Annotated in this window: 50 protein-coding genes and 1 tRNA gene; 18 read left to right on the forward strand and 33 right to left on the reverse strand. The window is 40.3% G+C overall.

Annotated elements, in window-relative coordinates; translation table 11 throughout:
- Window positions 1-78: 78 nt before the first annotated feature.
- From DI53_RS18210 to DI53_RS18220, 3 genes are read right to left on the reverse strand one after another with little or no spacing between them, the layout of a single operon-like run.
- Window positions 79-1443, reverse strand: a complete 1365-nt coding sequence (locus DI53_RS18210) for a RagB/SusD family nutrient uptake outer membrane protein (RefSeq protein WP_037503317.1) — start codon at window positions 1441-1443, stop codon at window positions 79-81.
- 10 nt (window positions 1444-1453) lie between these two features.
- The gene (locus DI53_RS18215) at window positions 1454-4645 is read right to left on the reverse strand and encodes a SusC/RagA family TonB-linked outer membrane protein (RefSeq protein ID WP_081939506.1); all 3192 of its coding nucleotides are present in this window, start codon (window positions 4643-4645) and stop codon (window positions 1454-1456) included.
- A 4-nt stretch (window positions 4646-4649) separates the two neighbouring features.
- Window positions 4650-6074: a TlpA family protein disulfide reductase gene (locus DI53_RS18220; RefSeq protein WP_037503326.1), complete on the reverse strand. Its 1425-nt coding sequence runs from the start codon at window positions 6072-6074 to the stop codon at window positions 4650-4652.
- Between the two features lie 580 nt (window positions 6075-6654).
- Between DI53_RS18220 and DI53_RS18225 the strand changes: the two genes are divergently transcribed.
- Entirely contained in the window at window positions 6655-7092 is a 438-nt protein-coding gene (locus tag DI53_RS18225; protein WP_037503329.1) for a hypothetical protein, read from the forward strand.
- A gap of 81 nt (window positions 7093-7173) precedes the next feature.
- Here the strand turns inward: DI53_RS18225 and DI53_RS18230 are convergent, their stop codons facing one another.
- Complete coding sequence (locus tag DI53_RS18230; protein WP_037503332.1) at window positions 7174-7434, reverse strand: hypothetical protein; 261 nt, start codon at window positions 7432-7434, stop codon at window positions 7174-7176.
- A gap of 342 nt (window positions 7435-7776) precedes the next feature.
- On the opposite strand from DI53_RS18230, the gene DI53_RS18235 reads away from it, so the two are divergent.
- Entirely contained in the window at window positions 7777-8355 is a 579-nt protein-coding gene (locus DI53_RS18235; protein ID WP_157836802.1) for a hypothetical protein, read from the forward strand.
- Window positions 8356-8720: 365 nt separating this feature from the next.
- Here DI53_RS18235 and DI53_RS18240 read toward each other — a convergent pair whose 3' ends face one another.
- The 10 genes from DI53_RS18240 to DI53_RS18290 all read right to left on the reverse strand — a co-directional run bounded on the left by DI53_RS18240 (window position 8721) and on the right by DI53_RS18290 (window position 17228).
- Entirely contained in the window at window positions 8721-8981 is a 261-nt protein-coding gene (locus tag DI53_RS18240; RefSeq protein WP_037503337.1) for a hypothetical protein, read from the reverse strand.
- A gap of 227 nt (window positions 8982-9208) precedes the next feature.
- The gene (locus DI53_RS18245; protein ID WP_037503339.1) at window positions 9209-9478 is read right to left on the reverse strand and encodes a hypothetical protein; all 270 of its coding nucleotides are present in this window, start codon (window positions 9476-9478) and stop codon (window positions 9209-9211) included.
- A 28-nt stretch (window positions 9479-9506) separates the two neighbouring features.
- Window positions 9507-10304: an SOS response-associated peptidase gene (locus tag DI53_RS18250; protein WP_037503341.1), complete on the reverse strand. Its 798-nt coding sequence runs from the start codon at window positions 10302-10304 to the stop codon at window positions 9507-9509.
- Window positions 10305-10528: 224 nt separating this feature from the next.
- Window positions 10529-11706, reverse strand: a protein-coding gene (locus tag DI53_RS18255; RefSeq protein WP_241462476.1) for an IS3 family transposase whose coding sequence is annotated in 2 segments (ribosomal slippage) — window positions 10529-11451 and window positions 11451-11706 — 1179 coding nt in all. Because the reading frame shifts where the segments join, the coding sequence is not laid out codon by codon here.
- Window positions 11707-12251: 545 nt separating this feature from the next.
- Entirely contained in the window at window positions 12252-13157 is a 906-nt protein-coding gene (locus DI53_RS18265; RefSeq protein ID WP_037503346.1) for an NmrA family NAD(P)-binding protein, read from the reverse strand.
- A gap of 41 nt (window positions 13158-13198) precedes the next feature.
- Window positions 13199-14326, reverse strand: a complete 1128-nt coding sequence (locus DI53_RS18270; RefSeq protein WP_037503347.1) for an NtaA/DmoA family FMN-dependent monooxygenase — start codon at window positions 14324-14326, stop codon at window positions 13199-13201.
- Window positions 14323-15363 carry an LLM class flavin-dependent oxidoreductase gene (locus DI53_RS18275; protein ID WP_037503349.1) on the reverse strand — a complete coding sequence of 347 codons (1041 nt, stop codon included), beginning with the start codon at window positions 15361-15363 and terminating at the stop codon, window positions 14323-14325. The genes DI53_RS18270 and DI53_RS18275 overlap by 4 nt, the downstream gene beginning before the upstream one ends.
- A gap of 4 nt (window positions 15364-15367) precedes the next feature.
- Window positions 15368-15790, reverse strand: a complete 423-nt coding sequence (locus DI53_RS18280; RefSeq protein ID WP_037503352.1) for an organic hydroperoxide resistance protein — start codon at window positions 15788-15790, stop codon at window positions 15368-15370.
- Window positions 15791-15813: 23 nt separating this feature from the next.
- Window positions 15814-16569, reverse strand: a complete 756-nt coding sequence (locus tag DI53_RS18285) for an NADPH-dependent F420 reductase (RefSeq protein ID WP_071790528.1) — start codon at window positions 16567-16569, stop codon at window positions 15814-15816.
- Between the two features lie 17 nt (window positions 16570-16586).
- Complete coding sequence (locus DI53_RS18290) at window positions 16587-17228, reverse strand: nitroreductase (RefSeq protein WP_117624915.1); 642 nt, start codon at window positions 17226-17228, stop codon at window positions 16587-16589.
- A 165-nt stretch (window positions 17229-17393) separates the two neighbouring features.
- Here DI53_RS18290 and DI53_RS18295 point away from each other — a divergent pair, with 165 nt between their 5' ends.
- The 3 genes from DI53_RS18295 to DI53_RS18305 all read left to right on the forward strand — a co-directional run bounded on the left by DI53_RS18295 (window position 17394) and on the right by DI53_RS18305 (window position 19990).
- On the forward strand, window positions 17394-17741 hold the full coding sequence (locus tag DI53_RS18295; RefSeq protein ID WP_037503354.1) for a winged helix-turn-helix transcriptional regulator: 348 nt from the start codon (window positions 17394-17396) through the stop codon (window positions 17739-17741).
- Window positions 17742-17920: 179 nt separating this feature from the next.
- Window positions 17921-18460: a sugar O-acetyltransferase gene (locus tag DI53_RS18300; protein WP_052072567.1), complete on the forward strand. Its 540-nt coding sequence runs from the start codon at window positions 17921-17923 to the stop codon at window positions 18458-18460.
- 483 nt (window positions 18461-18943) lie between these two features.
- Window positions 18944-19990 (forward strand): hypothetical protein, encoded by a 1047-nt coding sequence (locus DI53_RS18305; protein WP_131555384.1) that lies wholly within the window; start codon window positions 18944-18946, stop codon window positions 19988-19990.
- A gap of 472 nt (window positions 19991-20462) precedes the next feature.
- Here the strand turns inward: DI53_RS18305 and DI53_RS18315 are convergent, their stop codons facing one another.
- The 3 genes from DI53_RS18315 to DI53_RS18325 all read right to left on the reverse strand — a co-directional run bounded on the left by DI53_RS18315 (window position 20463) and on the right by DI53_RS18325 (window position 23782).
- Complete coding sequence (locus tag DI53_RS18315) at window positions 20463-20816, reverse strand: response regulator (RefSeq protein ID WP_081939507.1); 354 nt, start codon at window positions 20814-20816, stop codon at window positions 20463-20465.
- Window positions 20817-20880: 64 nt separating this feature from the next.
- Entirely contained in the window at window positions 20881-23082 is a 2202-nt protein-coding gene (locus tag DI53_RS18320; protein ID WP_037503362.1) for an ATP-binding protein, read from the reverse strand.
- Window positions 23083-23350: 268 nt separating this feature from the next.
- The gene (locus tag DI53_RS18325) at window positions 23351-23782 is read right to left on the reverse strand and encodes a DUF1810 domain-containing protein (RefSeq protein ID WP_241462477.1); all 432 of its coding nucleotides are present in this window, start codon (window positions 23780-23782) and stop codon (window positions 23351-23353) included.
- Window positions 23783-23977: 195 nt separating this feature from the next.
- Here DI53_RS18325 and DI53_RS18330 point away from each other — a divergent pair, with 195 nt between their 5' ends.
- On the forward strand, window positions 23978-24208 hold the full coding sequence (locus DI53_RS18330; protein WP_037503368.1) for a hypothetical protein: 231 nt from the start codon (window positions 23978-23980) through the stop codon (window positions 24206-24208).
- 486 nt (window positions 24209-24694) lie between these two features.
- Here DI53_RS18330 and DI53_RS18335 read toward each other — a convergent pair whose 3' ends face one another.
- From DI53_RS18335 to DI53_RS18355, 5 genes are all read right to left on the reverse strand, one after another.
- Window positions 24695-25141, reverse strand: coding sequence for an SRPBCC family protein (locus tag DI53_RS18335; protein ID WP_037503371.1), 447 nt, complete (start codon window positions 25139-25141; stop codon window positions 24695-24697).
- 94 nt (window positions 25142-25235) lie between these two features.
- Window positions 25236-26306 carry a spore photoproduct lyase family protein gene (locus DI53_RS18340; RefSeq protein ID WP_037503374.1) on the reverse strand — a complete coding sequence of 357 codons (1071 nt, stop codon included), beginning with the start codon at window positions 26304-26306 and terminating at the stop codon, window positions 25236-25238.
- A 49-nt stretch (window positions 26307-26355) separates the two neighbouring features.
- Window positions 26356-27861, reverse strand: a complete 1506-nt coding sequence (locus DI53_RS18345; protein ID WP_037503377.1) for a PAS domain-containing sensor histidine kinase — start codon at window positions 27859-27861, stop codon at window positions 26356-26358.
- An 83-nt stretch (window positions 27862-27944) separates the two neighbouring features.
- Window positions 27945-28307 (reverse strand): response regulator, encoded by a 363-nt coding sequence (locus tag DI53_RS18350; RefSeq protein WP_037503379.1) that lies wholly within the window; start codon window positions 28305-28307, stop codon window positions 27945-27947.
- Window positions 28308-28911: 604 nt separating this feature from the next.
- A complete protein-coding gene (locus tag DI53_RS18355; RefSeq protein WP_037503382.1) occupies window positions 28912-29133 on the reverse strand; it encodes a hypothetical protein in 222 nt (73 codons plus the stop codon).
- 250 nt (window positions 29134-29383) lie between these two features.
- Between DI53_RS18355 and DI53_RS18360 the strand changes: the two genes are divergently transcribed.
- The 6 genes from DI53_RS18360 to DI53_RS20715 are packed head-to-tail and all read left to right on the forward strand — an operon-like array spanning window position 29384 to window position 32533.
- Entirely contained in the window at window positions 29384-29713 is a 330-nt protein-coding gene (locus tag DI53_RS18360) for an ArsR/SmtB family transcription factor (RefSeq protein WP_037503384.1), read from the forward strand.
- 47 nt (window positions 29714-29760) lie between these two features.
- Window positions 29761-30231: a DUF6428 family protein gene (locus tag DI53_RS18365; RefSeq protein ID WP_037503387.1), complete on the forward strand. Its 471-nt coding sequence runs from the start codon at window positions 29761-29763 to the stop codon at window positions 30229-30231.
- 10 nt (window positions 30232-30241) lie between these two features.
- A complete protein-coding gene (locus DI53_RS18370) occupies window positions 30242-30658 on the forward strand; it encodes an arsenate reductase ArsC (protein ID WP_037503389.1) in 417 nt (138 codons plus the stop codon).
- 29 nt (window positions 30659-30687) lie between these two features.
- Window positions 30688-31779, forward strand: a complete 1092-nt coding sequence (arsB, locus tag DI53_RS18375) for an ACR3 family arsenite efflux transporter (protein ID WP_037503392.1) — start codon at window positions 30688-30690, stop codon at window positions 31777-31779.
- 15 nt (window positions 31780-31794) lie between these two features.
- Window positions 31795-32181, forward strand: coding sequence for a metallophosphoesterase family protein (locus DI53_RS20710; protein ID WP_117624916.1), 387 nt, complete (start codon window positions 31795-31797; stop codon window positions 32179-32181).
- Window positions 32126-32533, forward strand: a complete 408-nt coding sequence (locus DI53_RS20715; protein ID WP_157836803.1) for a metallophosphoesterase family protein — start codon at window positions 32126-32128, stop codon at window positions 32531-32533. Before DI53_RS20710 ends, DI53_RS20715 begins: the two co-directional genes overlap by 56 nt.
- A 123-nt stretch (window positions 32534-32656) precedes the next feature.
- Here the strand turns inward: DI53_RS20715 and DI53_RS18385 are convergent, their stop codons facing one another.
- The 11 genes from DI53_RS18385 to DI53_RS18440 form a co-directional block, all read right to left on the reverse strand.
- A complete protein-coding gene (locus tag DI53_RS18385; RefSeq protein ID WP_037503393.1) occupies window positions 32657-33028 on the reverse strand; it encodes a hypothetical protein in 372 nt (123 codons plus the stop codon).
- A gap of 237 nt (window positions 33029-33265) precedes the next feature.
- Window positions 33266-34081 carry a hypothetical protein gene (locus DI53_RS18390; protein WP_037503396.1) on the reverse strand — a complete coding sequence of 272 codons (816 nt, stop codon included), beginning with the start codon at window positions 34079-34081 and terminating at the stop codon, window positions 33266-33268.
- Window positions 34082-34319: 238 nt separating this feature from the next.
- On the reverse strand, window positions 34320-35237 hold the full coding sequence (locus DI53_RS18395) for an alpha/beta fold hydrolase (RefSeq protein ID WP_037503398.1): 918 nt from the start codon (window positions 35235-35237) through the stop codon (window positions 34320-34322).
- A gap of 8 nt (window positions 35238-35245) precedes the next feature.
- Window positions 35246-36142 carry an NmrA family NAD(P)-binding protein gene (locus tag DI53_RS18400; RefSeq protein WP_037503401.1) on the reverse strand — a complete coding sequence of 299 codons (897 nt, stop codon included), beginning with the start codon at window positions 36140-36142 and terminating at the stop codon, window positions 35246-35248.
- Between the two features lie 72 nt (window positions 36143-36214).
- Window positions 36215-36775, reverse strand: coding sequence for a Crp/Fnr family transcriptional regulator (locus DI53_RS18405; RefSeq protein ID WP_037503404.1), 561 nt, complete (start codon window positions 36773-36775; stop codon window positions 36215-36217).
- A 126-nt stretch (window positions 36776-36901) separates the two neighbouring features.
- The gene (locus DI53_RS18410) at window positions 36902-37303 is read right to left on the reverse strand and encodes a DUF1810 domain-containing protein (protein ID WP_206538058.1); all 402 of its coding nucleotides are present in this window, start codon (window positions 37301-37303) and stop codon (window positions 36902-36904) included.
- 222 nt (window positions 37304-37525) lie between these two features.
- A complete protein-coding gene (locus DI53_RS18415) occupies window positions 37526-38665 on the reverse strand; it encodes a DUF4932 domain-containing protein (protein WP_037503407.1) in 1140 nt (379 codons plus the stop codon).
- Window positions 38666-39360: 695 nt separating this feature from the next.
- Window positions 39361-39651, reverse strand: coding sequence for a hypothetical protein (locus tag DI53_RS18425; protein ID WP_037503413.1), 291 nt, complete (start codon window positions 39649-39651; stop codon window positions 39361-39363).
- Between the two features lie 49 nt (window positions 39652-39700).
- On the reverse strand, window positions 39701-39979 hold the full coding sequence (locus DI53_RS18430) for a hypothetical protein (RefSeq protein ID WP_037503416.1): 279 nt from the start codon (window positions 39977-39979) through the stop codon (window positions 39701-39703).
- A gap of 164 nt (window positions 39980-40143) precedes the next feature.
- Window positions 40144-41415, reverse strand: a complete 1272-nt coding sequence (locus tag DI53_RS18435; RefSeq protein ID WP_037503419.1) for a site-specific integrase — start codon at window positions 41413-41415, stop codon at window positions 40144-40146.
- A gap of 187 nt (window positions 41416-41602) precedes the next feature.
- A tRNA-Ile gene (locus DI53_RS18440) sits at window positions 41603-41676 on the reverse strand.
- A gap of 88 nt (window positions 41677-41764) precedes the next feature.
- Here DI53_RS18440 and DI53_RS18445 point away from each other — a divergent pair.
- From DI53_RS18445 to recR, 6 genes are all read left to right on the forward strand, one after another.
- Window positions 41765-42394 (forward strand): HAD family hydrolase, encoded by a 630-nt coding sequence (locus tag DI53_RS18445; protein WP_037503421.1) that lies wholly within the window; start codon window positions 41765-41767, stop codon window positions 42392-42394.
- A gap of 185 nt (window positions 42395-42579) precedes the next feature.
- Complete coding sequence (locus DI53_RS18450; RefSeq protein WP_037503422.1) at window positions 42580-43824, forward strand: PQQ-dependent sugar dehydrogenase; 1245 nt, start codon at window positions 42580-42582, stop codon at window positions 43822-43824.
- Window positions 43825-43997: 173 nt separating this feature from the next.
- Window positions 43998-44747, forward strand: a complete 750-nt coding sequence (locus tag DI53_RS18455; protein WP_241462479.1) for a 5'-nucleotidase C-terminal domain-containing protein — start codon at window positions 43998-44000, stop codon at window positions 44745-44747.
- Window positions 44722-45681, forward strand: a complete 960-nt coding sequence (locus DI53_RS18460) for a bifunctional metallophosphatase/5'-nucleotidase (RefSeq protein ID WP_037503423.1) — start codon at window positions 44722-44724, stop codon at window positions 45679-45681. Before DI53_RS18455 ends, DI53_RS18460 begins: the two co-directional genes overlap by 26 nt.
- 13 nt (window positions 45682-45694) lie before the next feature.
- On the forward strand, window positions 45695-46900 hold the full coding sequence (locus DI53_RS18465) for an MDR family MFS transporter (protein WP_037503424.1): 1206 nt from the start codon (window positions 45695-45697) through the stop codon (window positions 46898-46900).
- 90 nt (window positions 46901-46990) lie between these two features.
- Complete coding sequence (gene recR, locus DI53_RS18470) at window positions 46991-47602, forward strand: recombination mediator RecR (RefSeq protein WP_037503425.1); 612 nt, start codon at window positions 46991-46993, stop codon at window positions 47600-47602.
- Window positions 47603-47718: the final 116 nt, after the last annotated feature.

Consider the following 47718-nt stretch of genomic DNA (forward strand, 5'->3'; position numbering starts at 1 on the left):
GAAGCTAAAAAAACTGTAAAAACAGAAGAAGGTGCCTTTTTAGACACCTTCTTTTGCATTAGATTTAGGTTCCAAATATCAATCCCGTTGGTTCTGTTCTACCCCTGACATTTTAATAACTTCCGGTGGCAATGGTAAAGTGTAGTTTTTAGAATTAGGATTCAGCGAATAGCGCTGTCCTCCAATTTCTCGATAAATCGTCACTGCTGTTCTCGGATCTAAGTTTAGGCGCTTAAGATCCAGCCAGCGGACACCCTTAAACAGCATTTCCTTTCTTCGCTCCTCAAGCACAACTTTTAAAGGATCTTCAGATTCATTAATTCGTAATGGAGTGAAGTTTGCGATTCGATGTTGCAATAGTGTAGACAGCAGCGATAGACCGCTCTGCGCATCACCCTTCCTCACGAGACATTCCGCGACAGTCAGGTAGCACTCTGCAATAGTTAATCCATTAAAGAAAATGGCAGAACCATCATAACTACCTCTAAATCCCGGTCGTCCACTTACCTGCCTAAAGAACGCCTGCCTTCGGTAATCTTCTTGTGCATATGAGGCGTATAGTATGCTATCCACTGTAAGCCTTGAAGCGTTCATAGCCGTTGGTGTACCTGCCGCGCAATGAAAAAGTACTTCCTGATTAAATCTAGTGAAAGGAAAACTTGGAGAAAGATTCCAAGTGCTAAGATCGATTAAATCATTGGAAAAGTTGTCCAATGCTAGCGCTGCATAATGCTCTGCCTTTTCATAATTTTGCATGTACAGATATACACGAGACAGTAGTGCCCAGCAACTTATTTGTGATGGACGTGTTTTAAACTCGCTTTCTACAGAACGGAATAATCCCTCGGCACGCTGTAAATCAGAAAGTACTTGCTGAAAGGTTTCCTCTAAGCTTGCTCTTACCGTCACCTCATTCAAACTGGCATGCAGCCGAAGTGGAATACCTAAAACTAACTGATTATCTTTATTAAACTCATAGGCAGGAGCAAATACCAACGCTTGTCTAAAAGTATGCCAAGCTCTAAAAAATAACGCTTGCGCTACAATGTCATCGTATTGTGCGGGATTCGTTTGGCGATCTACTTGCTCCATCCCATCGAGTACCACATTAGCTCTATAAATTACCGAATAAGGTCGATTCCATTCGATTGTGCTAATTGTTCCTCCGTAAATATCAGTAGCCCATATGTAAGCGTTCTGATCGACAGAGCTCCACGAAATAGCCTGCCAACCTGCCGTCGAAATATAGTAGTCATCTGCTTGTGCTTCCTCAATCCAAGCAGTCATCCTATTCATTAGATCAGCCTCATCGAGCAAAGCCTGATAATCTTCCAATTTACTGGGAATGATAAGCTTTTTATCGGGTTTTAATTCTAGGAAGTCGTTCGAACAGCTCATGCAGACGATGAGCATAGCAATATTTATAAAAAAAATAATTTTCATAATTTAAATTTTAGAAGTTGAGTTTAGCTCCTAGCGACCAAGTTCGGACTGGAGGTATGGGATAACTGTAATAGTCGGGATCAACATTTTGCTTATTTGCTGTCCACAATAAAGCCACATTGTCCACATAAGCATATATCTTGAGCGATTTCACTTCCAACATTTTGGGCCTTATGTTATATCCCAATGTGATGTCACGCAGCCTGATATGATCCCCCTTTAGCACAAGATCATCAGACACCTGATAAGCGACATCGCGCATCATACTTACGCCCACTTGCGGCATTGATGGAACTATGGTAGAAACCTCGTCCCCTGGCTCTCTCCATCGCCGATTAAAATCCACGTTGCCCAGACCATTTTCAAAAAGTTCCTGATAGGAAATGCTGCTTAATTTAAAATAGTGACCAAGTTTGTAGTTCACGGAAAACCCGACTGACCAGCCTTTGTAAACAATTGTTGGAATTAGCGATCCAAAATGCTTCGGAAGAGCAGGTCCATGGTAGATCAAATCATCCACCGTTACGACGTTCCATAGATTATCATAATCTGTAAAGATTTCATTGTTGATCAGCAGTCTGGGATCACCTGTTACTGGATCCAAGCCTGCTGAGGGTAAGCTGTAAACCGCGGAACGGGGCATTCCTTCTAAAGGGGGCGTATAAGGTCCCAAGAACGAACTTATATGATCGGTAAATTCATAGGAGGTCACTTCATCGAGATTGTAGCTATACAAGGTTCGCAGATTGACCGAAAGGTCATTCCATGACTTTTGAAAGGCAAGATTGACATCAACACCTTTTGTGGTAAGTGAAGAACCGTTTCCAATAAAAGCGCTTCGACCTCCCACAGAAAAACCAATGGTTGGATTAAGAGGTAATTGACCTATTAAATCGGTTGCATCCTTTACATAATAATCTACGCTACCGGCTACTAAGTTATTCCATAAACCAAAATCAAGTCCCAAGTTCAATGTTCCTACTTTTTCCCAACGAAGATTTGGATTCGGCGGAGTCTGCAATTGAATATGCCTTAGTCCAGTAAGTGAGGAAGTCGTGTATATTCCTGTAGCGAAAGCAGTCAAACTTTTATTGACATTACCGCTATAGCCATAGCTGGCTCTAAGCTTTAACTGCGAAAAGATATCGTTATTTAACCAATCTTCTTCCTTATCAATTAACCACCCCATCCCCGCAGACCACAATGGAACACCTCGCTGATTACTTTCGACCCCAAATAAATTTGAGGCATCTTTTCTAAGACTAAATGATGCTAGGTATTTGTTATTATATAGATAATTGAAGTTACCGTAGTAAGACAGAAATCTGTCTGTCAATGCCGATCTAAAATCGGTAGTGGGTATCCGATCTGAGTATCCAGCTGGGCTAACGACAAAGAAATTTTCATAGTCAACTCTTGAAAAGGTAAGTTGGTCATCGTCGTATCCATAGGTACGTCCGGTTACAGATTTTAATTGGTTTTCACGAACCTCCATTCCAGCAACACCATCTATTGTATGTTTTCCCCATTGATGATTGCCGCTTAGCTGAAGTCGGAAGGAATGCGCGATTCCTTTTTTGCCTGTCTCATCTAAAATATCGCCAAGCGGAATTGGAAAACTGTATGAGTTTCCACTGAGTTGCGCATAGCGATTAATCAGATCCCTTGTAGAATATAGTTGATTCCCATACAATAAATCTGTTGATAGAAGTTGTGAATCATATTGATATCTACCTTCGATGTTCAGGTAAGGAAAAATACTATATTTCAAAGCTGTATTAATTCGAATGTCTTGTTCGGAATTTCGGTTAGACATATTTCCTAGATCATCAAGCGGATAGAATTCCCAATTCTGTAAACCTGTTTGTTCTGCACCTATAACAAATGACCGACGGTAATCGCGCCAGACTGGAAGTGCCGATCCATTTTCATCTGCGAGTTTTGCGTAAGGATATGTCGTCCTTGCCCCTCCAAAAAGAGACCGAACAATCTCGTTGTCAAAACGCTGTGATGAAGCTATAAAAGAAGTCGTATTGCTAAGTTCCAATTTGGGAGTCAATTTAAACATGGAGTTCAAATTCAGGGTGGTTCTACCCGATCCGGTGCCTCTAATCTGAGCTCGTCCAAAATCTTGTCCCACTGAAGCATTGAAATTATAGTTCTCGCCACCACCACGTAAATTGACCGAGTATTGTTGATTTACCACCGGCTGATAGACATGTCTAGAAAGTTCGGTTCGCAGATCATTATTGTTTAACACAGCAAGTTGTTCATTCAAAAACCCTTCAGTTATTACTCCATCACGTTGAGCAATCAGTAGTTCTACTGCGGGTGATAGCAGAGGGTATGTTGGATCTTGTTCCCGATTCTCATAAAAGCCTTGATCAAAAAGAAATCTTTCAACATCAATGTAATTTTTGCTGTCGAGATAATTTCTATACAAGAATAGATTTGACTTCTCACCTATCGTACTATTCGCGTTAAATTCTACAGCAATCTTTTCACCATATCGCCCCTTTCGAGTATTGATAACAATTACACCATTGCCTGCTCGAGCTCCCCAAATCGCCGATGCCGAAGCATCTTTTAATATGGACACACTTTCAATATCATTAGGATTAATGTTTGACAGATCACCTTCAAATGGGAAGTTGTCCAAAATAATTAAAGGGTTCGCGTCGGAATTTATAGTGCTCCTCCCCCGTACGGACAATTCTGTCTGACCTTCTGTTCGACGATCAAATAGAACAGCATTGCTCATATTTTCTAGTCGGCTTACGATATCTGGGCTAACCCTCCTATCAAGGATATTTTTATCGATTAAATCAATCGACCCTGTTGCATTTCGTTTACTAAATTGCTGGTAACCGGTTGTTACTTCCACAGCATCAATTGACGAAGATAGTTGTTCAAGAACTACATTCACTTTACTTCGATTACCAAGGTTAAACATTTTAGTCTTGTAACCGATTTTCGATACTCGCATTTCTTCACCTTTCCGAAAAATCGAGGCAGAAACGGTAAAATAACCGTTAACATCACTTTTGTAGGTGGCTTTTGTTGACAAATACAGAATGTTGGCATTGTCTATCGGTTTACCTAAGGTATCCACGATACGCATACGAACGTCTTCACTTTGAGCAAAGGACAAACAGGGTATTATAAAAAGAAAAATAAAAAATAGGTAATATGCTTTGTTCATGAGTTTAATTGGTTACTGGTTTAATATTTGGCCGGAATTCTAGTACTTCAATTTCTCTAGTCTCAAGAGATAAGGAGAAACCTACGCTTTCCAAATAGGTCTTGGTTTTTGCAAAACCATGATCGCCAAGAAAAAGGCGTAGGTTCATTCCTTCACCTATTCCGGTGTTATCGATAATGTAGGAAGTTCCGGTATGAAAGTTGAAATTCATTGCTTCAACAAATGGTTGTAGCATTTGATTGCTGTAGCGTAGGATATCATTCTGCTCACGAACATTAGCCTCTTCACTAGAGAATGGGATTTTCGAACTGTCAGCGACAGTGATAATCCAACAGGGAACACCCCGCCTAACTATTGAAGCAGAAAATGCGTACCGCTTGGAAAAGAAGCGATTTAGCTCTTCCATTGCCATAGCGTTGATATCTTCCTTCATATATCCTGGAACCACCAATTCGTAGGAATACAGATGAGATTGATCCATTGAGTCGTCGGGATTTAGGTTAATCAGCTTTTTTACATTTTCATCCGCGAACACCGTACGACTATTAAGTACCAATTCGTAATTGAATCGGCGAGCGACGTTTTTAAAAAGGTCTGCTGGGGATAGATTGACATGTCTAATAAAATATCTATCGCCCTCTAACTCACCCTGAATGTTTGCTACAACACCGGGAAGATAACCAGTTAATGTAGAGTGGTAAAGTAAATCAGGTAAGTTCCCGCCATTCCCATCAACAAGCAACGGGATAGTATTGTCGTAAGATGTGTTGTACAGCTTCTCAGGCAATTTTTTAATTGAACCAGACATAACGCCCGCTACAGTATTCATAGTGATGGCATTCCCTCCAGTGATGGCAAATACCTTTCCGTCCTTTATCCATATTTCATGCGGTACGCTAAACATTGGAAAGTACTTGGTTAAAATAGTACCCTCTACGACGGTGAGAAAATCTAAATCCTTTCCCTCTAAAAAGGTCTCAATTTTTTCTCTTTTTTGGCTTGTTATAGGGATTGGCTGAAAATCAGAACCAACCTCATGAGCAATCCCTTCAATTTTTGGAATTAGTTTAAGACATGGCACGCACACGGTATTCCAGAAATCCAGTAATATCAATGATCGATCACGGTAATCATCCAGCTTGATGACCTCTTTACCATCTTCATGATTTAAAACATTTAAGGGAAGATTCCACAGTTCTTCAGGAATGGAATCACCAATCCTAAGAGCCTTTACATCTAGCGGCTCAGAACCAACTAATGAATGTTGATCCTGAGCTTGTGCTAGAGGCATCCTAAACAACAAAAAATTTAATACCAGGAATATGACAGATAATTTAAAACTGATTTTCTTGGGTAAATAACGTTTAAAAGATGTTCTTTTATTTTCGAAATTTTGGACATAGCAGTCCCTTTTGCGTGTTTGTAGCATTTAAATAATTTAGGGATGGTCGCAAATTGACAGCAATTATTAGCTGGGTCGACTTATTTGCGACTATCTTGACAAAAAAAATTCAGGAAAAAAAACGGCAACACACTGGGCTTAAAAATTTATCGAAACTAGCGTGCCGTGTAGTAAGCATCAAAGGTTACTCTGGCGCGGTAATGATGTTTTTAAGTAATCGTTTCTTTAAGCTTTTCATTGCAAAAATTTTGGTTAGAATATATTCGAGCAATGAATCTAGGAGATAAAGATATAATCTAGAGTTGGATCCTACTTTATTCTCTTACAGAAGGCCCTAGGAAGCCGTACAGCGAGAACAAGAGAAGAACCCAACTCTAAATTTGGTCTAGCAAATATAGAAATTGGGCTCTCAACTCATGAATCTCGGCCGTTGAAAATTTCCTAGGTTCTCTGTAGCAAGATTCAGTGTCAATAGCCACTAAATTACATTAAACACAATCAATTATGCATTTAATACAACTCAAAAATACATCATTAATTCGATTTTTACAAATTTTTAAGGGTTATAATTTATTATTTATCCAATAAATGTGACGTAAAATGTCACATGGAAAAAATTGATCGGTTATCATTGTTCATTTTGAATAAAGTTCGTTTAATTAGATTAATTAATGGAAAATCAGCGTATCAAATCTCTTTAGAACTTGGCAGAAGTAGCAATTATGTAAACAATATCGAAAGTTCTTCGCAATCCAATAAATATAATTCTGCCGATTACCCACTATTAGCTGAGATTTTCAATTGTTCGATTTCGGATATCCTCCCGCCAAATGACTGGCCTAAGAGCAGCTCACATGAAAAAGTTGAAAAATACGTGAAATCTATGGTTGATGAGAACTTTGTAGAGCAAATACTGATGGGAATAAAAGAAAGTGCTCATTCAAATATCCTGTTGGACGAGAAAGCCTTATTAAAACATTTGAATGTGGTGAATGATGAGGAGAAAAAAGTCGTGCGATTAGTCTTGAATAGAATCGAAAAATAAGGATATAAATTGATTGAGCTTCGTCCAATTCAAAAACTGATTGTAATATCAAGACTAAGATTACAGTTATGCCGTAATACCCTATTTTTTCATTTTTCTATCTTGCTGCTGCTTCCAAATCCAGTAATCTTGCATTTGCATATTTTGATATCTTTGGTAGGCATCTCCTTGTAACCGCTCCCGACGACGCCGATCGTATCCTTTGACGGTTACCCAAATAAAAATAACCCAAACGCTAAGAGCCATTAGTAAAAAAGGATATCCCTGTTTATTGGCAAGCGCAGCAAAAGTAAATATTGTAGAAAGAATGCTTGTCAAACATAAGCGTAAGAAGAATTTCATAGTGTTAGCTTTAGTTTATTCCTAAATATACGAAATAAAAAATAGAAAAACAACACAAAACATAGATTACCAACACATTAACCTTTATTACTCACGAATCATCAGCTATTTCACACGTTTAAGCTGGACTCGTATCAAGAGATATTATAAATCCAACGCCACACTTTTCCGATTTTTACTAGCTTGGCCGGAATACAGATAAAAATATGAGCGTCCTCTCACAGTTCAATAAGATTTATCTATTTTTGTTTCGTCGACATCTATACCTTAAGCGAATTGATTACAGTATCCAAATACAGACAGCGAAAAAAAGTGCAAAAGCCCGACGTCATTATGTCTAGGATGGACTACGTAATTATTAGCCAAGTTGTGAAGCTATTGCAACCTGCAATATTAACAGATGAAGAGCTATCATTCCTTTTGGGAAAACCAAACAATTATGTCTTCAGCTTTATTATGGATCCTAGTGACAAGAGACGCTTTACAGAGGCGCAATTAGACATTCTTCCCTTTTTACTAAATTGTACGTACAGCGATCTTATACCGAACGACACACCTTCTGGTGAAATACAGCTCTTTGACACCAATAGGATTGAAAGCAAGAAGGAAACAACGTTTGTACATTCCATAGATGATGCAACTAATCGTATACGGATCACATGGAAAAAAGAAAAACTTAAATCCGGAAGTTTCCGGCGTAACAATGAATTATTGATCTCTTCGTTACAAACTTGGATAAAAGCTGGCTACTTTAATAAAGGTCGTAATGGACTCGAAATTTGCACAGCGTTGAAGCATTCTTGTAAATTTACATTTAGCGTTAGTGACCTCGAGAAAAGCCTAAAGGTACTTTCAGGTAAGAGGCGACAATTACTTGATAAAAAAATTGTACATGGAATGATCAACTACTTCGCTACATAAGGTTAAGATCGGTATCAATTCATCTAATCGATTCGCTATCGGAACAATTAGCCAGAACCTTTCACAAAGATTTAACACAAAGAATTTGTAATGAGCACCAATGTACTTATTTTTGTGCTGAGAATTAATGTTTGTCAGGCGGCCGATTTATATTGCGAATCATCTAGCTGACGAACCGTGGCAGACAACTCGGGATAGGTTTGGTGTCATTTGCTGTGTATATTACGCCTTTCCCATTGTCTGACTGGAAAAAAATAACATATCGCAAATATCCCATACTCGATCACTATATACTTCTCGAATCAAATACCTGATTCAATCATCGTAGATTACTACAGAAAGACATTTTGCAATGACGTTGCCTCTTAGAGCCGATACCGCAGCGAAATAGCCCTATAAATTTCCTGAGCTAGCAGCTGATCATGATTTGATCCACTAAAGTACCATCTTCCCTCACGTAGAACAAGCAATTGAACCTGTCCATCAAGTAAAATCTTGATTTCCATATCTTCTTTGCGAAGGCCCCTCTGCAATACCTGAAAACTATAATCCTGTCCCTTATATGATACGCGTAAAGATTGCCCTTTGTAGGGATAGCTGTTCGATGTTCCGACTGTCTCTTCCATAGTTCTCGTCTTCGAAATTACGAAATATCCTAAAAGTATTAGTAAACAAAATTTTATTATTATCCTCTTAGCTAATCCCTAGTTATTTGATCGAAAATGTCCTTGAGTTATCATAGTTAGCAAAGAACACGAACTAACTTTCTTGATCTTTCATTCGCTTTCTATTTTGCCAGCTCGTTTAGGATCGAAATAGCTTAGACCGCATCCATTTACCTAGTGTTCGTTGGTTAGATACATCCCTGCAAAAATACTGTACCAATTAAATAATCCTCATAAATATCTGTGATAGCATCATCAATTAACAGAAAATGAGGCTCATGAAGCGGAATCGAAAGCCTGCTCATAAACTCGCTATCTAAATCCATCAATTCTGTAATGTCAATATTCTGAGGATACCAAACCGGATCGTCCTCGGTTAAGGGAGATACAGATGTAAGCGTATTATATCCTCGGTCTCTTAGCACAATCAAAACCTTCCTAGTCAGCGTTACAAACATACCGCTTTGATTAAAAGGCTTTTTTAATTTAAAATAACGACTGCTGAGGAGAATCCTGCCCCAAAGAAGGTAGTCCTTCCCATCCGAAAGGTTCGTAACGATGTTTACCGTCGGGTCGCTCGGGATAGCCGCGCAGGGTATATACGGGATAGGCCTCAAGCGCACTGCTGGGCATCTCAAAATTAAAGATGGGCAGCATTTCCTCTTCAGAAATATCATTTAGCCATTGCTTCTCTAAATCTTCCGGAAGAAATAAAGGCATACGATGCTTTTTGGGTCCATCATTATGAATTGTTGCCATAACATCGTTTGCTGATCGCGTCAGCATACCGAAACTTCCCACTTTGCGAATTTCTCCATGTTCATCCACCGTCTCATGCCACTGGTACAAACCGGGAATAAAAAACAATTCACGACCAGCCTCACCGATATAATAAGGTACCTTTTTCTTCCAGCCATTAATCTTACGATGCTCAAAGGTTCCGGATACCGGAATCAAACAACGTTGGTTACGCACGCGGTACCAATATGACTTATGATCCTCTAAAATACGTTCGCTTCGGACATTGACCATATTACGCCTGCGATCAGCCTGCTCCTTGGGATCTTTCAGATATGTTGGTAGTACACCCCATTCCATTTCCGTAAGACCTAAGCCCGTTCCTTCCTTATCTTTATAAATAATGGGATACTTTAGAAAAGTGATTGCTTGTACGTTTCCGAAATAGACATAGTTGTAATCAAAGTCGTAGCGCTCATCACGCAAAGTTTTAAAGATGGTTTTAGCCAGTTCGATATCGGTATGGAGTGAAATATCCCAGCACATAATGAAGTGTTTAGTTGACTAACAAACGAAATATAAGAAACATTACCGTAATCCAATCTTGGCCGTTACACATGTGAAATCAATCCGGCGCTAAATCAAGTCGTTACCGTGTCATACTAGATTAAATTCATATGTACGCTTCGGTAAAACCTTTACAGTGTTATGATGTCAAAAAAGCAATACCATAGTAAATCTGGAATTGCAACAAAAAAATGGACATTTAGTTAAGCTGCAATATTTTGTTCATTAAGTTTTCTTCCAAACTCTTCGGGGGACATAAATCCTAATGCAGAGTGCATTCTTTTTCTGTTATACCAGAGCTCTATGTATTCAAATACCACAATCGCTGCCTGATGTTTATCTACGAACTTGTTCCGGTATATACATTCAGCTTTGAGCGTCTTAAAGGAGCTTTCAGCGACTGCATTGTCCCAGCGATTTCCCTTTCTGCTCATGCTTCTTATAATTAGCGGGTTTCGTTCTAATAAACTCCGGAATTCATTGCAAGCATACTGAATCCCTTGATCTGAGTGGAATATCAGTTCTTGTGTTATCGGTCTGTTTTTTTGCGCCATGCTGAATGCTGGAATTACGGTGTCAATGGCCTTCATTGTTGCACTTAAAGCCCAGCCGATTACTTTCCTATCACCCAAATCTATAACCGTTGTCAGATATAACCATCCTTGTTTTGTTCTAATATAAGTGATATCGGATACCCAGACAGCTCCTAAGATCCCTGTTTTGAAATTACGATCCAGCTTATTTTCCGGTACAGTAAATTTGTGATTAGAATCGGTAGTCACCTTGAATTTCTTCTTCACTATACTTCGTAAATGGATCCTTTTCATTATTCTGGCTACTTGGGGTCTAGAGACTTTAATCCTCTTTTGGTTCAAAGCCTTTGTAATTCTGGGGCTTCCATATCTACCTTTACTCTCCTGAAAAGCTTTCCGTATTTCCTGCTCAAGCATTTGGTTCTCCGTACTACGACGTGATGGTGTACGCTTCAACCAAGTGTAAAATCCGCCTCTACTTACTTTAAATACGGCGCACATCTTCTCGATGGAAAATATCCTGCAGTGATCCGCTATGAACCCGAATATTTGCCCTCGTTCTTGGAGAAGATGCTTACTGCCTTTTTTAAGATGTCGCGCTCCATTTGCGTTTCGCGCAGTTCTTTCTTTAGCCTCGCTACTTCCTGCTCGGCTTCTGTCAATATTACTTTCCCGTTTCCAGGAAAGCTACTACCGGCCTTACTTAAATATTCTTTACGCCATCGATAAAGCAACGATGGCTGGATATCAAATTCTTTGGCCAGAGCTGTTAAATCATTTCTGGTATTACTCAGTTCAACGCTCATCAGCTTGAACTCTTCGGGGTACGTTTTTCTTAATCTTGACATAAGGCTGTTAAGTTATTAAATTCCCTTAACTTATTGTCTGTTCAAATGTTGCAACTCCATGATATACAAAACTTTCATTAATGTTCTTCAGTAAGTTGTCGTAATTCCCGTTGTATAGGTCGATCAATAGATCTTTTACAATCCTTCTTTTAGGGGAATTGTCACAATCATTTGGGGCTGTAATCTTCATATCACACAATTTTTAATTAGCTTTTAATATTGCAAACATAAGATATAAGAAATTAAAGAAACTTGCCTTGTGATAGGTAATTACATTCGTTTTCTGAGACAATAACATGTAGGGGATTTTTTCTACAATGGATGATGGATCTTTTGGATAATTTTTGTTGTCGATAATTTTTGATTGAATACTTCAGGCAACGACTTTCGGACATGATCTTGTTTAGGAAGCATTTAATACACACTAGCAAAAACAAAAATCAGTTAAAGCACAGAAACATCTATCTCGTGCTGGTTCATCTCCAATACTTTCAAAAATTTTGCTCACAGCCGAAATGCTTGATCTATGAGCAAAAGTAGAACCACTATTTTTGATTCGCCGAGGCTATCAGCAAGTCTTTATTTTCGAGTAAATAATCTTTAACTGTTTTCGCAGGTCTCCCCAAGATATACGGAATATCATTTTGAACCATGGACATATACGACATTCTTCCATCAAGCATTTGTCTAACAAATTCGATGTTTGCGCTTGCGTACCAATGGTCAGCACCGTTAGCTATCCATGTTTCAATCAGTTCTTTAAACTCTTCAAGTCCTTTTTCTTCGCACTTGATTTCAAGTCCGGTCACGTCGCTCATCAGCTGTGCAATTTCTTTTCCATTATGGCTTTCGACACTCAACCAATAATCCTTGTTGGCGTGCAGCCTCGGGCCATCCACAAGAACTTTTGCGGCAACGGCAGCAATATCACTAGCCGCAATATAACCAACCCTGCGATCTTCCCAGTAAGTGGTATAGGTAAAGTTTTTTGGTAGGTAAGCACCCGTAAGGGCTTCCATAAACATATTGGGATGGAGGTGTGTCCATGCCATACCGCTTGCCTCAATGTATTTTTCGATCATTTGATGCCAAGCAAAGTGAGCATCAGTTGTATCCCATTCAGCGAAGACGCCCACATGTACAATATGACTAACACCTGCTTTTTTCGCTGCATCCACTAATGTTTTACTCTGCGTGAGCATGCCAACCGTGTATCCCGTTAAAAGAAATACGCTATCAACACCGGCAAGAGCAAAAGCAAACGTTTTCGGATCATCAAGGTCAAGAAACTTGCAGTCTTTTCCTTCGGCTAAAATTCGCTCTACCTCGTTCTGCTTACGAGATGTGATCCGAATATTAACAGGTTTATCTTCTAGGTCTTTAACCAGTTGTCTCCCGATTGTTCCACTGGCACCTAAGATCAGTACTGTGTGATTTTGCTTATTTTCCATTTGAGGTTGTTTTTGTTTTAAATGTTAATGTCCAATGATCCTTATCCGATTTTTCTAAATGCTGGCTTCGGAATCTCCAGATGTTCTCTTAAGGTATCGCCTTCATAATCAACCTTAAAAACACCGCGCTCCTGTAGGATCGGAACCACCAGTTCGATAAAATCCCCCAATCCATGGGGGTGGTCCTGCCTGACCATCAGCATATCCATCGCACCGGATTCATACCATAACTGCACCTGGGCGGCGACCCGCTCTGCCGAACCAAAGAAGAGCGGTACAGGTATGCTGTTCCTGGGATTAAATGCTAGCAATTGCTTGTATTTAGCCACAGCTTCTTCATCGGTATGGCCTACGATTGGATTTTGGCTGGTGATCACAATAAAGTCCTCCGGGCGACGTCCTTTTACGGTTAGCTGTGCCCTGATGCCATTTGCTACTTGCCTGGTGGCTTCCATTGTCTGACCATGTATAAATGCTCCGTCGGTATAGCTTGACGCATGACCCATAAAGGTGGCCGAACTGCCAGCGGTATAAAGTACCGGCCTGCCCTGCGCCGAACGGCTCAGGTTTAAAGGTCCATCGACCGAAAAATATTTTCCCCGGTAATTGAGCGTATGCATTTTACCAGGATTCAGGTAGATACCACGTTCCTTGTCGCGGATGAACGCATCATCCTCATAAGTATCCCAGAGCCCAATCAGGATCTCCATGAATTCCTTGTTCATCGGGTATTGATCAGCCTTGGTTAAATGACCGCGACTGAAATTGACCATGCCGCCGGGATTGGATGTCACTGCGTTCACCGAGGCCCGCCCTCTACTAATCTTATCGAGAGACAGAACCTGTCTGGCCACGTTGTAAGGATCCGTATAGGAAGTAGCAATGGTGGCTGACAAACCAATCTTCTCCGTTTTCATGCTAAGGGCCGACATGATGGTCGACCCTTCGAACATGCTGAGGTAATGCGGGATATTGCCCGGCCCCACATGGCTAACATCGACCAGGAAAAGCGTATCGAACTTTGCAGCCTCGGCGAGTTGCGCCTGCTGCACATAATAATCTATATTTTCACTGGCGTCCGTGGGCATATCCGGATGCTGCCACCCCACAAAGTTCCAGCCGAGGCCATCAATATTTGCAGCTAGCTTTAATTTTTTCCTTTCACTCATTTTGCATTTTTTTGGTCAGCACGGGAAGCTTCCGAATTGATATCGTCCATAATCTCCGAAAAAAGTTTAATCGACTTTATCCGGTCTTTCTGGCTGTGTGCAGGGCTTACAACAATCAGTTCGTCAACTTTAGTCTCGTTCAGAAATGCCTGCAAGTGTTCTTTTACAGTTGACTTGCTACCTACGAAGGAATATTTCAGCATTTGATATACTGCCGGGTGTTGCAGCATAGCTCTCAATTCCTCTGTCATGGCAGTTGGAGGATGCAGTGCAGTTGTGGTTCCGGTAAGTACCCCAAAGAACATCCTAATCAATGTGGTAAATAAACGTTCGGCTTGCTCATCTGTATCTGCAACAAATACATTGATCCCCGCTATCGTGTAAGGGCTTTCTAAAGCTGCAGATGGTTGGAATTCTTCGCGGTAAATTTGCAGGGCGTCAAGTAAATGCGTAGAGGCAAAGTGGCTTGCAAATGCATAAGGCAAGCCTTTTTGGGCTGCTAAGTGTGCACTGTCGGTGCTAGATCCCAATATATACAGGGGTACATCAGTTCCTTCCGCGATAGCTGCCCTCACCTTTGAACCACTATTGCCAGGAGAAAAGTAATTTTGAATTTTCTCAATTTCTTTAGGGAAGGAATGAGCAGCCTGAATGAAATCTGACCGGATAGCCTGGGCAGTTGCCATGTCTGTGCCAGGTGCCCTCCCCAGACCCAGATCGATGCGTCCAGGATACAAATGTGCCAGCGTACCAAACTGTTCAGCAATAACCAATGGAGAATGATTGGGTAGCATGATGCCACCCGAGCCTACCTTGATGGTTTCGGTGTTTTCAGCCACATATCCGATCAATAGTGACGGCGAATTACTGCCTATATGCTCCGAATTGTGATGTTCGGCAAACCAGATCCTTTTATAGCCCATCGCTTGCGCTTCTTTGGCCAATGCTAGGGAATCATTCAGCGTCTGTTTGATGTTACGGCCCTGTGGTACAAGTGCCAATTCTAGAATGGAATAACCAATACCTTGAGTTTCCATCTTTTTAATTGTTTGTCGTAACAAGTCTTACCTCAATATTATTTCTGGTAGCATTGGAGTAGGGACATACCTGATGTGCGCGTTCGGTGAGCCGCCTGGCTTCTTCAATGGATACATCTGGAATATTTACTGCCAGTTCTACTTCCAGGCCAAATGCACCGCCTTCTAAAGGTCCTATTGATACCTTTGCAGTAACGGACGTTTCACCAGTATTTACTTTTTCCAAACGAATAGTGTGGTTCAGTGCGCTATCAAAACAGGCAGCATACCCCCCTGCAAATAGTTGCTCTGGATTTGTGTAATCATCGCTGGCACCGCCCATGGCTTTAGGTGCTCTTACCTGTAGGTCTAAAACTCCGTTATCACTTTTTACCTGGCCATTTCTACCTCCTGTAGCAGTAGCCTCTGCCGTATATAATACTTTCATTATTATCTCCTTTTAAATATTATCTATTCTCTTATCCCCATCTCATGTAAACGGTTACCTGCTAAAATCTCTTCGTACGAAGGCCAGGAATCTAATTTTCTTAAGTTGTCCATTATAAAATCCCGGATTGCAGGGGCTTTTCCTTTTTCGGCGTTAGCAAGTGCCTGTTTCAGTTCGGCTTCATTCAATTCCGTACAGTAGGCTGGCGTACCGGGCTGCTGTCTCCAGGATTCGGAAAGACTTCCGCCATCAACGGTATCAAAACCTGTGACATCAACCAGTTGAGCAACTACTCTCTTATGTTCGGGGTTATCTCCGGCTATAGAAATTGCAACTCTAGCTAATGAGCCAGCTGGTTTGCCTTTGTGTTTCAAGGTGCCTTCCAGCATATTATTGAACACCTTTACAATCGGGCGATCAAGTATTTTCGAAATATATTCGCTTTCAGATAGCTGCTCCAGCTCTGTAATCTCACCGTCCCTGAACGGATAATAGTTTGAAGTATCCATCACTACCACGTCCTGAGGAACTTCTTTTAATAAGTTCTTTGGCAGATCTTTATAGGCATTGAAGGGCATAGAGAATATGATGGCATCTACGTCTTTGACTACCTCCTGTATGGTTGCTGCTGTTGCGCCCAAACTGGCTGCTATTTTTTCCAGTTCAGACATTTCTCTGGTGTTGGTCACTTTTACATCATGTCCTGCCTGAGCAAATTTTTCAGCTAGGATACTTCCTATCGCACCCGTTCCGATAATTCCTATTTTCATATTTTTCATAATTCTATTAGTGATTTTTATTGGTGAAAAGTGACATTATGGGAGATTGGATCCCGTTCCATTTTAAACGAATTGCCCGGTGCATTCGGGTCGGCATAACCAAACGATATTCCAAATAACATTTTAAGTTCGTCTGGCACGTTCAATATTTCCCTTATAGTACCGGCAAAAAAACCCAATGCTGTCTGCGGGATACCAGTAAGACCATGGGCTGTAAGAGATAAGAGAAACGTTTGCCCATACATTCCTATATCTCCGCCTACCCGAACATTGTCGCCAAAAGACGGCATGAATGGTATAGCGATATGCGGCGCATTAAAAAAATTATAATTTTGATCCGAAACTTCTTTTCGTCCTTCTTTGTCGTCACGTTTAACATCAAATGCTTCATACATTGTTTTACCCAGGTTAAAGTAACGCTCCTTGTAGCGGCCATGGTATTCATTCGTATCGAAAGTAAAGTCCGGTGACAACCGCTCCGCTTCGTTTTCTCTTAATAGTGCCTCGGCCAGTTCTTTCAATTTATCTCCGGAAACAATATGTGTTTCCCACGGTTGGGTGTTGCAATTAGAGGGCGCCAATTGTGCATCTTCTAATACGGAAGTAATGATCGGATCTGGCACTGGTGTATCTAAAAAACCACGGCAGGATTTTCTCAAACGAAGTACTTATTTAAACGCATCAGTATTTGGCTTTATTTCTTTTAGTGTTTGCATAAAAACAGATGTTTTATCAAGTTAAGATGCGAATCTAGAAACAAAATGCTTTACTTTGTATAGTGCTTTCCAAAAGGAAAGTGATTTATTATTTTTAAAAGACAATTTATGCCATTAAAGAGAGGATATAACGATTGCATAAAAACCATCATACCTGTGCGTGATTTTTTGGATGTGATGAGTGGGAAGTGGAAATTTCCAATAATAGTATCTATTGGGGTAGGCAATGATAGGTTTGTGGACATCCAAGAAAGTATCCCTGGTATCACTCCAAAAGTTCTAGCTAAAGAGCTGAAGGAGCTGGAAAAACATCAACTTATTAAAAGAACTGTACTAAGTGAGTATCCAGTAAAGATTATTTACACTCACGAGCCATATGCCGATACGTTAACACCTATTATTTACGCAATGAAAGATTGGGGAATAAACCATCGCAAAAAAGTGATAGGCACTTAGATCGAATAATTCGCTAAACGCCTCATAATTTCATAAGTTATTCAAAAGATTGATGTAGCGGTGAATACCTTCGTTTTTTGAGACAAAGTAATGTCATTAGCTTTGTGTGGGGTTTTAAATTGTTCTAAGTTTGAAATCACGTTTTTCGTAGTACTTTTGATAAATATATTGGACATAAGATGATTAAAGAAGTTATAACTGTAGAATACGTGCGCGGTGATGCTAAATTATCAGACGCATTTGCGCGTGCGGGAGAGATCTTGCATCAATTTAATTCAGCTAAGTATAGAGATGAAGACAAAAAGAAGTTACTTCTTACCGAGTTATTAGGTACTGTAGGTGAGAATGCCCACGTCGAGCACAATTTCCATTGCGATTTGGGAAAAAATATTCACTTAGGATCCAATTTTTATGCTGGATTTAACTGTACTATACTTGATATCGCTCCCGTCCATATCGGGGATAATTGTCTAATAGGTCCAGATGTTGGCATATATACCGCCGGTCACAATATAAATCCTTTTGATAGACATAAAACTGGACATGCTAAATCCATTTGTATCGGAAATAATGTATGGATTGGCGGGCATTCGACTATATTAGCAGGTATTACTATTGGAGACGGATCGATAATCGCAGCAGGCAGTGTAGTTACGAAAGATGTCCCAAGTAATGTTGTTTTTGCAGGTAATCCTGCTAAAGAGATTAAGAAAATATAGGTTCAATTTTTTTTGGATTGTTGAGAGTTAACAATTGGATACTTACTTAAAAGCGTACGAAATTGGCATCTTGTGACGTTTATTTTATATAAAAATAACGGTATCCGTTCGTTTTGTTGTTGTATTTGGATATAATACATGCTGTTCCAAGACTTAGCAATACATAATAAAAATAAAAATTGATCCTGCCATGAATGGCAGGATCTTGCTTATGAAATTTGACTCTCTGGGAGAGAGTAATATAAAATTACTATAAAAAAACGTGTAAAATAGGATCTAACCAAATATAATCCATCCGTTTTTACTCCCCAGCCAGCAGTAATTAATGAGTCTGTTATTAAATATATTTGCTATTAGCCAATCACCTTAACTCTTACAGACATAACATATTGTTCGTTTTGTGAGACATTCTATACATCAAAAATATCCTGATAGCATCAATAATTTGGTTTTAAAATTGCTAGTGTCTGCGAAACTGTTTGTATGAAATATCATACCCCCTATCTATTATTTTGCAGCGTACTTTTGCTTTGCTTGTCCTGCAAGAAGGATTCAGATAATAACCATGACTTCGATATCGATAGCAGATTACATATCGTAGGAAGGGAGGATTATGTGGCAACATATTGGCATGCCGGTAACGTATATCGTCTTGGCAAATCCCAAGTTTCCTCGGACGCGAATAGCCTGTATATATCAGGCAATGATGTCTACATCGTAGGGTATGAAATGAGTTCGAGGGGAAAGTACACCGCTATGCTTTGGAAAAATAATTTACCAAATTGGCTAACAGATGGCAATGAAGACGCTATGGCCAACGGTGTGGCAGTTGTTAATTCCGATGTGTATGTGGTAGGACAGCGTAAATTGCCTAATAATGATAATTGGATAGCAACGTTATGGAAAAATGGTGAACCGATATCATTAAGTGATCCAACTATTACAAATGCGAATGCATATGATATTGCCGTTGTAGGAACAGATGTGTATGTTATTGGAGAAAGCCGAATCTTATCTGATCTATCTAGTAAACATGTATATTGGAAAAATGGCGAATTATCATATCTATCCAATAACGAGGTTGGATCAGGAAACCAGTCGATAACTAGTTCCGGCAATCAGGTATACATGATGTGGTGTGGTGCCTACAACTCGTTTGGTGATTCAAGAGTATATTACAGAGATTTAGTTGGATCTGCAAAGCTGTTAACGGATTCACCGGATGATACAAGAGGTGAAGACATTAAGGTGAACGGCACAGATATCTACATAGCCGGTTGGATCAGTAATGCCCAAAAAAATCTACAGGCAGCCTATTGGAAGAATGGTAATCAGACACTAGTTGGTCCTGAAAATGCAAGCAGCTTTGGAATGGCTATTGCTCTTTCCGGAAACGACATCTTTGTGGCAGGATATGTTTCAGTAGCTGATAAGCGAAGCAGAGCAGTATATTGGAAAAATGGGGATATAACATATTTAAGTGATGGTCAGTATGATGCACTGGTACGACGGATATGGATAACTCCGTAAAATTAAATGGTTTATTTTATGAAGGCCTATTATGAAATTGCCAGGGTTAAGATTTTGGCCCGGTAATCTTCGATAGTAGTTTAATAAAGTGCTTTCTTAGTGAAATTACTTTTCCAAACGGGAAGCTTTTTTCAAATGTCCGTTGCATATGACGTTCGGAAGTTACGCCAACTGAACCTTCTGATGGAACATTTTCTACTGTAAAATTAGGTCTATAGTATTTCTTTTTCATTAAGAGATCTGGTTTGATACCGAACTGACCAAGTGCGAGAATGGCTGAAAATTCCACTTAGTGTACAAACCGGTACCGGTCTTTTCAGCAAGTGTGAAGCTATAACATTTCATTAGGATTTGGTATGTAAATGATTATTTGGTATGAAAGTTTAGGGTGTGGTATTTGATGACGAGTACCTTATTATTAACTCAACTCTTTGGGCAACTATTTCATCTATAACTGTGTGGATGATTCCATTTAGGCCAATATTGTCCTTATTTTGGAGAGAAAATTGTCGATATCAAATGGTTTGCTGATAAATGAATCGGGCGAACATTGCGCTTGAATAGAAGTTGGATTTGCATGTGCACTCATCATCATTATGGGAACATCTGGATTTCCATCATGCCTAATTTCATTACAAAGATCGATCCCTGAACCATCGGGCAGTCTTACGTCGAAAATATAGAGATCAGGAACAACCAAAAGATCCCTGTTTTTAAACTTCTCTACATCGGCGAATGATTTGAAACTATAGTCTTCACTATCAAGTAGTATCTCCAATACTTCCCTTATCCCCTCATCATCCTCTACTATATATATCATTCTCATAAACCTCCAACCATATAAGAACAACTAATTAGCGGTTTAGTTTTCAGGAATTTGCAGATAGATATTAACTGATATTTTGTTGATGCGAAGCCTGTGTAGGTAACGTAAACCAAAACTCACTCCCTTTGCCAAGCTCGCTTTCCACCCCGATCCTACCGCCATGATTTTTGATAATTTCCGCACTTATATAGAGTCCAAGACCAAGTCCTGTAAACTTTTTCCCTTCGTAATTAGTGCGGTAATATCGCTCAAAAAGATGGCTGAGCTTTTCTTTCGGTATGCCGGGCCCAGAGTCCTTGACGGAGATTTTAGTTTCTTCAGAACTAATCTGGGTGACATCTACCACGATTTCCTTAGAATCCGGCGCATACTTTATAGCATTGGATATGAAGTTTACCAATACCTGCCCTATCTGCTGGCTATCGGCATATACGCTTAGCATCTTTTCACCACTCAAGGTTATATGCTGTTCAGAATCGCTTGCTATATGGGCACAACATTCGGTGAAGAGATCATTTATCAAAACTATTGATCTGTCCATCTTCATCTGCCCCTGCTCCAGCCGGCTGGTATCCAGTAGATCGTGGATTAAACGGGAAAGATTGCCCAAGCTGCTTAGCGCCTGGGATATCAGCTTACTTCTGGATTCCTCAGGCAGCCTATCGTGCGCCCTTTCCAATAACTGCAAAGATGCTTTTAATGAGGTAACGGGATTTTTTAGCTCGTGGCTGGCAATGCTTATAAAATCATCTTTTCCCTGTAATATCATTCGCCTTGAGGTTACATCCATAAAGGTGCCGATACCGCCCGTTAATTTTCCACCCTCATCAAAAATCGGTGCAGCGTTGATCGAGATATACTGGCGATCTCCATGGGGCGGCTGAACACCAATTTCCATATCAAATACGCGGTTTCCAGTGGTCATCATGATGGTCATGGGATGTTCCTGGTGTGGAAGAGGAGAGCCATCCAGACGCAGGTTCTGCCATCGCGGATCATTGTATGTTCGATCTTCAATATCGCTCAGGGTTAATCCCAGAATCTGTTGAGCCATAGGGTTGGCATACACCAGCTGTCCGGTATGGTCAACAATTCCTACACCTTCGGCCATTGTTTCCAGTATTCCCTGTAGTCTTTTTTCGCTATTCCTAAGTGTTTCTTCCAGCTCAGCTTTCTGACGAATAGTCTCTTCCCGGTCACGAATGGCCAACACCTGAGCGGTTACTTCCACGGCAACATCGATTACGCCGGTTACTTTTCCATCTTCGATAAATGGCGTGAAATTGAAATTAAAAAAGCCTTCGCGAAGCTGGCCACCACGCAATAGTTTGACAGGACTGGATATTTCCTCACGCGATTCGCCATACTCGAAGGTTTCTTTTAGCAAATCTCCTGCAAGCTGCCCGTTAAGTTCTGGTATTTGTTCGAACAGAGGCTTTCCAATAATGCTCTGGTCCCGTCCCAGAATATTCAGCATAGTGGAATTGATTTTTTCAATAATAAAATCTTCTCCTTTGGTCAGCAGTATGGCTACGGGCGCCTGGGCAATCAGGTTTTGAAACCCTTGCTCACTGTCAGCCAATCTGTTATTTAGGTCCTGTATCGCATCATTGATAGATTTAAGCTCGCCTACATTATGGATCAAGTGATCATTAGCTATATTTAATCTATCATTTGAAGTCTTGTATTCTTTATTGGCCGTACCTAAATTTTTGTTGGTCTGGGTAAGTTTGGTATTGATTTCATTTATGGCATGGTTGTATTCTTCCAATTGTTCATTGGTCGTCATGTATTCTTCATTAAGAGTGGCGAGTTCTTCGTTCATTGCCTGCAATTCTTCCCTGATATTTTCTTCACTGGCCTGCCTTTCGGCAACCTGCTCACGGGCGAGTTTACGATCAGTAACGTCAGTCGCAGTATGCAATAGGGCATAGGTAACCCCGTTCTGATCTTTCAGCGGTTTATACTCAAAGTCAAAATAACGCGGGCTAAGGATGCCATCTATCAAGATGTTTGCCAGTACCTCCTCTCCCGAGAAAGCTTCACCTGTTTTCCAAACATTCCGAAGCAAACCCTCAAATCCCTGCTCAATATATTCAGGGAATATATCGCCCAATCTTTGTCCGTCGAGGTTATCCGTTCGGCTCCAGATCTTCAGCATATTTTTGTTTGCTATGGCAATATTGAGGTCTTCACTGTCATATACTGCTACAGCATTGGGCATCTCAGATATTACATGCAACAAACCATTGAAACTTACATTCATACACACGGATATAGTATGCAAAGGTAATGATGTTAAACTGCATTTTAAGAGTCATTTACAAACCTTCTGTAAGTAAAAAGATCACCAGATTGACTCGTTTTGAGATTACTTTGATAGTAACTAGACCATATCTGTTGGTTAGGGTCAGCTTGTTAGTATAATTGATTACTATTAACACACTATAGTGTACATACACCAATACACTAATACATCATCGTTTTCAATTTGTATTATTTGATTCCTTAATGATGCAATCTGACCATTTTTTCTATTTAGAGTCGAAGGCCTGTAGAATCGCTATTGTTTTGGAATCGCGTTTACCTTCGAAGTACTTTTCAATAACTGCTGTAAAAAGTGTTTCGTTATCACTTACAGCTTCGAATAATGTCATACAAGATCGGAGCTTTAAAGAATCAACAGGGTCAAGTACGTCTTCTGCTGAACATTTTTGTAGATCCAAAAATGCCCTGGTTATCATTCGCAGATTAGTACCCAACACGGGGTGCTTCAAAAAAAACTTTGCTTCCATGCGATCCTTGATTGCATAATGTCTGGCCGTATCGCTACTTCCCAAACCGATGATTTGCGGAAATATGTACCACATCCAATGCGACCGCTTTTGCCCATTTTGGATCTCTTGAAGTGCCTGTAAGTATACCAGATTCTGTGCTTTCAGAAACCTATCTAAGTCAACATCCATTTTCATATCGTTTACCAACAAATTACGGAATCATAACTAGGTATATGCACCAATTTTTATAAAATATTTTTATAGCGAATCTTCCATAATATCTACGTTTTGTGAGTATTATCTGGAACAGTACGGATCCCTATGATAAAGAACAAATTACGGATTAGTTTGTTATTATACTATAATCACTAAAAACAGAATGTTATGGCACTAAATACACCAAACGAAGGAACTGCTACAAAAGCTATCGAAGAACAAACTTCAAAAATACCATCTGTGGTATTCCTGGGAGCAGCGGTTGCGGCAATGGGCGTTTCACTTACATTAAAGTGTTTGGGAAAAGATAAAAATGCATTGTTCGTTGGCCAGTGGGCCGCACCTTTTTTACTTTTAGGTATTTACAATAAAATTGTAAAAACCGAAGGACACGATTAATATATGATCACATAATCTGTTGCCTCAAAAGTAATTTTGTGGCTTTTTTGTTTTAAGGTAAAACCTGAATCAAAAATTTTTATAATTGCTGTCATTCAACAGAGTAAGTTGGTTAATTGAATAGGATAAAAACCGCTTGTGCCATGATCAATGATATATCATGCTGTAACGCGTTCAGATTGCCTTAATTCCTAAGGTATCCTATAAATTCGCTGTCCGGGACTATCCCTTAATATTTGAAATCACGTTTTGCTAACTCCGAATATTCAACAACTGTATATTATCAGGCTGTCAAACTTATAACACAAGGGGCGTAGACCAGGCCACGCCAAATAATATCGGCTTACAATCGGTGCTATCCAGGTCTACGGTTTTAAGTGTCATCGGTAGATTGTTATAGTGGTCAAAAAAACGAAACCCATTGCCTGTAGACCTATTCCTGCTACCTGCAATGGGCTATGCGTCATTATGAACTATTCAGATTATCTAGTCTTTTTCCACAAAGTCCTTGAGCTCCTTTAGGGCATCGTCCCACCCTTGCGAGTGCGGATGAACGCCTTCTTCACTGGACTCGTTACTTTGGGTGACCGAGATTTCAGATCCACCATCCGTGTCCCTAAACTCGACATCCAGTTTGTACAGGCCATCTTTAACCGGCGCATCGTTCAGGTACCAGTTCCATGAGTACAGCAGGTGTTTACCCTGCTCAAACTTCTCGTACTCACTTTTGACCACCATATCATCATTGCTGTTCTCCCGATCCGAGAAATGATAGGCCACATCACGTGATCCTTCCGACTGGTCCATCTTGGTCATTGTTTTGCCCAATGGTTTCCACCACTGCCTAAGCTGTTCAAAATCCGTCCATGCTGCAAAAACCTTGTCTGCCGAAGTATTAAAGGCCTGGGTCGCTGTAAGTTTATTTTCTGCCATAATAATAGATGTATCTTTTTAAAAGTAAACACCATGCTTTTGGTATAGTTTCTTAATTATATCGTTTGAGAGTTAAAAAAGGTATTAAAATATACTAAAATGCGTATCTGATCTGGCAGTAGGGTATTAATTCCCGGCAAAGATCTACCAGTTGACCCACGATCTCCCTTTTGATGTTGTTCTTGTACCTCACATTTCGCTGACCGGTCTGGCTATATTTAACCTGCTGGATCTCTGGACGCCACAGTGCTTCTTCGGCCTTTGGGTGCCATAGCATGTTGACATCATGCAGGCCCTGGTTATGTGTCAAAAAAATGATCTCGGTAGAAAGTTGCTGTTTTGTTTTTTCGTTTATGGAATCGTTTAGCTCCATGAGCAAGTCCCGCCAGTCTTCCAGCCAGTTATCATAGTAGATAACCGGAGCAAATGACACGTTTACTTCGTAGCCTGCCGCGGCAAAATCGTTCATTGCTGCTATCCGCTCGCTTATCGGAGAAGTCCGCACGTCCACAAGCTTTGAGATCTTATGGGGCATCAAACTAAAGCGGATACGCGTTTTTTCCTGTGGGTCGTAGCCAAGCAGATCCCGGTTCACAAACTTGGTGGCAAAGGTCAGTTTGCCGTTGGGTATACGGGTGTACAGTTTTATAAGATCCTTAACGTTATTGCATATTGTCGCATCAATGGAGCAGTCCCCGTTTTCACCGATCTCGTAGACCCAATATTTGGGGTCGATCTCATCGGAAGTGGGCTTGGTTCCCTGTCTTCCAGCATGGCGCTCCAAATAACCCATGATCTTTTCGATGTTGACAAAGATGGTGATCGGGTTTGCATAACCCTTGCGACGGGGCACATAACAGTACGAACAGGACATGGCGCAGCCATTTGATTGCGATGGGGCGATCCAGTGCGAACTTCTGCTATTGGGACGTGCCTGCAGCGCTTTTTTTGATCCCAATATCAATACATTTTTCTTGTTCCAGAGCCAGTCCCCGGCAGATCCCGAGAAACCGAACAGCTCGGGAATATCATTGTGCGATCGTACTTCGATCCGCTTGGCATCCGGATATTTGGCAAGGATCTCCCTGCCCCGGATAAAATCGTTTATATCTGCTTCATGGTATATCTCATGGAGATCCAGCAGGTGATCAATATTTGAATGCATAGAAACTGTTCTGGATGTTGCGTTGTGCCTGTGATAGGCAATGCCAAAGCTATAGCGATAAAGGGACGGTGAAACTAAATACGGATCCTTCTCCCATTTCGCTTTCCACCCATAGTGTTCCCCCGTGATCGGAAATGATCTGGTGACAGATATACAGACCGATACCGGCTCCCGAATAATTGTTGTCATTGGCCGACACCCTGTAGAAGCGTTCAAATATGCGCCTGTGGTTTTCCTTTGCTATCCCGATGCCGGAATCGCTCACCGAGACTTTGGCAAAGTTACCCACCCTGCCAACATGAACCTTTATCGGATCGCCTTCTTGGGAGTACTTTGACGCATTGGTAAGCAAGTTGACAACCACCTGCGACAGCTGGTCTTTGTCACCAACGACCATAAGACCCATATCTCCATATATCGTGAACTCATTATTTCCATAGACTTCGGATACCTGGGACAAAGGAATATCTATGATCTGGTGAAGTGGAACTACCTGGGAAGTGTTTTTTGTGGATTTGGCAGCAAGCATAGAGGTGTCCAGCAGATTTATGATCAACCTGTTCAGGTTTTCCATCGACTCCATGGATTGCCTCAACCTTGGTTTATACCCTTCAAGCGTTCCCTTGTCCAACATCCGCTCGAGAAGCTGTAGGTTGCCCTTTACCACGGTGATCGGAGTTTTCATCTCATGGCTGGCGATTGCTATAAAATCGTCCTTTTTCTTTTCGCTCACATAGCGTTCGGTGATATCTTCCATGGCCAGTAATATCCAGTCTTTGTAATTACCATCTACGGTGATCTGTGATGCATTCAGGATAAGCCGCTTTTCCCCGATGTAGGGGAAGTCATGAACAACCTGAAAGTCTTCAAACGGATTGTTTGTCGGTAAGACGTTACTTAGCATATCGGTCAGCTCAGGAATGTTCCAGGAGCCTTCCAATACTTCAACAAACCTTTTCCCTATAAGCTCACTTGCGGACACCTTGAAATATTTTTCAAAATGTTTGTTGACCAGGGCAATCTTAAGTTCCGCATCCAGTACTATTAAGCTCTCGCGTATCGTCTCGACTATACCACGAAGAAAATCCTCGTGTTCCTTGAGTTCTTTCGTTCTTTCATTAACGCGCTGCTCGAGATTTTCCCTTTCCAGCGTCAGATTATGTTCCGCCTGCTTACGGCGGGATATGTCATTTTGGATACCTATGAAATGGGTGATGTTCCCCCCGGAGTCATGGACCGGCGAAATAGAAAGTTCATTCCAGAACAGGCTACCATCTTTTTTATAGTTCCTGATCTCTACCTGACAGGGTTTACCTTTTTTGATGGCATCTGCCAAAGTCTGGCGGACCTTTTGGTTTCGGTCATTGGCCTGCAGAAAGCGGCAGTTGTGGCCAACGATCTCGTCCATCGCATACCCTGTAATATCGCAAAAAGCCTGATTGCAATAAATGATCGGATTGTCGGGCAAGGTATTGTCGGTGATCACGACCCCGTCTACCGAAGCATCCAGAGCTGTTCCATATATTTTGCTTAAAGTCTCAGCGTAATCCGGCATGTAGTAGTTTCTAAATGAATGTCTGCATATAGAAACGAGTTTGGCCTTCTAATGTTTACGACAATAGCTACCTAAACGTAATTTTACTGACCTATTAATCTGACGATAATTTCTTCAATATCGCTTATGTCAAATGGTTTTGTTAATATGGCATCCGCTTTACTGGTTTCTGCCAGGCTTTTAAAATCTGTGTTTGCCGAATAGAATATGATTGGGATAGCGGATGTTACCGGTGTACTTTTTAACAGCTCTACGGAACTGAAACCTCCCTGGCCTGGAATCCAGTTGTCCATGAGGATCAGATCGGGCGATTCGGATAACACGTCGTTAAGGACATTATCCGTTTTACTAAGTATGGTTGCATCGTAACCCAATTGCCGGGCAACGATTTCAACGAATTCTGCTGTCGCGGCATCATCCTCGAATATCATAATCTTTTTGCTCATCCTGTTTTATCTTGCTTAAGCATTCGCCTTAGCTATATGCATATTCAAAATTGTTTGTAAGCTATTGTTTTATAATTTCATATCTCACGGTAGATAGCTGGTTATTGGCCAATTGTGGGCTCGTGCTATAATTATTAGCAAATATAATAATCCTTTTACAAAGGTATATATCGAGTCTGCCTGTTACTTTAAAATAACTCATAAAATATATCAGATCAGAAACTTTATGCCGAATAATGATGAAAACAAATATGAAATGTCCGTCGTGTGGAAATATAGGACCACAAATTCGCACAAGACGTCAATGGGCGATTAAATACATTTTGTTCTTTTTACCTTTTAAACGGTACAAATGCAGCAGTTGTGGTGCTAAATCTTACTCCATACGCTAGTTCGTAGAATAATTCCCAAAGCATAAATCCCGCCTTTTGTGGCGGGATCCTGCTTATGAAATTATCCTCTGGGAGAGGAGTTCGGCTATGTAACGTGCATAATCGTTCGTTAAACTTCTTACCGATCTAACATTGATTTATATAGCTAACCCAATTTTTTGACTGTTATCAATTTGTCCTGCAAAATTCTTAAGATACTTCTAAATAGATCATTAGATCAAATTCCAGTGTTTGTATGCTCTATCAATTGCATTAAATAGCTTTTGATTGTTTTCTTCAGAAATATTTCCGTTTTCGGAAGTAAGACTTAAGGATTTGTCCTGCATAATGGTGACGGTTATGTCTATACTGCCCCCTGTCATATGCCAGCATCGTATTTTGTTGTTGCCAATCATCTCAAATTCAAAGGCTGATTCTCGATCGAAATATTCCATACTTTAAAATAGTACCAGTTAGCCTAACGTTCGTTTGGCGAGACAGATGACCTTATTTATGTTGATGCACTCTACCTACTTAATGTCTGTAGAATTCTTGGCAGCACTTTCACGTAGACATTAGTGAGTTGTCGAATCTATTCTATTTGTCGCAATCCTTCGTTTTTTGAGACAAATCTTGACTTCGCATATCATATTGATAATATAATTTGCATCTACCAAATAATGATCGTAATATTGCGATGTAATTATGGGACTTACAAGAACTGAAATATTTACTGAGGAGCAGAATCTGCTGGCGAGCTTATTTAAAGCGATGGCTCATCCGGCAAGAATTGCAATCCTTCAGAGGATCATCCTATCAAATACCTGTATTTGTGGGGATTTGGTAGGTGAACTTGGATTGGCTCAAGCAACTATTTCCCAGCACCTAAAGGAGCTTAAATCAGCGGGACTTATACAGGGAACTATTGAAGGAGTGAGCGTCTGTTACTGCATCAATCCGAAAGTATGGAAATTACTTGAAAATAGGCTTGGAGAATTTCTAGGCTCCTATAAAGGTACAACCGAGTGTTGTTAACTTTTTTTGACATTATCAATCGTAAAATTGCAATAATACTATATAATATGAAGATATCAGAAGTGAAGCAAATCCTTTCCACTGCGGAGGTTGTAAATTTTAAATTAGAAAGCGGACAATACGTGCCCGATCACTTTCATGTGACTGAAGTTGGCGTTATAACTAGGGATTTTATTGATTGTGGCGGAACCGTTCGTCACGAAAGGATAGCGAACTTTCAGCTTTGGGATGCGGATGATTATGAGCATCGTTTAAAACGAGTAAAACTAATGGATATTATCTCACTATCAGAAAAGGTCTTGGGTATGGATGATCTGGATGTAGAGGTTGAATACCAATCAGAAACAATCGGCAAATATGAACTCGGATTTGATGGCAAAGATTTTATTTTGCTATCCAAAAAGACAGCCTGCTTGGCACTGGATAAATGTGGTGTTCCAACTGAAAAACAAAAAGTTAAATTGGTAAACCTCGCTAAGGGAGCATCAGAATGCACACCTGGAGGCGGATGCTGTTAAGACTTGTATTATGAAAAAAGTATTAGTTCTCTGTACCGGTAACAGTTGCCGCAGTCAGATTGCAGAAGGCTACCTGAGATATTTCGGCGGGGATAAAGCGCATATTTATAGCGCGGGAATTGAGACCCATGGTGTCAACCCCAGAGCCGTTCAGGTTATGAAGGAGGACGCGATAGATCTCTCGAGTCACACCTCCAATCATATCGATGAGTATAGGGATGTTGATTTCGATTATGTTATCACGGTGTGTGATCATGCCAAAGAAAGTTGTCCCTACTTTCCAACAAATGCACTAAAATTCCATCAGAACTTTCCTGATCCCGCCAAAGCACAAGGTTCGGAGGAAGAAATAATGCACCAATTCAGAGCAGTTCGCCAGTTGATCAGAGATTACTGCTCGGATTTTGTCAGCAAAAACCTAGCCTAGTACTTTATAAGGTCTTTAAAGATAAGCATATGTCAGTAACGAATTGCACTCCTGTAGTAAATAGAAAGAAATTAAGATTTTTGGATAGATATCTTACTCTATGGATCTTCATTGCTATGGCAATGGGTGTGTCCATAGGCATCTTTGTTTCTTCGTCCTCGTCTTTTATAGGATCGTTTTCCAGTGGTACAACTAACATCCCGCTGGCCATTGGTTTAATTCTGATGATGTATCCTCCCCTTGCCAAGGTTAAGTATGAGAATATAGGTAAGGTCTTTAAAGATGTACGTGTACTCAGCGTATCTCTTATGCTCAACTGGATAGTAGGCCCGCTACTGATGTTCTTTCTTGCTATTACCTTTTTACATGACTACCCTGAATATATGGTAGGTCTTATTCTTATCGGTCTAGCGAGATGTATAGCTATGGTGGTGGTGTGGAATGAGCTCGCTGAAGGTAACAGAGAATATGCTGCCGGATTAATCGCGCTTAATAGCCTATTCCAAGTACTATTGTACGGTGTCTTAGCCTATATTTTTATTTCGCTACTTCCTCCATATTTCGGCGTACAAGGATTAGAGATTGACATTACCGTTGCTGAAATTGCTACTAGTGTTGGAATATATCTTGGTATTCCTTTCGCTATGGGGATACTAAGTAGATATGCTCTAATTAAATTAAAGGGAGAAAAGTGGTTTGAAGATAAGTTTATACCTGCTGTATCTCCCTTGACCTTAGTAGCGCTGCTCTTTACGATCATCATTATGTTTAGCATAAAAGGTAAACTGATCGTTCAGATCCCAATGGATGTTTTGCGTATCGCTGTTCCGCTAATACTATATTTCTGCATCATGTTTGTTATCAGCTTTTTTGCTGGTCGTTATTTTGGAGCCGATTACTCTAAGAGTACTTCCATCGCTTTTACTGCTACTGGAAATAATTTCGAACTAGCTATTGCTGTAGCTATCGGCGTATTCGGAATAAATTCCGGCCAAGCATTTGCAGGTGTTATAGGTCCTTTGGTAGAAGTTCCTGCACTGATTGCCCTTGTTAATCTTGCATTCTGGTTTAGAAAGAGATATTACGGTGCATCGACCTTATCTGAGGAATCTAAGTATTGATAAAAAACGACTCATATGAAAATCGCTTTCTTTTCTGATATTCATGCAAACCTACACGCTTTTAAGGCTATGCTAGAAGATTTGGACAGCCAGAAACCTGATACTGCTTATTGTCTGGGCGATCTAGTAGGATATAACATCTATCCGAATGAGGTTATCGGTGAAATATGCAAACGGGGTATTGCTACGCTAAAGGGAAATCATGATGAAAAAGTCGATAGCATCGACTCTACACCGGAATCTTTGAATGAGAAAGGTGAGAACTATGCATATCACCTAATAAGCGAAGATAATCGAGGCTATCTTAAAAAAACTTCCAGCCCTCATAAATATCGAGTTTACATTCGTGGAAGCGACTTTCAAGATTGCTTTGGCTCATGGAAGCACAAGACGTATCGATGAATATATTCTGATTGATACTGATGAAAATTATGTGCTCGAACTCTTGGATGAAGCAGATGCAGACATACTTATTGTTGGTCATTCCCACAAGCCCTACCATCGGATTATACAGACCGTACAAGGAGTTTTTAAACATGTAATAAACTTGGGTTCGGTAGGAAAGCCCAAGGATGGCGATCTCAGGGGATGCTATGCACTGCTTACCATAAATAATAACAGTTCATTATTACTTCGCAAAAGCATCAACGTTGAATTTAGAAGGATTAGCTATGATTTGGAAGCATCCGCCAAAGCTATAGAAGAAAGTCCATTACCTGCAGAATTTGCCCTAGCTCTAAGATCAGGGCGATAGTCAGTCTAGTTATTCTTCGTTTTGTGAGACAAAAATCTGGCATAGATAATTACATATGCAAACACTTCTGCACTCTGATTCATCAAGTCTACTTTCAATAAGAGATCATTGTCTAATAAAATACTACCTTATCGTCCCAAACTTACTGAAAAATTTTTCCCTACCAGTCCGATCATAGACGTAAGGATCAGAGAAATTTTTCTCCCAATCTGCGATTAGAGTTTCAAAATCATGAGCGGTAAATTTTTCAAGTGCTTCTTTGCTAATAGATATAGAATAAGTATTATTTTGAAATGGCAATATGATATTCACTTGGTTTACGTACTGAAGTGTTTTCATGATTCTGACACTACCATCAACTAAAGCTTTCTTTACTGCATTCCCACTTTCCCAGTATGCCTTCAAATCCTGTTCAGACAATGACGATTGAGGGTTAAATTGTTTGTATTCATCAAAATTTGCAACATAATTTATCCTAGCAGTAGTGGAATCCAAGCTTACACTTTTTATTGAGCCACCTCCACGTAATCTTGACGCCTCTAATTTCAGCTCCTATAGTTTTTTTTCGTTCTGTAAACTTATGTGTGATGTTTCCTGATCAATTTTTTTAGAACTGTTAGTATTAGAACATCCCAAGAAGTACACAAAAATGATAATAGAGTATAAATATAGACTTATTGCTTTCATAATGCCTTTATCTTAGAATACAAAAAAATGGAATTATATATAAATCTAGTAAGATTTTTTAATGGGTATCGGCCAATTGTAATCTTCCCCCTCGTTAATGATTTTACTTAGAACATCTTTGGTTATGGCATGCTTCTTCAAAAGCGCGGTCTCAAATTGATCATTTAACTGTTGCTCATACTCGTAATTTGCGTCCATATTTTGTCGTGCTATGATTCTTTGTGCTTCAAGAGCTTTCGAATTTAAGGCATCTACACTTTTCAAAGTAATAGGGTATTTTTTCTCAGCCAAATATAGTGCACGATCCTGACCCTCAATCATTTCATTCCATATCTTTTTTCGTTGATCTAGAGTTTTTCCTGTCATCGTTTCCAAAGAGTTTTTTTCACTATCACTTTGATTAGGGGTAGGATTCGTTGCAACGGTCGGAAATTCGTCATTTCTTGCTTTAGTCAGCTGGGCTATCCACTGTGCTAGCCCACTATTAGCATGTTCCAAACTACTAAAGATCTGAATATTAAACACATTTGGATTCCCACCAACTCTGTCTTGATGTTTCGCTACGATTGAATCATGAATGCCTTGCGCTAATACCCTCAGATCATTGTCTTGATTTACATTTGACTCATCCAAAATTACTTTTGCTTCGTAAAGAACTTTGTCACCTGACTTTGAAATCTCCTCTGTAAGTATTGTATATCTCATGGAACTACTTTTAACATCAATTTTCTTGGACACGTTTTTTTCATTTAGAAGTTTAGGATTCGATGCCTTATCGCTATTCTTCGCTTCATTTGTACTACAACTGGTTGCAGCGAAGACTGTAATAATACAACAAAGAGAAAAAGGTCTTAATTTCATATTCAACTATCTTAGATAAAAAATTTTTAGTACCGAAATACAAGATTGTCTCAAAGCACGGTAAAAACACAATAGAAAAATTACGGTTTACCGTATTTGTTCGTTTTTTGAGACTATAACATATTTAATAGCCACTTTCAAGCTTTCCTATTTAGCGGATTGTTTGGTTCTTCATTTAGGTCTTTTTAAGTAATAACGATCCTGTCAAATATGAGACAGAATCGTTCATTAAATATGCCTAGCTTTTAGTATTAAATATATGGTTTGTTATAGCAGTTATGACATCTTTAGGATTTTCTTCAAACATATAATGGCCGGTGTCGTCCAGACTGACTAATCTATAATTTTCTGAAATCATTGGTAACGCAAATTGGTAATAACCGCTTGAAACATTACTGGCCAATCCTAGTACGGGCATCTGCAATTTTTTATACGACTGGAAGTCAATTATGTCCTGATTGAATGTTTGATACCATGCGTTTGAAGATCGAATTCTTTCTTTTCGATCATAAATGGATGCATAAACACATCTGTCAAACTCGTTCATTTTACTTTCATCAACCATAACGTAATGAAAAAGCCAATCCAATAGATGTCTAAATCTTCCATCGAGAAGCTTTTCTGGTAAATCTTTTATTTGGTTAAAACCCATCCACCAAGTGTAGGGTTCATTTTTATCGATCTTTTCCAGAAATTTACCCGCGGCTGGCATAAGTTTCATTTGCATCATGCCATTATTTGGATGCAGTCCATCAGCAATCGTTAAGGTCTGTACTCTGTTTGGAAAGTTGTGAGCAAGACTCTGTGCGACCATCCCCCCTATATCATGCCCTAAAATGTGTGCTGTCGCTATACCTAATTTTGTCATGAGCGCTTCAATGTCGCTGGCCATTGTCTTTTTGTCATATCCGTGGTCAGGTGTGCCCGATCCTCCCATCCCGCGTATATCAACTACAATAACACGTATTTTTTTAGCTAGTTGTGGAGCTATTGTATGATAAGAGTACCATGTCTGTGGCCAGCCTGGCAGGCAGATCAGTACCGGACCACTGCCCCCATCTACATAATGAAGTTCGGTTTCACTTACGTTGATTACATTACTGGTAAAGCCTGGCCAACTTTTAATAAGTTCGCTGTTCTGATAGATTTTTTCCATAGCAGGATTTAACTTTTTATCGCTAATAGTGTTTCTTTAGCCGTTTGCCATGTCAATCCATCGTATCTATCGTTGTCAATACGTTGGTTTTGGGCTGCGAACATGCTGTACATATATTGCATCTGCTGCCATTGGGAATATAACTCCAGTTCGCCCTTTGGATTCTCGGCACGAGTATGTCTAGTGTATGCCGCAAAGTCTTCTAATGTGCCAGCATTCCTCCATTCAAATTGTCTGTCAAACACTTCATTTGCCAATTGCGCCAACGCCAGAGGCGAGATCTTAAAGCTCGAGATATACAGCGAGCGAGGCGTATCATTATCCAGTGCGACACGGGCAGTAAACGCAGCTGTATCAGCAATCGTTGTAAAATCAATGTTCCAATTCGCTTTTCCTGCATAATAGGAAATAGAACTATTTTTGATATCCAATAGAGGTGTATTGTATGCCAATATATGAGCAAACGCCCCATTAAAAATAGAAGTTGCCTGTATGTTTGAAGCATTGATGATAGTTTGAAACTCTTTCCGTAGATCAAAATTTCTATTATCACCGACTTTAAGTTGATCAAAGTCTGTGCTGAAATCTGATGGTATAAATTTAGGAACACCCGCCTGAATTGCTGATTTTAGAAGAAGGCTTTGTGCTTTGACGATCACATCACCTAACCCCGCCAAAGTAGATACGATGCATGATACACCCTGACAGGCTAGCGTCAATCCGTATTCATCATCATATTCTGTCGCGACGATTTGGACACCGAGTTCACGAAGTTCAAACACGCGCTTTTGATTGCTCTTACTTCTAACAATTGCTCGTACAGCAACTCCCCTCCCTAGCAGGTTCTCACAGACCCTTCCACCAAGATCACCTGTAGCACCGGCGACTAAAATAATATTATCCATATTTTCGAATTTTACTATTCAAAGTTATGGAACAGATGTATGCGTGGAACTACCATTTGGTAGATAATGCATCTAACGAAGATTTTTACGGATGCGACTTAGCGCGTTTGGCGTGATACCGAGATAGGAAGCTAATTGTTTTACCGAAACAAGTTGCATGAAGCCCGGAATTTTCAAGAATTCCAAATAACGCTCCTCCACCGTCATTGTCTGGAACCTAATAATCTCATTGATCATACGAATGGCCATTCTCTCCCACGTTTTTCGCCCAAATTCCTGCCAAGCTGGTATTTCTTTGTAAAGTGCCTCCATATTCGATTTGCTTATGCAATAGATTTCCGAATCTTCTATCGCTTCGATATCAAACCGGGTTGGTATTTCTGGGCTGAGACTTGATATTTCTGTAAAAAATTCACCGGGTTGGACAATCCATGCGGTAAGCTCCACTTTATCCTTATAGCTGAAGCGCAAACCTCCGCTTCTTAAAAAATAATAATGTGATGCCACCTGCCCCTTTTTTAAGAGAAGTTGTCCTCTTGACAGCCGTCTTTCATAAAAATGACTAATAACTATATCAGCGTCTTGTTCCGATAAACTTACGATTTGTTTTATGATTATCTTAAGGTCTGTCATTGACTTATTGATTGGGACTGGATTATTAAAAACACTCCGAATTAAAATGGATCCTATCTTTGCTTGATGTAGGCATACGACACACAATGGTTCACGTACTCTAGAGATCTTGGGATTGCAGTATTGCTATTGTTCTAGAATCGCGTTTTCCTCCGTAATACTTATCAATAACCGCTGTAAAAGTGTTTTGTTATCGCTTACAGCTTCGAATAAGGTCATGCTTGAGCGAAGTTTTAAAGAATCAAGCGTACCAAACACCTCTTCTGCTGAGCCTTTTTGTAGATTCAAAAAGGTCTTAGTTAGCATTCGTAGATTAGAACCTAATACAGGGTGCTTCAAAAACGCTTTTGCTTCTATGCCATCTCTGATAGCATATTGTTTAGCCGTATCGCTGCTTCCCAAACCGGTGATTTGAGGAAATATATACCACATCCAGTGCGACCGCTTTTTTCCATTTTGAACCTCCTGAAGCGCTTGTAGGTATACGAGGTTTTGCGCTCTGAGAAACCTATCTAAGTCAATACTCATGCTAAAATCATTTTGCAACAAATTACGCAATCTTAGTCTAGTCTTAGCCCTATTTGTTACAAACAACACATTAGAAACAAATGTGCATAGAATCTTCGTTTTGTGAGACACACTTTAAAAGGCAAACGTCTTTATCTACTATTCGATGAACCTTGACAATGTATATTTTCAATATCTATCTAGGAAAAAACACTATCAGATTATACTTTCAGCAAATTATGACTATTGACTCTCGCACCAATCCAATAGTGGCGTATATAGATCTTCGATTTTTGCGTATTTGCCACTCTCATATAGGTCTAGTAATTTCTGATTGAATTCTAATGCTTTAGGAAAACCTTTTAAAATCATCCTATCGTTCACATGACTCACCATTTTTTGGAAAACATCTTGGTCGTCATTTATCTTATCATAAGAGTAAAGGATAAATAGTCCCCATGTTAGATATTCATCAAAAACTTTTAAGGCATTTGGATAATGTTCCACAGTCTTATTACTACTGTCTACCCATTTTGAACGATTACTAAATATTAAATTCAATCGATTTAAATAGCGATCACTTACGGGGCCTACATAGTTATGGTCAATTTCCGTAAAAATTATCCTTACATTCATGAATTTTTGATACTTTTCACCCCAATCATTATTCTTATAAATCGTTGGTATAAAAAGTAGCATTTCTTTAAAACCTTCATCAGTAAATGTATGCGTCGCATTCATCCCAGCTATTAAAGGCGACGTAAGTATGCGGTAACTATTTATTTTATAATCAAATCGGTTTTCTAACCACTCCCTTTGCTCGTCAACAGTAGCGTAGGTCTCATACTCAGATTTTAATTTATCGTAATACTTTTGGTTATCATCGTAAAATTTTCGATAACTTGATTTTGTTACAAATTCTTCCAAACTTGTAATATGTGTGATTATAGGATCGACAGCGATTTCATAATTACCTATTCCTTTGCCCGGAAAATTATAAATGTCGGTAGGGATTAGCTTATTATTATCGAACTTAAACCCATATGCATTTGCTGATAGCAGAAAATAGTTTACAAGACTTTCTCGAAGTAACTTATCAAATTCTTTTACAATGCGCAGTTCTGCAAATGGTGAAAAATGTATTTGGACGCTGTCATAATAACTGGATTCATGTTTCACCATATTAGGATTCTCTTTGGCAAAATCTGTTAATGACAGTATGATGTAGATAAGTTCTTGAGATTCATTAATTTCTATAGTTGTTTTCCCATCATTTCGTTCAATATATTCCTTATTAAAAACAACGTCCTTTTTTTGAGAAAATAGATGGTTTGATAAGAGTAAGAGTACTGCCGTGACAGCTATTTGTATCCGAATATTCATAATGAGGGTAAAGATAATCTAAATGCTATTGATGAAATCTTAAACAAATATAATAGTTTGATATCTATATTTAATTGCGCAAATTCTCGATATGTAGAATTTATTCAAATTCATTCGTTTTTTGAGACAGATGAAGTTATTTTCGTGGAAATATCCTTCGGACTTTTTGACTGAGGAACTTTGGCAGCAATACCAAAGACTTTAATAATTTATCATTAATTGAATCTATATTTTTGTCGCAATCTTTCATTTTGTAAGAGGTTTTTAAAATGATCCTAAAATCAACCTGCTACCTGAGTATGGGAAGGAACGACGAGTCCCAATTGAGCATTTCTATAGTTGATGCAGACACTTTCGATATTCTTGAATTTAGCAATCTTATGTCCATGAGTCTGTCCATTTGGAATCCCGCCAACTCCACATGACAATCTTTAGCAAAGGTGGCTTTTACGATACTTAATTTTTTGTAAATTAGTGCCGACATATGGTTAATATCGTTCTTAAATTAATCAAGATCTATCAGGCGAAATTTGTTAATTCGTGAAGTGAAATCGCGAAATTTTCAAGTAATATCATAATGTTTGTGACAGTTTTTTGGCAATGAATTTTGAAAAACACTTAATTAACTAACTAAAAACAAGTTAGTTAAAACAGTTAAAATCCCACCCTCTCCCGAACCTATTTATCAAGTACTCTTAGATTTCCTGTTCTATAAAGAGATCTGACAACTCCATACTGTTTTTTACAGATTCAATCTCCAAAAGGTCAATACGCCACGCTGCCGAATAATTACCATCCTTTCTAGCCGTTATTAGTCCCTCCCTTATCCAATGTTCAACATTCTTCCTGCCGTATTTCTTGCATGCCTCCGATTTTTTTAGATATGGTTTGACTTCCCCAGATTTGCTAAGAATAACCTTTGCACCCATTTTGGCTGAATATTCAATAAGCCGCCGTAATTGATCAATAGTTAGCTTTACTTCCATTCATATATATTTACCGATTTGATTCTGCATGTTAACACACCTGACCTAATCATTTCCTTTCACATGCCATTAAATATGAAAAGCGATTACTGCACGCAGCTACTTGCTCAAGCCTTTGGCGGTCGATCATGCCTTTTTTTCCTGTATTTGAAATACTAACAAGTTTTTCTTTCAGCCACCGGTCGACATTGCTACGACCATACATTTTGTAGGCTTCATTTTTTGAGAGGTTGTCAGCAAATAACTGCTCCTCTTTAATCACATTTTGAACTCCTTGTAAGACTGCTTCTTTGAACACATTCGAAAGTTTGGTTATTGTAGTTCTCATAATAAAAGTGTTTAAATAAATGCTTCGTAAAGATCGTTATCATGCTAATGGCAACATACCAAGTTGAAGATATTGGTATAGAAAATCCTTAATTGTCCCTAATCATTATAGAAAAAGATGCATGGATATTACCATGCACCTTCTCGCAGCATAGATGGAAACAACTAATTGGATTTTTTTCCAAGCTTCACTTCCTCTTTCTTAAATGCATTTAATACAGCGGATTGTACATCATCGACAATAGCCCAATCTTTAGCAATATATATATCCGTCATTCTGTTTCCCTCGTCCACATGATTCATTGCCTCTGCCACATCGTCTTTTTGCATACGGCAGGTATTACGCGCGACGGTAGCGAAAGTATGCCTTGCCCAATATAGAGTTAACTTAGGAATACCAAGTTTTCGGCTTATTTGCTTCATACCTTTACTTAGGGCGCTGTTAAGAGAACTTGTTCTGCTGTATCGGGTCGAGAGTTGTCCAAGATATTTTTCTAATAAAGGCTTTGCATCCTCAGCAATTTTGATGCTAATAAACGCATTATCTTTGCGCTTTCCTTTAGTTTTGGATCGATTGTAATCAATTCTACCGTTCTGGATATGATCTGGCATCAACTTGTAAAGATCTACAGCATTCATTCCACATTGGTAAAAGGAAAGAAGATATAAATCCCTCGCTAACTCCATTCGGCTTCCGACCTTGGCTGACAACTTCTTTATCGATACTACCTGCTGCAATGTATTATTTCTTTTAAGAGTAAGTGGAGCAGAGCCGATCTTATAATTTTTAAAAGGATAATGTTTTATCCGATAAATTCCTAAATCTTCGTTGTTGTAGCGATCCCTCGCTGCATTAAAAAGTGTTCGAAGATCACGCATATGGTTATGTAGACCACTATCGGCAAGACCTTTCTTGGTTGTTACAACTTCTTTCCCAAGTTGGTTAATTCGTTTCATTGTCCTTTCCGATCGTAGAAACTTCTCATAGGACTGTAGCATGTTTGAATGAATCTCATTGATTGAAACAGTTTGACGCTTAAAATAATCAATAAGGCTATTTTTAACGATGCGGTGGGTTGTAGATGTACCTTCTCTCCCTTCCTTCTTTAAACGCTCAATGTGCGCATTGCAAAATTTGATAAAATCGATATCCTCATTTTTATCACGTAAATAATCTACTAAGGATTCAACGGTGAAAAAATCCAGCTTACCTTCTAATTCACTGATTGCTTTTCGATAATCCCGCAGTTGATTCTCGACTTTTTCTGCGACAAACGGATCTCGAATTTTTAAATCTTTGGTTAGTTGTCTCTTGACGACGTAATGAACGGTATCAAGATACTTTCTCAATCCTTTGTGTCTTACACAAATTTTCACGTTGTAGGTGCCATCTGATTTCTTGTGATGTTCAAACACCTTACTAGTAACTGTTGCCATAACTGTTTGGTAATAGCACATAAAACGGTTGTAACCATTTTGTAACCGTTTTATGTTAAGTTCAACAAAAATCTACGTAAATCACGCCGAATCGCGGTTTGCTTTCCGACGTAGGGCAAGTGGTTCTAAAGTGCCCTAAGAAGCGAAAAAGCTGCTTTTCTTTGCAGAAAAGCAGCTTTTTGTTTTGTGCGCCCACCTGGGCTCGAACCAGGGACCAAAAGATTATGAGTCTTCTACTCTAACCGACTGAGCTATAGGCGCGGTTATTTATTATGTTGTCAAAAGTTTGTTGTTACGCCGTTTTGACGATGCAATTATCGATATTTGTAGGGAGAAAACAAAATTTTAGATGCAAAAAATTAAAAATATTATTCTCGATTATGGCAATGTCATCTTCATGATCGACTTCCCGCGCGTTAGGCAGGCATTTATGTCATTGGGTATCAAAAATGTAGACGAGTTCTTTGGGCACAAGGCGCAAGATTCCCTTTTTGATGCTTTCGATCGGGGTGAAATCAGTGCAGCCGCATTTCGGGACGGCATCCGCGAACGATCTGGTAAACCGGAGCTCAGCGACGACGATATTGATGATGCATGGAATGCCCTACTCATCGGTGTGCCCCCCGGTAAACACGACGTGCTCGAATATCTAAATAGTAAATACCGGTGCTTCTTGCTGAGCAATAACAATGAAATTCACTACCGCCGATGTATGCAACACCTTACCGAAGTTTACGGCATAGCAGACAACAGCAGCTTTTTTGAAAAAACGTTCTACTCGCATCTCCTCGGGCTACGAAAGCCGGACGCTACCATCTTTGAAGAAGTGATAAGACAGACAGCCATTATTCCCGAAGAAACATTATTTATTGATGACAGTCCGCAACATCTGGAAGCTGCGAAGGATTTAGGGTTCCAGACCGCGCTCTGTAGCCCAGATGAATCTCTTGAATTGTTGGTGGAAAAATTTAAGCTTTAATCTAGAATAAGCAACATTTATGTGATAATCGGCCGATAGGCTACAATTATGCTTGGGTTGAATCAAAAATTCAAACAAAATCAGCTATTTTGTACTTATTATCCTAAACATACATTTTATGAAGTACCCATTTATATAAATAAGCGAGGGTATTTTATAGAACAGAAAAAACAAACTACATATATATGAAAAAGACCCTTCCAGCTTTTCTTTTGTCGTCCGCTACTCTATTCACGGTAGCTTGCAACAATAATGCTGCAACAAAAACAAATGATAATAGTACAACAACAGACAGCGTTTACCCCGCTGTAGAAAAAAATAAGGCGAATACCAGTTACAAGCCCGCATTTGAAGGACAGACCCGCATTGCTGGAGTAAAAACGACTACGCCTTATGAGGGAAAAGTGATAACGAAAGAGTTGAAATCACCGTGGGGCATCGCCGTACTACCTGACAATAGGGTGTTAATAACGGAAAAAGAAGGTGATTTACGTATCGTCAGCCTCGATGGATCAGTCAGCGAAGCTATCACGGGCATTCCAAAGGTGGATGCACAAGGACAAGGTGGTTTACTTGGATTGACACTTGATCCTGATTTTAGCAGCAACAGGATGGTGTACTGGGTATTTTCGGAACCCGTATCGGGAGGCAATCACACAGCTGTAGCCAAAGGTCGCCTGGCAGATGATGAAAAGAGCATAGAGGGCGCAAAAGTGATCTATCAGGCTTTGCCTACCTATGACGGCAAGCTGCATTACGGCGGACGCATCATCTTTGATAAATCGGGAAATTTACTCGTTAGTACAGGCGAACGCTCTGATTTGGAAACCCGCCCGCAATCGCAAGATCTTAAGTCTGCGTTAGGCAAAATCATCCGTATTACTAAAGACGGCAAACCAGCCGAAGGCAACCCATTCGCAGGCGATGCGAATGCACGCCCGGAGGTATACAGCTACGGTCACCGTAACGTGCAAGGATTAGCACTGCATCCAGAAACTGGTGATCTTTGGGAGACAGAATTCGGTCCGCGCGGTGGTGATGAGCTCAATCGCGTAGAAGCGGGCAAAAATTACGGCTGGCCTATCATCACATACGGCCTGGAATACAGTGGCAAAGAAATCGGCAATCCGCCAATACAACAAAAGGAAGGATTAGAACAACCGGTGTATTATTGGGATCCGGTATTATCCCCTAGCGGACTTACGTTCTATACTGGTGATGCTATTCCTGAATGGAAAAACAATGTATTTGCCGGTGGCTTGAGCAGTACACACATCGCTCGCCTGGTCATTAAAGACAATAAGGTGGTAGGCGAAGAGCGCCTGCTCGATCGCGAGGGCCAGCGTTTCCGTGACGTAGCACAGGGGAAAAACGGTGAAATATTCGCCATTACAGATGGAGGTCGCCTCTACAGCATAGCCAAAAAATAAGCACTAAAGGGTTTTGCTTCTGTAAGACAGGCGCTTGATATTTAACAGGCGCCTGTTTTCGTTTTCCGCATTTTTCTGCGCGTAGTCCCGTCATATTATTTTATCAATAAATGCTGTTGCTACGATAATTAAAATTAATTTAAGTGCTTATCTTTGCCACAAATTTGGTTTCTATGAGAAGTTCTTTGCGCTATAGCGCACTAGTTGCGACAGTGGCGCTCTTTGCATCGTGTAAATCACAACTGAATCCCACTGTTAGCAATGAGCGATACTATCAGATAGACAGCGCGCTACAGGCCGACACTGGTATCGTAAACTATTACGCACCCTATAAAGCGAAACTGGAAACGGAAATGAACCGAGTCATCGGTGTTTCCGAGGTAGCACTTACCAAAGATGGCAGTGCGGAAAGTTTAGTAGGCAATTTCTTTGCCGATGCGCTCCTATGGAAAGGTAAACAGTTGGATCCTGAAGTGCAGGCGAGTTTTGGGACAAAAGGTGGTATCCGTTCCGGACTGAAAGCTGGGAATATCTCGGTGGGTAATATTTTTGAGATGATGCCTTTTGAAAATGCGGTCACAGTACTGACATTAAGCGGCAAGGATATGTTACGCTGGGCAGACTTTATGGCCAAAACCGGCGGGCAGCCTGTCAGCGGCGTGAAGCTCGAGATCCGTGATGGGAAAGTCGCTAACTTTTTGGTGCAGGGAAAACCGATCGATCCTAACGCTACGTATAAGCTGGTCACCTATGACTATCTGGCTAATGGTGGCGATTATGTCACTTGCTTTGATAATGTACTAGCGCGCAAAGATCACACACAACGTATTCGGGAGACATTGATGGAGTACGTCTCGGAGTTAACAAAAAATGGAAAACACATTCAAGGAAAAATAGATGGAAGAGTTCGCATTGCTAAGTAGACGGAAATTTTTAAAACAGTCAGTAGCATGGGGCGCTTTGGCTGGGTTAAGCACGGTGCCCACTTGGGCAAACGCCTCGGCAAAAGACCATCGATTGACGATCCTACACACCAATGATGTGCATAGCCGAATCGAACCCTTCCCCATGGATGGTTCCCGATACCAAGGCTTAGCGGGTGTGGCACGCAGAAGCACGTTGATTAAAAAGATAAGAACGGAGGAACCGCAAGTTTTGCTGTTGGATTCTGGCGATATGTTTCAAGGAACGCCGTACTTTAATATGTTTGAAGGCAAACTCGAGATCGAGCTGATGTCTAAATTAGGCTATGAGGCGGGCACCTTTGGCAATCACGAATTCGATAATGGTCTGACAGGACTTGCCAAACATCTCGATAAAGCTACGTTCCCGTTTTTGACCGCGAACTATGATTTTACAGGCACCTTGCTGGAAGGAAAAACGCAAGACTTTACGATCATAGAAAAAGGGGGCTTACGCATCGGCCTTACTGGTGTCGGTATTGATATTGAAGGACTCGTCGATCCAAATAGCTATAAAGGCATGAAGTACTTGGATCCTATCCCCGTGGTCAATCGTATCGCGAAGCAATTGAAGGAAGAAAAGAAATGCGACTTAGTCATTGTCCTTTCCCATCTAGGTTATAAGTATAGCGATGATAAAGTATCGGATATAAAATTGGCTGCAAATACGGAAAATGTCGATATCATTCTAGGCGGACATACGCATACCTTTCTAGACGAGCCGACACGCGTTAAAAATCTGCAGAATGAAGAGGTATTAATCAATCAAATGGGATTCGCGGGGATCCGTCTTGGTCGTTTGGATGTGGTCTTTAACAAACAGACCCGCAAAAAGCAAATCATAGCACAACATTATACTGTTGATCAGCGATTAGAAAAAAGCCAGACGGCTTAGCGCATTGTAAATTGTGAAAAAGATTATAGGGCTATATGTAGACTCTTACCGCGGTCTATCAACCGAAGCGTGGTTGCTAGCCGTGGTCATGCTGATCAATCGTACCGGGTCGATGGTTATCCCTTTTCTCAGTATGTATATGTCGTCTGCACTAAATTTTACGAAGCCGCAAGTCGGTATGGTATTGGGGTGCTTTGGACTGGGTTCGGTTTGCGGCTCTTGGCTTGGTGGCTGGCTGACAGATAAGTTGGGAAATTATAAAGTGCAGGCCTTCAGCTTGATCTTGACCGTACCTATATTTTTAATACTTCCAAATTTCAAAACGTTCGAGAGCTTAGCAGGCATGATTTTTCTGTTAACGCTCGTCGCAGATACGTTCAGACCAGCGAACTCAGTTTCTGTAGCGCGCTATGCAAAGCCGGAAAACCTGACGAAAGCCTATTCGCTAAATCGTATGGCTGTAAACCTGGGGTTCTCGATCGGGCCGGCATTGGGCGGCTTTTTGGCTACGTTCTCTTACGACTGGATCTTCTATGGTAACGCCATCGCTGCCCTGTCAGCGGCTATCGTGTTTATCCTCTTCTTCAAAAACCGGAAACCACGCAACCAGATTGCATCGCTTCTGACAACGGAAAAGAAGCTTACTGCAGACGATAGAAATGCATATTTAGATACCCCGTTTGTCATATTCAATGTTTTTTGCTGCCTCTTTTCGATGGCCTTCTTTCAGTTATTGAGCACGCTACCGCTATTTTACAAGGAGGCAAAGATGATGACTGAGGGACAGATCGGGATCTTGCTCGGCTTTAGCGGCTTTTGTATTGTTGTATTTGAGATGCTGCTCGTACATGCTGTCGAACACCGTTTCACCCCTCGGCAGGTGATGGTGTATGGAACGGGAATAGCGGGTATCGCCTACCTGATGCTGAACGCACCCTACGGCGTGCCTTGGCTCTATGTTTCCATGTTTATATTGTCTATCGGCGAAATGTTGACGCTGCCCTTCACCGCCACGATCAGTGCTTCCCGGGCTACGCTCAATACGCAGGGCGCCTATATGGGTTTTAATTCCCTCGCCTTTGCTGCCGCAAATATCTTTTCCCCTTACCTGGGCACGTATGTGGCTGAACATTATGGCTACAATACCTTATGGTTAGGCACCGCCGCCGTCATGCTGTTTACCTGCCTTGGTTTCTCTTGGATACTTAAGAAATTCTAAGTTTTGTCATTTAAATTACTGGTAGAAATACAGCTTCATCAGTACAAGGATCATAAGCTACTTTTAAATATTAATGTTTAATTTTGCGCCATGCAATTTTCGTCGAGATTACTGGAACAGGCTGTGGATGAATTTGGGCGTTTGCCCGGTGTGGGTAAGAAAACGGCCTTACGCCTGGTGCTTCATCTGTTAAAACAGCCAGATGCGGATGTATCTCGATTTACAGGTTCCATCAATCTGCTGAAAGAAAACATTCGCTACTGCAAAAACTGTTTTAATATCGCGGATCAGGATGTGTGTGAAATATGCGTATCGCCAAAGCGCGATCACGAAACTATTTGTGTGGTTGAAGATACGCGGGATGTGATGGCCATTGAAAACACCAATCAATATCAGGGAGTGTATCACGTCCTTGGCGGCCTCATATCACCAATGGACGGCGTAGGTCCCTCCGACCTTAAAATCGAAGCCCTCGTTGATCGCCTCCGCAATGGGAATATCAAAGAAGTTATTTTAGCGCTTAGTGCCACCATGGAGGGCGACACCACAATCTTTTACCTTTCTCGTAAACTCAAAGAATTTGATGTGCAGGTCAGCACCATAGCCCGAGGTATTGCCTTCGGCGGGGAGCTGGAATACGTCGATGAACTTACGCTTGGCCGCTCCATCGCCACACGCGTACCCTATGAGGTTAAAGGTTAGTCTTTCTTCTTTTTTAGATTTTTCATCTGTTCCTCAGCATGCTGCAGCGAGTTCAAGTTTCTCTTTATAAAACGGATTGTCCTACGCTCAACCTTTCCGCCGCATGCTGCAGCAAA

This window comes from Sphingobacterium deserti (assembly GCF_000757725.1).
Classification (GTDB): domain Bacteria; phylum Bacteroidota; class Bacteroidia; order Sphingobacteriales; family Sphingobacteriaceae; genus Sphingobacterium; species Sphingobacterium deserti.

Bases quoted from the DNA above. Each gene is read 5' to 3' on its own strand.
- DI53_RS18415 (WP_037503407.1), bottom strand. From the start codon at position 38,665: ATGAATATTCGGATACAAATAGCTGTCACGGCAGTACTCTTACTCTTA.
- DI53_RS18295 (WP_037503354.1), top strand. From the start codon at position 17,394: ATGCCATTAAAGAGAGGATATAACGATTGCATAAAAACCATCATACCT.
- DI53_RS18435 (WP_037503419.1), bottom strand. From the start codon at position 41,415: ATGGCAACAGTTACTAGTAAGGTGTTTGAACATCACAAGAAATCAGAT.
- DI53_RS20710 (WP_117624916.1), top strand. From the start codon at position 31,795: ATGAAAATCGCTTTCTTTTCTGATATTCATGCAAACCTACACGCTTTT.
- DI53_RS18360 (WP_037503384.1), top strand. From the start codon at position 29,384: ATGGGACTTACAAGAACTGAAATATTTACTGAGGAGCAGAATCTGCTG.
- DI53_RS18325 (WP_241462477.1), bottom strand. From the start codon at position 23,782: ATGGATGTTGACTTAGATAGGTTTCTGAAAGCACAGAATCTGGTATAC.
- DI53_RS18230 (WP_037503332.1), bottom strand. From the start codon at position 7,434: ATGAAATTCTTCTTACGCTTATGTTTGACAAGCATTCTTTCTACAATA.
- DI53_RS18370 (WP_037503389.1), top strand. From the start codon at position 30,242: ATGAAAAAAGTATTAGTTCTCTGTACCGGTAACAGTTGCCGCAGTCAG.
- DI53_RS18355 (WP_037503382.1), bottom strand. From the start codon at position 29,133: ATGGAATATTTCGATCGAGAATCAGCCTTTGAATTTGAGATGATTGGC.
- DI53_RS18330 (WP_037503368.1), top strand. From the start codon at position 23,978: ATGGCACTAAATACACCAAACGAAGGAACTGCTACAAAAGCTATCGAA.
- DI53_RS18300 (WP_052072567.1), top strand. From the start codon at position 17,921: ATGATTAAAGAAGTTATAACTGTAGAATACGTGCGCGGTGATGCTAAA.
- DI53_RS18345 (WP_037503377.1), bottom strand. From the start codon at position 27,861: ATGCCGGATTACGCTGAGACTTTAAGCAAAATATATGGAACAGCTCTG.
- DI53_RS18285 (WP_071790528.1), bottom strand. From the start codon at position 16,569: ATGAAAAATATGAAAATAGGAATTATCGGAACGGGTGCGATAGGAAGT.
- DI53_RS18460 (WP_037503423.1), top strand. From the start codon at position 44,722: ATGGAAGAGTTCGCATTGCTAAGTAGACGGAAATTTTTAAAACAGTCA.
- DI53_RS18275 (WP_037503349.1), bottom strand. From the start codon at position 15,363: ATGGAAACTCAAGGTATTGGTTATTCCATTCTAGAATTGGCACTTGTA.
- DI53_RS18225 (WP_037503329.1), top strand. From the start codon at position 6,655: ATGGAAAAAATTGATCGGTTATCATTGTTCATTTTGAATAAAGTTCGT.
- DI53_RS18400 (WP_037503401.1), bottom strand. From the start codon at position 36,142: ATGGATAATATTATTTTAGTCGCCGGTGCTACAGGTGATCTTGGTGGA.
- DI53_RS18450 (WP_037503422.1), top strand. From the start codon at position 42,580: ATGAAAAAGACCCTTCCAGCTTTTCTTTTGTCGTCCGCTACTCTATTC.
- DI53_RS18335 (WP_037503371.1), bottom strand. From the start codon at position 25,141: ATGGCAGAAAATAAACTTACAGCGACCCAGGCCTTTAATACTTCGGCA.
- DI53_RS18280 (WP_037503352.1), bottom strand. From the start codon at position 15,790: ATGAAAGTATTATATACGGCAGAGGCTACTGCTACAGGAGGTAGAAAT.
- DI53_RS18235 (WP_157836802.1), top strand. From the start codon at position 7,777: ATGGACTACGTAATTATTAGCCAAGTTGTGAAGCTATTGCAACCTGCA.
- DI53_RS18215 (WP_081939506.1), bottom strand. From the start codon at position 4,645: ATGAACAAAGCATATTACCTATTTTTTATTTTTCTTTTTATAATACCC.
- DI53_RS18265 (WP_037503346.1), bottom strand. From the start codon at position 13,157: ATGGAAAATAAGCAAAATCACACAGTACTGATCTTAGGTGCCAGTGGA.
- DI53_RS18410 (WP_206538058.1), bottom strand. From the start codon at position 37,303: ATGAGTATTGACTTAGATAGGTTTCTCAGAGCGCAAAACCTCGTATAC.
- DI53_RS18220 (WP_037503326.1), bottom strand. From the start codon at position 6,074: ATGCTACAAACACGCAAAAGGGACTGCTATGTCCAAAATTTCGAAAAT.
- DI53_RS18395 (WP_037503398.1), bottom strand. From the start codon at position 35,237: ATGGAAAAAATCTATCAGAACAGCGAACTTATTAAAAGTTGGCCAGGC.
- DI53_RS18405 (WP_037503404.1), bottom strand. From the start codon at position 36,775: ATGACAGACCTTAAGATAATCATAAAACAAATCGTAAGTTTATCGGAA.
- DI53_RS18365 (WP_037503387.1), top strand. From the start codon at position 29,761: ATGAAGATATCAGAAGTGAAGCAAATCCTTTCCACTGCGGAGGTTGTA.
- DI53_RS18305 (WP_131555384.1), top strand. From the start codon at position 18,944: ATGAAATATCATACCCCCTATCTATTATTTTGCAGCGTACTTTTGCTT.
- DI53_RS18425 (WP_037503413.1), bottom strand. From the start codon at position 39,651: ATGGAAGTAAAGCTAACTATTGATCAATTACGGCGGCTTATTGAATAT.
- DI53_RS18270 (WP_037503347.1), bottom strand. From the start codon at position 14,326: ATGAGTGAAAGGAAAAAATTAAAGCTAGCTGCAAATATTGATGGCCTC.
- DI53_RS18210 (WP_037503317.1), bottom strand. From the start codon at position 1,443: ATGAAAATTATTTTTTTTATAAATATTGCTATGCTCATCGTCTGCATG.
- DI53_RS18430 (WP_037503416.1), bottom strand. From the start codon at position 39,979: ATGAGAACTACAATAACCAAACTTTCGAATGTGTTCAAAGAAGCAGTC.
- DI53_RS18350 (WP_037503379.1), bottom strand. From the start codon at position 28,307: ATGAGCAAAAAGATTATGATATTCGAGGATGATGCCGCGACAGCAGAA.
- DI53_RS18240 (WP_037503337.1), bottom strand. From the start codon at position 8,981: ATGGAAGAGACAGTCGGAACATCGAACAGCTATCCCTACAAAGGGCAA.
- DI53_RS18245 (WP_037503339.1), bottom strand. From the start codon at position 9,478: ATGTTTGTAACGCTGACTAGGAAGGTTTTGATTGTGCTAAGAGACCGA.
- recR (WP_037503425.1), top strand. From the start codon at position 46,991: ATGCAATTTTCGTCGAGATTACTGGAACAGGCTGTGGATGAATTTGGG.
- DI53_RS18390 (WP_037503396.1), bottom strand. From the start codon at position 34,081: ATGAAATTAAGACCTTTTTCTCTTTGTTGTATTATTACAGTCTTCGCT.
- DI53_RS18455 (WP_241462479.1), top strand. From the start codon at position 43,998: ATGAGAAGTTCTTTGCGCTATAGCGCACTAGTTGCGACAGTGGCGCTC.
- DI53_RS18315 (WP_081939507.1), bottom strand. From the start codon at position 20,816: ATGAGAATGATATATATAGTAGAGGATGATGAGGGGATAAGGGAAGTA.
- DI53_RS18445 (WP_037503421.1), top strand. From the start codon at position 41,765: ATGCAAAAAATTAAAAATATTATTCTCGATTATGGCAATGTCATCTTC.
- DI53_RS18320 (WP_037503362.1), bottom strand. From the start codon at position 23,082: ATGAATGTAAGTTTCAATGGTTTGTTGCATGTAATATCTGAGATGCCC.
- arsB (WP_037503392.1), top strand. From the start codon at position 30,688: ATGTCAGTAACGAATTGCACTCCTGTAGTAAATAGAAAGAAATTAAGA.
- DI53_RS18250 (WP_037503341.1), bottom strand. From the start codon at position 10,304: ATGTGCTGGGATATTTCACTCCATACCGATATCGAACTGGCTAAAACC.
- DI53_RS18340 (WP_037503374.1), bottom strand. From the start codon at position 26,306: ATGCATTCAAATATTGATCACCTGCTGGATCTCCATGAGATATACCAT.